The organism is Anaerovorax odorimutans (assembly GCF_024459955.1).
Lineage (GTDB): Bacteria > Bacillota > Clostridia > Peptostreptococcales > Anaerovoracaceae > Hominibacterium > Hominibacterium odorimutans_A.
In genome coordinates this window covers 57,672-115,342 of sequence record NZ_JANFXK010000001.1, presented here as the reverse complement: position 1 = coordinate 115,342, position 57,671 = coordinate 57,672, and the positions used below count along the sequence as shown (strand labels likewise).

Genomic DNA, 57,671 nt, shown 5'->3' with positions numbered 1-57,671 from the left:
GATAGAGATTACCTATGGAGATCGCTTAAAGGACGCAAGATTGAATCGCAGTTCCCAAAACGGCTCCTTTCAATTCAGCGACAGCAATTACATGCCCACAAAAAAAGACTTTGATGAAAAAAGGAATTTTGCCCTTACTTTTGTTCCGTCAGATAAAAGACTGGAACCCGTGACAAAGATGGTGAGGATAACTTCCTTTAAAAAGAAAAAGGTTGGAGTGCGCATTGACGATAAAAACATGGTTTACGGCGACCCTATTCCAAAACTGACCTGTTCGCTGGATGAATCTCAGCTGGCCGCGGGAGATACTGTCAGTGATTTGGGAATCCGTTTAAATACGGAGAATACCCAGGGAAGGCCGGCTGCGGGGACCTATCCCATAACCGGTACCGGACAATCGGACCATTACGATGTGGAGTTTGAGAATTCCCAGGCTCTGCTTCGCGTGGAAAAGCGGCTGCTTACAGCCATATGGAGCAGCACAGAGAATCTGGTTTATACAGGCCGCCCAATTCCGGTGACGGCAAGGTTTACCAACCTTTTGACAGGAGATGTCTGTGAGCCGGTCATAAAGGGAGGGAACGCTGTGGGGCCCAGCTGGAATGAAAAGGATCCGCAAAAGCCCATTGCCTTTCGTGCCGAAATCACAGGCCTTTTAGGAAAAGACGCCGGGAATTACCAACTTCCGCAGGAGGGGACGATAAAGGAATATTATATTGAAAGAGCTCCTGCAAAAGACTATCAATTTCCTTCCCGTGTATCGATTACTTATGGAAGACCGCTGAACGAAGCGGTTCTTGACGGAGCCGGGGGAGAAGGAAAATTCCTGTTTGAAAAGGACGGCCTTTCCGCTATGGGAACAGTGCCGGGCGATGTGGGGACCTACCAATATCAATTGATTTTTGAGCCGAAGGATCAATTCCAAAAACCGGTTGAAAAGACGGTTTCCGTAGAGGTTTTGCCCAAACATGTGAGGGCAAAAGCGGAAAACATCATAAAAGCCTGCGGAGAAAAAACGGTTCTTGATTTTTCCTTGCTGGACAGTTTGGCACTGGACGACAAGAAAGCAGATCTGCGGCTGATTTTGTCCGCGGGAGAAGGAGACAGGGACGACTGCGAGGAAGGGAATTATCCGATCCATATGAAAACATGCGGCAACGCCAATTATGAGGTGGAAGTGGAGGCAGGCACGCTGACCGTTCTGCGGGATCCGCGCATGAAGATGGATCTCATAGGCTTTGAGGGCCACACGGTCTATGGCGACTCCTTTTTCGTACAGGCCCAGGGAGGCAGCATCAGTTCCGCGGCACCGGTCTACAAAGCAGAAGGCGCGGCCTCGGTTGACCCGGACAGTGGAAAAGTGACTGTCAGCGGCGTGGGGAATTATCGGGTCTGGGCCGAGCGGGCCTACGAAGATGATGTTATCCGCACACCGGTTAAGGTGGGCTCTGCGAAAAAAAGAGAACTGATGCTCAAATGGAAAAATTTCAGCGACCTGGTCTATGACGGCCGCGCAAAAAATGTCACTGCCCATATCTATAATCTGGTACGAGGCGATGAGGACGCGGCAAGCATTGAAGGCGGCAGAGAAACCGATGCCGGAACTTACACTGCGGCAGCGGACCTGGCCGGCGCAAAAGCGGAATGCTATCAGCTCCCTCAAAACAGCCGGCAGACATATACCATTGAAAAAGCCCGTCTGGACGGCGTGGGAGTAGAGCTGTCCACAGGATCATGTTATTACGGACAGACGATCAACGCATCGCTGAAAGGATTTCCCGGGCAGGAGCAGGCAAAAGTGAGCTGGCAGCTTACAGACCATTCCGGCCGTGCGGCCCAGTGGCGGCTGCGGCAGTCGGGAGGAAGCGGCGAATATGCCGACCTCACGGCACAGGCCGCGGGAAGCTTTAAAGTAAAAGCTGTCATCTCCGATATGAAGAATTATCAGGACAGTGAAGCGGAAAGTGAAAAGAGCCTTGTGGTGAGTCTCAAAGCGCCTGAGGTCAAGGGAACCGCAAAGTCCTGCGATACGGCGCAAATCATATGGAGTCCATCGCAGGGAGCCGAAAGCTATCAGGTTTATCGATCCGGTTCCGCGGAAGGCTCTTACGGAAAAATCGGCTATGCGGCAGCGGCCTCCTTTACTGATCGGGGCCTGACGCCGGGAAAGACCTATTACTATAAAGTCCGGGCCTGCGGCGATACGCAGGGCAGGACGGCAGCCAGCGTATTTTCCGGTGCCGTAAAGGTAAGCCCGGGGCTGGCGGTACCCACAGTGAAAGTAAAACGCGGCAAAAAACGAGCAGTGGTCACATGGTCGGCTGTCAGCGGAAAAAGCGGATATCAGGTGTACCGATCCCGCACAGCAAAGGGTAAATACAAGAAATGCAAAACAACCGCTTCGCGCAGATATACGGACAAAAAAGTAAAACGCCAAAAGAAGTATTATTACAAAGTACGGGCGTATAAAAAGGTTGGCGGTAAAAAAGTCTACGGCGCCTTTTCAAAAGCAAAGAGTGTAAAAGTAAAGTAAGAAAGGAAGAAAACCATGAGCAGAAAAAAGAGAAGAACCCTGAAGATTCTAAGCCTTGGAATCGCATTGCTGATGATATCTGCCATGCCGTTTTCAACAGAAAAGACTTATGGGGCCTCCGGCAGGGTGATCGAAATAGGCAGCGCGTCGGCGCTGAATAACATCGGCAGCAGCACAGTGCTACAGAACGGAGATACGATCAAGTTCACGGCCAATGTCAGCTCTTCCGCAGGCAGCGGCTCGGCCCTATCCATACCCGCGGGGATTTCTGTAATCATGGATCTGAACGGGAACTCCATAACCCTCAGAGGAGCAAACGGAAACGGGCAGCAGCCCGGTTATGCGGCAATCCATTTGCCGGAGTCCGCCACTCTGGAGATCATTGACAGCCTGGCAGAGACGGGAGGAAGTAAAGGCAGTCTCAGCTGTTACGGCGGCAACGCAGGCAATGGAGCAAGAGGAAACAATGGCGGAAACGCCAGCGAGAGCGCGCCGGGAGACGGAGGCGCAGGAGGCTCGGGCGGCGGCGGAGCAGGAGCCGGCATTGGCGGCAACGGAGCCAGAGGCGGAGACGGCGGAGCCACAGCCCATTGGGGAAGCAATAACAAATATGACGATTTTCAGGGAAGCTACGGTAATGATGGCAAGGCTCCGGAAAAGGTGGGAGCAGGAGCAGGGCATCTGATTGTGACCGGAAAGATAAGTCTGCTGGCCCGCGGCGGTGCCGCAGGGACAGCGGGCGCAGGCGGATCAGGAGGAAATGCGTACCGCAAAACTTCCAAGGCGGATAAATTTACTGCCGGCGGCGGAGGCGGCGGAGGCGGCGGAGCAGGCTTTGCCGCTCCCGACTATGGCGGCGGAGGCGCAGGAGGCTCGGGCGGCGGAAGCGGCGGGCAGGGAGGCGGCGAATACAACGGCGACATCCGTGCAGGCGGCGGAGGCGGTGGCCAGGGCGGCTTTCCTTCGGCAGGCGGCGGAGGCGGTGGAGGTTCCGCTGCTAAGAACACGGCCCACGGCGGTTATAGCGGCGGAAGCAGTATTTCCATCGATGCCTATGGCAGCGGCAATCCCGGAGGGGGAGACCGCCCACCCGGCGTAGATTCCGATGGAAAGGTCTATACACATGGAGAAAGCGGCCAGGGAGGCTGCGCTGCGACACAAAACTTAGATATGCAGAGAAAACAGGCCTCGCAAAAGGCAGATGGTTCCATAACCTGGCATAATAACGGCGGAACCCGCGGCTACGGAGGCGATGGCGGAGCTATTCAGACCGACGCTGGCTATGATGATTGTTATAAAGGAGGAAAAGGCGGTATCTTGTGGCTTTCTACCCGCGCTTCCTATGATCTGCACAGCAGCAACAGTCACGGCAGTACCGTCTATATGGGAGCACGCAAAGAGTCGCTGGGATCTACCACCAAAAAGACGCTTTACGACTTGCGGGACTGCAGCGTTGCGTTCAATCCCGGCTCTTATGTATACAATGGTCAGACATGCCGTCCATCCTATACGGTCACTTACACCTCACCCGGAATTTGGCTGGATTCCCGCAACGGAAGCCAAAATCTGAACAGCGGCATTAAGAGCGCTGTTTACGGAGAAAACATCGAATGCTCCCAGGGAAGCGTCAAGCTTACAGGAAAGAATTCGCGGGCGGATTCTCTGCCGGTACTCAATGAAAAGACAGCCACCTTCCCGATCAATAAGGCTGAAAACGGAGTTTCCATTATCAATACGGACAACCTTGCCCATTTACAGAAAAAGAAAGCTGCGAACTTTCAGTGCAAACTCAATACGGAGAGCGGAGTGTCGCAGAAAACCGTCAAATGGTCGGTAGCGGCGGATTCAGAGGTCCAGGCATCGTTCAGCTCTGACAGCCAGATGCAGACACAGGTAACACCCGCAGGAAACGGAACGCTGAAACTGAAAGCAGAGATCACGGGCATGAAGAATTACAAGGATTGTTCGACAACTTATTCCATCGCGGTTCGTTATCCCGATGCGGAGACCGTTCTTTACAGCGACGGAACGCTGATTATCAATGAGCAGGCGGCAAACCGGGAAAGCAGCCAAAATACGCACGGCTCAGAGGTCGCGGTCTACCCGGCCTGGTCGGAAAAGGAGCCTTATACGAGAAACGCCTCGATCCCCTGGAAAAAGGACGGCAATGACTCCGCTGTCAAACGGGTGGAGTTTGGAGAGAAGATCGCTCCTAAAACTATGAGCGGCTGGTTTGAGGATTGTTATAATCTTTCTTATTTTGACGGCAGCAGGATTGACTGCTCGAAGCTGACCGATCTCTCATTTATGTTTTCCGGAGCGGGAAAAAATTCGGATAGCTTTCGGGCAGAGGGAATTTCGAACTGGGATATGAAAAGCGTGCGCTCCGTAAAAAGAATGTTCTGTTCGGCGGGAGGCAGCAGGGTACAGCACATTGACATCGGCGGACTGACGATTCCGGGCGGCTGTACTATGGATGAATTCGCCTATAGCTGCCGTGCGTTGAATGGAACGATCACCTTAGAGGGAGCCCCGGCTTATACAGCGGATGCCTTTTACCATGGGGTGACTTTGGAAGGAAACCGAGTACTGCTGTCCTTTTCATCCGCGGCAGCCGAAGCCAGCGTTGATGAGCTGGTCGCCCAATATGGAAGACACGGAACCCGTTCACAGGGATATATCTATAAAAACGCCATCGATGTTGTGGCCCCGGAAAATATTTCTTTCGGTCAAACCAGTTCGGAGGATCCCATCCATCTGTCAGCCCGCGCGCAGCTGGAGAATCGGGGTATACCTGCTAAAATCAGTCAGGTAGCCTTTGTTCCCGGGGATGGCTGGACGGCTGTTCCACAGAGTACGGATTTTGCCAGGCTGCCCATTGATTCCAAGAAAGTGGGAGTGAGTTATAAAGACAAAGATCTGACAAATTCATACGTGGAGAGCCTGATAATGGATTTTGACGGAACCGCTTCTTTGGATTTCAAGGCATCGATAGGACCGGTAGGCTCGCAGCTTGAGGGCGCGGCCTTTGGCAATATCGTGCTGACTTTAGAAAAGGCAGATTGAATTAGGAAAGAGAGAGTCAGATGGGGAAAAATCAATATAAAGTAGCGTATTTTACGGATAAGGTAATCGTACAGGGTGAAAAAAAGATGCTTTCGGTTCCGTGGGAGTTGATAAATCCCAAACGGGTGCGGCAGAAGCAGCGGCTGAAAATAGGAGATACACTCTATAAAAAGAATGGGAGCTTTTACAAACAGAAAGATCTTTCCTTTTGTTTGATTCTGCTCATTGTTATAATTGCGCTGTCCACGGCTTTTATAGTGCTGTCATCCAAGGACGACATGGGTTTCAATGATACCGGCGTGGCTGCCCTGAGTGAACAGGAGCTTTATGATAACAGCGACGGAAAGTTCCGTCTGTCCATGAATTCCAGCGTGCGGGTAAAAGACGACATCCTGCAGGACATCAATTTCGCCAACTATAATTCGGATCGATATCTTCGCGTGTGCATCCAATACGATGGGAAAACCATTTATGACAGTAATTTGGTGGCGGAAGGACAGCTGATTGGTTCGGATAAGCTGCTTTCGGAGGCAACACTGCCCAAAGGAGAGGTGGATGCTTTGGCAACCGTATATACTTACGACAAAGAGAAACAGGAAAGGGGAAAGATGAACGTCAAAATAAACATGAATGTTCAATAAGGAGAAGCGTATGGCAAAGAAAGCATGGACATTGTACGCTGTCATAGGAGCGGTTATGATTCTTTTTACCGCTATCTGCCCGGCCATTGCGGCTGCGGAAAGCACAGGGGGGCAGGTACCCGTGTACCTCAGGCAAACGGCGAGCAGCCGGGAAGCCGGCGGCGCCATCGATACTGTGGTGACGGAAAGCGGGGCGCAGGGAACGGATGAAAGAGTGCGGGCGGTTGTAACCGGCGATGAATGGATGAAAATCCCATTACTGCTTTTGTGTGCGGCAGCGTTTATTGTAAGTTGTTTTTTAATAATTGATATCCGGCAAAGAAGAAGCGTTGCCGAAACTATGGAGATGTTAATAAAAGAGGAGGACAAAAATGAGAAAGAAAACAGTTAGAAGAATAGGTTTGTCGGCAATTGCTGTTCTGATCCTGGCCGGAGGCGTATGCTCTAATTCTTTTGCGGAAGGGAAAGAGATTCCGGTAAAAATGACGGTACCGGCTACCGCTATTGATGTGGTGATGACGGAAACGATTACAATGTCAGCCGGCGAAGGAGACGTCAATATGACTATTTCTCCGCTGGAAATCCAAAACAAGAGCAAGGTGGGAATCGTAACGCTTTCGGAAGTAAGCATCGATACCAAGGACTCCGGATGGGAAGTGGTTGCCGACACCTCGGATTTTGCCAAAATGCAGGCGGATTCAAAAAAGTTCTCCGTTGTTGCCGGCGGTACCCACGATTTTAGTACCGGCAGCTACACAAAAGGCGTGGAGGTAGAGCCGGAAGGAACCAACAGCCTTGCCTTTACTGGTAAAACCGGCCTGGTGACTTCTGCTGTTGCCGGGCAGCAGGTAGCTTCCTTCGTATGCACGCTTGCCTACAAATAGAAGACATCCGGCGCAAGCTGCGTATTCAGCCAGACCCGCAGTTTTATCATTTCTGTTATGAAAAGGGCTTATACGTGTCTGCGGATATTTCCGGCAGATACGGCGAGGCCCTTTTGGAATGTGCTTTCGTGCTGTAAAAAGACTTAACAAGGAACGGGGGTAGATGTTATAATAGGAATGTTTGAACTGTTTTGGGAAAAATAAAGGAGAAAATCCAAGTGAAACTACTGGTGCTGTATCTGGCAATTACTTTTTCCGGGTATTTTGTCGGCAGCAGATTGAGAAAATCGGAGAAGAGCTTTAAATGGATCGGGGTCGCCCAGCTGATCGCCATCGTTGTTTTAGTGTTTACGATGGGCGGCCGGATCGGAGCTGATAAAAGCGTCATCGCCTCCCTTTCTTCCATCGGCCTCACGGCCCTCGTTCTTACTGTGCTGATCTTTGCCGGCAGCGTGGGCGCTGTCTTCGCAGTGAGAAAACTTTTGGGCTTCAGCAGGGAGGGAGTTAAAACCGATGACTAAAGCGATTGTGATTTCGGTTGCCGCCGGAATACTTGCTGGGTATTTTGTTCTGCCCGGCTGGTTCATCGACATTTCCGGCAATCTTCTCGTGGTGGGGCTTTGCGTGCTGCTGTTTTTCGTCGGTCTGGATATCGGAAGAGAAGGCACGGTGGGAGCGAACTTCAAAAAAGCGGGATGGCGGGTGCTGGTATTCCCCTTTGCCATTATCTTTGGCACACTTGCGGGCGCTTTTGCGGGTGCGCTGATCCTGCCGTCTCTGGGGATTCGCGACGCGCTGGCCATTGGTTCCGGGTTCGGATGGTATACCATGGCGCCGGTGATGCTTGCCAAATATTCCACCTATGTCAGCGCACTGTCCTTTATGCACAATGTGATGCGCGAACTGTTCGGAATTCTGCTGATTCCGATTGTCGCCAAAAAAATTGGGTATATAGAAACGATAGCTCTGCCGGGATCGGCGGCCATGGATGTGTGCCTGCCCATCGTGGAGAAAGCCACCAGGGGCGATATCGCTGTCTACTCCTTTATTTCGGGAGTCGTCATGAGCATCGCGGTCCCTGTTTTAGTTGGATTTATAGCCGGAGTATAGGCTGAAAATATTGAAGGAGAGAGAAAATAGAAATGAAAAAATTGGATGTTTTCAAAGGAAGCGACAAATACGTTGTTACGCCGGAGTTGATGAATGCGGTCAATGTTTCCATTGCCCTGGAAAAACCGCTGCTGATTAAGGGCGAGCCGGGCACGGGAAAAACCATGCTGGCCGAGGCCATCGCCGATGCCCTGGGAATGAAACTCATTATATGGGGAATCAAATCCACGACTAAGGCGCAGGAAGGCCTATACGTGTATGACACGGTTCAGAGACTTTATGACAGTCAGTTCGGAGAAGGCGATGTTGCCGATATCAAACAGTACATCAAGCTGGGCAAGCTGGGCGAAGCGTTCACCTCAGACGACCAGGTGGTGCTGCTGATCGACGAGATCGACAAGGCGGATCTGGAGTTCCCCAACGACCTTTTATGGGAGCTGGACAAGATGGAATTTTATATCAATGAGACAAAAGAGACCATCCGCACCAAGAAACGCCCCATCGTAATCATTACCTCCAATGCGGAAAAAGAGCTGCCGGACGCTTTCCTGCGCCGCTGCATTTTCCACTATATCGAATTCCCGGATGCTGACAAGATGGAAGAAATCATCCGCGTCCACTACGGCGACATCGACCGCAAGCTGTGTGAAAAGGCCATGGAAGCTTTCTACGAGATCCGCAACATGAAGGAGCTGCAGAAAAAGCCCAGCACCTCCGAGCTTTTGGACTGGCTGCAGGCCCTGATGATCAGCGGTGTCAATGTCAACAAGATCAAGGATGAGGTGCCCTTTGTCGGCGTGCTTCTGAAAAAGAACCAGGACATCGACATCATGCATGAGATCAAGGAAAAAGGCTACTCGCTGAAGAGGTGGTAATGTGTTTTTAGAATTCTTTTATCTGCTCAGGGCTAAGGGCCTTGAGGTTTCCATAAACGAATGGATGGCGCTGGTCGAAGCTCTGGACAAGGGCCTCGCCAAATCGTCTCTGACCGGCTTTTACCACCTGTGCCGGAGCATTCTTATAAAGAGCGAATCCGATTACGATAAGTTCGATGCGGTCTTTGCTGAGTATTTCAAGAACGTTCAGACGCCGGAGGACCTGCCGGAGCAGTTCTGGAAATGGCTCAGCGAAAACGAGCGGGAACGGGATATCGACGATAAGGGCGACGCCGAGGATATCCAGCGGGAGCTGGACGAACTGCTGCAGATGTTTTATGAGCGCATTCAGGAACAGAAAGAAAAGCATGACGGCGGCAACTACTGGATCGGTACCGGAGGCACTTCCACCATGGGACACGGCGGCTACAACAGCCAGGGCATCCGGGTCGGAGGAAAGGGCAGACACAAATCGGCGGTTCAGGTGGCCGGTGAGCGCAATTTCAGAGATTTCAGGCAGGACAATATTCTCGATATCCGCCAGTTCCAGATGGCTTTTCGCAAGCTGAGACAATACTCTTCCAGAGTGGACGGCGCTAAGACAGAGCTGGATATCGACCAGACCATCGACAAGACCTGTGACAATGCCGGGCTGCTCCATCTGGTCTATGACAAACCGAGAAAGAATACGGTCAAGCTGCTGCTTTTGATCGACTCCGACGGCTCCATGCTGCCTTACAGCAGGCTTTGCAACCAGCTGTTTCAGGCGGTGAGCAAGTCCAATCATTTTAAAGACCTGAAGGTCTATTATTTCCACAACTGCATCTACGACAACCTGTACAATACGCCTCTTTGCAAGCGGGGCGATTGGATCGACACCAACTGGGTTCTCTCGAATCTGGACAGCGAATACAAGGTGATCTTTGTCGGCGACGCGGCCATGGCGCCTTCCGAGCTGTACCGAAAGGGAGGAAATTCCGTCATCGGACTGTGGAACAAGGAGCTGGGAATTGACTGGTTCAAGAAATTCGACCGGCGGTATAAAAAGAAAATCTGGCTCAACCCGATTAAGGAGAGCGAGTGGGAATGGACCTACGGCGCTCAGACCATCCAGGCAGTGGGAGAAGTCTTTCCCATGTTCGAGCTGTCGCTGGACGGGCTTGAGAAAGGGATCAAAAAGCTGCTGGTGAAATAGCGGTTTTGTAATGGGGAAAACGCTCTGTGCCTGTCGCATGGAGCGTTTTTAACAGGAGAGAAGAATTTCGTTATGGGAGAAGTAATCGTAAAAGAAAAAACAAAAGAACGTTTTTTTCAGTGCCTGAAAGAGGGATCTCTTTTCATTTCAGCCCCCTGCGGCTACGGAAAAACCTCTGTGGTCAGAGAGCTTTTGGATGAAGAGGAATGCGCCTATTCCTACATCACCTGCGAAGGCGGAAATTTTGAAGAAAAGATAAAGCAGTACATACAGGGAATCGTAGTGATCGATGATTTTCAGCTTCTGAAAGAACAGCAGGCTGTGTTTCTCCGGGATCTGCTGGAAGGCATGGAGTGCCATATTGTAATACTGTCGCGAAGCTCCCTCCCTGCGATTTTCAAGGCAGCGTTCATCCAGGGAAAGCTCAGGGCGCTGGATGAACAGGAATTGCTGCTGGGGATGATGGAAATCGGCAGATTGCTCAAAGGCCTGGGCGTGGATGCCAATCCTGGGCAGACACTGGAAATTCTCAGGGATACCGGCGGCCATCCGCTGGCGGTAAAGAGCATGGCTATGTACCTGCAGGCAAAAAAATTATATAGCCGGCAGCTGGCGGAAGAAGTAAAGTATGATATCTTTGATTATTACGATACGCGATTATACGCTTGCTGCCCGAAGGAGCTGAAACCGTTTCTGCTGAAAATAGCCGGGCTCCGCTGCATTACCGGACAGCTGGCGACCGCGGTAAATAATGGCGCTGAGGCGGAACTCCTGATCCGGGAGGCGTGGAAGGCAGGATACCTGCTGCCGGTCGATAAACCGGATACCTATGAAATCACTCCGGCGTATTTTGAGTATCTGAAACACAAACAGCAGATGCTTTTGGATCAAGAGACGATTAAACAGGTATATACAAATGCCGGATCATGCTACGAAGCTGGCGGAGATGTGCTGAAAGCCCTGGAATGCTATAATATCAGCGGCGATCACGATAAAATGCAGGAACTGCTGATTGATAACTTCCGCAGGCATCCGGGAACCGGCCATTACTATGAAATGGAGAAATACTATTTCGCGCTGCCGGAGGACGTGATTCGCAAGTCACCGCAGCTTATGTGCGGGATGTCCCTTCTCTGCGCCATGTGCATGCAGTTTGACCAGAGCGAGCGCTGGTATGAAGAGCTGAAAACCTGTATCGGGAGATTGGATAAAAAAAGCGCAGCCTATAAAGATGCCATGAGCAAAAAGATTTTCCTGGACATCGGACTGCCCCAATGGGGCGTAAAGCACGTGCTGATCAACCTGCTCCGCGGTGTCCGTTTTATGTCCGCGTACCATATGAAGCTGCCCGAGCTTTCAGTTACCAGCAACCTGCCCAGCCTGATGCGGGGCGGAAAAGATTTCAGCAGCTGGAGCAAAAAAGACCGCAGGCTGTACGATACGGTGCGCGTGCCGGTAGAAAAGGTTTTGGGAAGGTACGGCGCGGGGCTGGGAGATATCGCCCTCAGCGAGAGTCTGTTTGAAAAGGGCGGGACGGACAGCTACGAGCTGCTGACCATGCTGACCAGAGGATTGCTGGCAGCGGAAACGAGAGGGGCGCCGGAGCTTTGCTTTGTAGCCAAGGCTTTAATCGCAAGAATTTACATTGCCAGCGGTGAGATAGATGCCGCCGTGCGGATGATCGACGCTTTTTATCAGGCCATGGAATCCCGCTGCGAAACCCGGCTTTTACCCAATATTGAGGCCCTGCGAATACGGATCAGCCTGATCAGAGGTGAAACTTATGAGGCGGATCAATGGGTGAGGGAAAAAGCGCCCGATGAAAACGAACGGTTTTACACCATGGAGCGCTATCGCTATATGGTGAAAATCCGCTGCTATATTCAGGCGGAACACTATATGGAAGCGCTCTCCCTGCTGGGCCGCCTGAAAGATTACACCAGCCGTTTTCACAGAACCTGCGATGGGATCGAGGTGGGAATTTTAACCGCCATTGTTCTATTTCGAAGCCATGACCCCTCGTGGCAGGAAATTTTAAAAGAAGCTTTGGAGACCGCCCAGGAATACGGCTTTATCAGAAGCTTCGCAGAAGAAGGCGCGGCCATACACCCGCTGCTGGAGGAGCTGGATCTGGGGATGATTGATACCAGGTTCACAGAGAGGCTTTTAAAAGCGGTCAGAAAACAGGCAATCCACTATCCCCGTTACCTCAAGGCTGCTGCCAGAATGCGGGAGCCCCTGACGAAAATGGAAAAAAATGTCCTGGAACTGATTGCTTCGGGAATGAAAAATGAAGAGATCGGCGACTTCCTCAGCATCAGTACCAATACGGTGAAATTTCATATCAAGAATTTATACAGCAAAATGCAGGTAAAAAACAGAACGCAGGCGCTGCGGGCCGCCCGTGAATACAAGCTGATCTGAGACCAGCAGCACTTGCCCTCCGCAGGCAAACTCACAGCTGCCTTCAGGGCTATAAATCCGTCGGGCGGACAGCGCCCCGGATTTTGGCCCGTATGGTGGCTCCGCATACAAATTTACAGCGCACGGTACATAGACTACCCTTTCAGGTGGTTGTTTTTTTTGCTGCAGAAGCTACAATATTAAGGATGAAAACTATGGGATAAGGTCAGGGGCCAATGGATGATAAAAGCCGCCTGAGTATCCGAGGGAAAGAGGAAAGCGCAATGAAAAGGATAATCACAATTTTATTTGCGGCAATGATATGTCTGTGCGCCGGGGCGGCGGCAGCGCCGGCTTATGCTGACACGGACGATGGCACAATTGCCCATGATATGGAAACCGGAAACCGTATGTTCATTACACTGGAATCCAATCCGCAGTATCGCTGGAATGTCAACGGCAGCGCGGCAAAGAACAATGTGCTCCATCTGGATGATTCCTCCGGGTACAACTGCCAGTTCCGCTTTGACAAGGTGGAGAATGACTGGTACGGACTCAAGCATATCAAGGATGACGGAATCGACCGTTTTGTGGATGTCGAAGATCGAAGCAAAGCTTCCGGTTCCGTGCTGCATGTGTGGGAAGAGGATGACGACGAATTGGGCGGCAGTAAAAATTACCACCGCCACTTTGCCTTTTATTATGTGAAGACGGACAGCAATGGAAATCGATGCTATTACATTAAAAACCGCAACAGCGGCCTCTGGGTCGGCGTTGAAAACAACAGCATAAAAATCGGAAGCAAGATTGTCCAGACGACAAAGGAAAATCGACGATTATGGATCGTTACGCCCGCTGTAGTTCCTCTCAGCGGGGATGAAACGAAGGTGCTGCCTGACAATAATCCGGCCTATTGTGAGTTTTCACGGAAAGGTACCACGGAAACCATAAACCGGGTGGAGGATCATACGCAGAATGCCCAGCTCTGGTACTATAATATCGGCACCAGCAGTAAATGGTATCTGAAATGGGTGGATAAATATAAGGCTTATGAGATAGAAGTGGTGAAGAGCGATGAATCACGCTGCGGAACCATATGGGCCCCGGAGAGAAAGGGCGGGGGCGGCGATATCTTTATTCTCACAGTCAAACGGAAGGATCGGGGAAAAAATGACGGCACGGAACAGCTCTGGCGCTTTGTCAAACAATCCGATGGCAGCTATAAGCTGCGGAACGCCAGAAGCGGGCGTTATATGGCGGAAAGCAAACAGAAATATCTGAAAGAATCCGATTCCGGCGGATCCTGCGAACTGGACTTGATCCGGGGAGCCGATGGCGACCGGACTTACGCGTTTGCCGATCCCTGGATGAAGAACATTCCCGATGGCGCGTATCTTTCCTCTATCAATATGCCGGGAACCCATGACACCGGTACGGCGGCCGTGGTGCAGGATAATATACCCAGCATTTCCCTGACTTCCTGTCAGAGCTTTTTCTTTGATGAACAGCTGAGCATCGGCGCCAGGGCGTTTGACATCCGCTGCAGCGCCACCAAAAGCAGGCCTTCGCCCGCTGATGTGAAAATCATCCACGGCAGCGAGCTGTGGCAGTGTTCCAATCGGGACGGAAGCGATCTGACTTTAAAAGATATTTTTGATGAAAGCGTTAAATTCCTGAACCGGTGCCCGTCGGAGGCCATTGTTATGACCGTCAAACCGGACGATGGCATGAAGGAGGAGCTGGCGGCGGCAGTGGGAGATTTTATCAAGAATAACAAAAAGTATGTATGGACCGGGGACGGGATCCCCACCATGGGAGAAGCCAGAGGAAAAATCGTATTCGTCCGCCGCTATCCCATCGATGTCAACCGCTATAACCCGGCTGACGACGGCCTGCAGACTTCCTGGTTCGGACCGGATGTAACGGGCTGGGACAACCATGACTACGGCGCGTATAAATATGCCATAAAAATTTATCCAAGCAGCGATAAGGACAACCCCAACATTCCCATTTACGTCCAGGATGCCTATAACAAATATTCCTCCGGCAAATGGGATTATATTACCGGAACCATGAAACAGACCGTCGGCAATGACAGCAGCCACAAAATACCGGACAATGCCTGGATTTACAATTACACCAGCGCGGCGGTAGGCTTTCCGCTGGGCCTGACCAGGGATATCAATCCCAAGCTCATGCGGGACAGCTCCTCGGACAACGCCGGCTACATCGATAACCGCCGTCTGGGCATGGTGATGCTCAACTTTATCAATGGCCCTACCTCCCGGCTGATCTATCAGACCAACCAGGACAGCAGCAAATTCTACGAGCCCAAGGTTACCTTCCCCGATCGGATCGCCATAACCTATGGAGATCCTCTTTCCAAGGCCGTTTTGTCCGGCCAGAGCAGCGGGGACAATGGATCGTGGGTATTCGAAGACGGGGATTATATGCCGACCCCGGATGATTATAAAGCAAAGAAAACCTTTAAGCTTACCTATAAGCCTGCCGACAGCAGAATACGGCCGGTGACAAAAGACGTGACCATAACAGACTTCAACAAGAAGCCGGTCTACATCATCCTTGAGTCGTATACCATAGTGTACGGCCAGCCAATACCGGAATTGAACTATATCTATAATCAAAGAGAGCTGGCCAGCGGCGATACGGCTGCGGATCTGGGCGTTACGGTGAGGCTGGACCTGCCTTCGCCAATCCCGGAAAAGCTGCCGCCGGGCACCTATAAAATTACGGCTGACATCAGCTCGGATAAGTATCAGGCATCCGTAAGCGAGGGCAGCCTGCAGGTAAACAAAAAAAAGCTGGGCGTAAAATGGGACGATACCAGCAATCTGGTCTGGACCGGAGATCCGGTCAATGTGAGCGCGGAGCTGACCGGGGTTCTGTCAGGGGAAGACTGTCAGCCGGTGATCGAGGGAGGAAATGAAATCGGACCCAGCTGGAACTCGCAGGACCCCCAGAATCCAACGGCATATACGGCGACCGTGACCGGTCTGAAGGGTGCGGATAAAGACAACTATCAGCTTCCGTCCGACGGAACCGCCGTCAACTATTACATCCGCAGGGCGGAGGCCACGGATTATCGTTTCCCGGATGAGGCGATTATGACCTACGGGCAGAAGCTGTCGGAAGCGCAGCTGGTCGGTGCTTCCGGCAACGGAAGATTTGTATTCGTAGAAATGCAAAACGGAAGGCCGGTTGATATGGGAGATAAGATGCCGGATGCGGGAACGAAAGACTATACGATGGCTTTCGTTCCTGAAAATACAGATTTAGAGCGTGCCGTATCGGAGCAGGTTACGGTAACGGTAAGCCCGAGACCGATCACAGTCAGAGCCGATGCTCAAAACAAAACCTATGGCAATGAAACTCCGGAGCTTACCTGGGAGCTGGATACGGGATCCCAGCTGGCGGCAGCCGATGATAAGAAGGCTTTGAAGCTGGATCTGACTGCCGGCGAGGGAGATTCCAAGATGTGCCCTGCCGGAACCTACACCATTAAAAAGGGGACTTGCGAAAATACCAATTATGAAGTGACGGTAATGGAAAATGTCCTGCAGGTAGCCCGGCGGGAGGCGGAGCTGTCCTGGCCGCAAAGCCATACGCTTTCCTATACCGGAAATCCGGCGGACATAACCGCAGAGGTTACCAACCGGGCTGATCCGGCGGATGACTGCGAGGTCAATCTGGCAGGAATAAGAACCAATGCCGGCAGTTATACGGCTGTAGCTGTCAGCCTGTCCAATAAGAATTACGCGCTGCCGAGGGATGCCTCCAAGCTGGCGTGGAAGTACACGATCGAAAAGGCGGATCCCGGAGTAACATTCCCAACAACGGCAGAGATCACCTATGGACAGACCCTTTCACAGGCGAAGCTGACCGTAGAAAAGCAGCCTGTGGCGGGGACCTTTGCCTTTACTGACGCGGAGAAAATGCCGCAAGTAAAGGATTCCGGCAGCAAGTATGAAATGACCTTCACTCCTGCCGATTCTGCCAACTATCAATCGGTAACCCAGGATGTACCAGTGAAGGTTACGCCAAAGCCGCTGACGGTGGTCATTGATAATAAGGAGAAAACCTATGGGCAGCCCACGCCGCAACTAACCTGGCATATGGATGAATCCCAACTGGTGGCGGGCGACCAAATCAGCGATTTTGAGCTGGCCCTGCAGGTGGAAGGAAACGGCGGCAGCCAGGATTGCGATGCGGGAAGCTATAGGATTGAGGCAACAGTCCAAAACACAAATGACAATTACCGGCTTGTCTATGACGGGGGAATACTGACCGTAGCGCCGCTGCTGGCGGAAATCAAGTGGTCGGATACTACTAATATAGAGGTAGGAGGCAAAGCCCCTGAGGCGGAGATTACCAATTTGCTTACCGGCGATGACTGCCGGCTGAATATAGACAGCGATGGAACCGACGAGCCAAGCTGGACAGCGGATTCTCAGGAGCTGAAGGACTTGAAGATCTTTAAAGCGGAAATCACCGGTACTAAGGGAGCGGATAAAGATAATTACCAGCTCCCGGAAGATTTATCCATTCAGTATCTGGTAAGACGTGCGGGCGCTTCCGATTACAGCATACCTCAGAAGGCGGTCATGACCTATGGGCAGAGCCTTTCCCAGGCGCGGCTGATTCTGGCGGCAGGAGCCGGGGACTTTACCTTTGTCTCCAATCAGGCCGGCCTGACGGATATCGGTGATACGGTTCCGCAGGCGGCAGGGGAGCAGGAATACTGGCTGAAATATACGCCAAAGGATATGACCCAGAGACCGGTCGTCGAGAAAGTGTCGGTAACCATAGCCAAAAAGAATATTACCGCTCAGGCTGAGAACGCCGAGAAAACTTACGGTGAAAAAACGAAGCTGGCCTACATGCTGGATGAAAGCCAATTGGTGAACGGAGATACAAAAGACGATTTGAATCTGATTTTAACAGCCGTGGGGGAAGAAAACGTGTCGGGAGATGAAGAGCGAAGCCCGGCAGGGGTTTACACCATCAAGGAAAAGAGCGTCAGTCCCAACTATCGGGTAGCGTTGTCTTCCGCCAGCCTATGGATTCGGCAAAGGCAGACCGGCATCGTCTGGTCGGATGTGAGCAATCTGTCTTACACCGGTAAGCCTGCGGGCGTTACGGCTTCGGCCAGAGACCTGCTGCCGGGAGATGAAGCCAAAATCCGCGTAATCGGCGGCAATCAGGTGGAAGTGGGTACTTATAAAGCCATAGCCGAATCCATTTCTAATGACAATTATCGGCTGCCGACGGATAAAGACTCTGTGGAGCAGCGAATCCTGACGTATACCATACAAAAGGCCGTTCCGCAGGTGACGTTCCCTAAGGCGGCGGTATTGACTTACGGGCAGAGCCTGGCGGCAGCGGAGCTGCGGGGAGCAGCAGGAGAGGGCGATTTTGATTTTGACAATCCGGCGGAAACACCGTCTGTAAAAGAAAGCGGTAAAACCCGCAGAATGGTCTTCAATCCTGCGGATACAACCCGCTATTACGCAGTGAGCCGGGATGTGGAAATCCAAGTACAGCCGCTTACCGTATCGCTCACCTGGCTGGGAGCCAAAGCCAGGGACTACGATGGGAAACCGTCAAAGGTGCGAGCTGTGGCGGGAAATCTGCTCAAGGGAGATTCCTGTAAGGTTACGGTGAAAAACGGGAATCAGGTTAAACCGGGAACCTATACGGCAAAAGCCGTTAAGCTTTCCAACCACAACTACGCTTTGCCCGGCAATGCTTCAAAAAAATATACGATCCGGGGAACAGGAGCCGGCGCGGCCGGGTATGACGGAAATAAAACGGCAGGAACTTCCGATCCGTCAAAGACCGGATTTCTGGTCGCGGCGAATATTCTGCTGATTCTTTCTCTGGCAGCTATAATCGCGGTATTCAGAAGAAAAGGGAGAACTAAATAAAAAAGAACGGTCAAGCAAAGAAAAGGAGGCCGGCGCAAATCGCGTCAGCCTCCTCGGATTTTTTTGATTAAAACTCCTATTTCATGAGAGCTTTGATGGACTCTTCGATAACTTCGCATACCTTATCGATGGATTCATAGGAAATCGCAGCGCAAGGCTCAATACGGGCAACCGTTACGTCGTTCATTGTAGCGGAAGTCATAACCTTTCTCGAGAACATTTCTTTGCAGAAATCGTGCATGATATCCATGTCAGGCAGAACCAGACCGATCATCAGGCCGGTACCGCGGACTTCTTTGAGCATTTCCGGATACTTTTTCTGGATTTCGTTCAGCTTCTTTAAGAAATATTCTCCCTTTTCTTTAACCAGCTGCGGAATATCGTTTTCCAGAATGTAACGGATGGAAGCGATACCTGCGGACATAGCCAGAGGGTTGCCTCCGAAAGTAGGCATGGAAACCAGAGTCGGGTTTTCTACCAGAGCTTCTGTTACCATCCAAGGTCTTGCGATGATACCAGTCAATGGCATGCAGCCGCCGCCGATGGCTTTACCGAACAGCAGGATATCAGGAACGATACCTTCTGCTTCTGTTCTCCAGAGAGCGCCGGTTCTTCCCAGTCCAGTCTGGATTTCGTCGCAGATCATAGCTACGCCGTATTTGTCGCAGATTTCTCTTACCTTCTTTAAGTATCCGGCTGGAGGAATGATAATTCCGCCTTCGCCCTGGATCGGTTCGAGGATAACTGCGGCTACTTTTTCACCTACGGACTGCAGGTTAGCGATGGCGTTTTCCATCTGCTCAGCATCGCCGTATTTTACATGCTGAACCTGCTGAATGTTCGGTACGAACGGTGATCTGTAATCAGCGTTACCGATGAGAGACAGCGCGCCTGTGGATAATCCGTGATAAGCGTTAACTGTAGAGATGAACCATTTTCCGCCTGTAGCCAGCTTGGACAGCTTGATAGCTGCTTCTGTAGCCTCGGTACCGCCGTTTGTCGGCCATACTGCCTGCAGATCTCCCGGTGTAATCAGTCCCATCAGGTGGCTGAAATATCCCTGAAGCGGGTTAACCAGATCCTGTGAGTGCTGTGGGTAACGGTCCAGCTGCGCATGGACGGTCTTCATGATTTCTGTATTTTTATGGCCTGCCAGGAAAATCCCGAATCCTCCCAGACAGTCAATGAACTCTGTTCCCTTAACGTCGGAGAAGAATTCGCCTTCTCTCTGTGACCATTCTGAAAACATAGGGTCAGTTGACATGATTTCTCTGTATGGGAGCCAGCCAGGGTTTACGTTTTCATTATAATTTGCTTCTGATTCCTTGAGAATCGTATCTACATCTTCCTGTGAAAGCTGATCTTTCTGAATATAACCTTCTACGCGTTTTGCAATCTCTAAACCTAATTCTTTGTTTGTTGCTGTCATGTGATGTCCTCCTTTGTTTCACATATCAAAATACAAATTTTAAAAGCCATACCCAAAACGGCCAAACCCGGTTGGGTGAGTGGTATCATTAAATTTGTCATACCATTAAGAAGGCAAGAGCCGTCCGGTATGGCTTTTTATAAATTACCACTTGTGTATCGTGTGTAATTTACTATTATATAACGCAAGTTGCGTGCCAACATTTCGAAGGGGAATAGAAAAAATACTTGTTGAAATTTCAACGTTTTCAGGAGGCACCGTTAAATGGAAAAAGGGATTATTCGCAGAAGAATAAAATTTGCGGGGCAGGGGAGAGAAAGCCTGTGATTTCAACGATTTTATAAAAAGAATAACTATTTGCGTATGAATTAAAAAGAATAACATTATTCGTTGATGGAATAGTCTATTAAGATACGAAAGAAAAAGCCCCCGGCAGAGGATTCCGCCGGAGACCTTTTCGTGAGAATAATAAAGATGAAATTACAAGGAGTGTGTCTTATGCGAACTTGATGATCGTACCGGTCTTTCCCTCAAGCGCTTCTGTTGCTTTGTCAAGAGAAGTGATAATTGCACGTTTCTGAGGGAAAGCCCGCACGAACTTCATGGCAGCCTCCACCTTTGGCAGCATGCTGCCGGCTGCAAAGTGGCCTTCTTCTTTATAGCAGGCCAGCTCCGCGAGAGTTACTTCATCTAAGTTCTTTTGGTTTGGTTTGTTAAAGTTAATTGCTACTTTTTCCACTTCGGTAAGGATCATGAGAATGTCCGCGTCCACCTGCTCCGCGAGAAGCTCGGCCGCAAAATCCTTATCGATAACCGCAGCAGTTCCTTCCAGGGAACCGTCGGCTTTTTCTATTACCGGGATACCGCCGCCGCCGCAGCTGATTACGATGGCGTGGTCCCAAAGTTCTTTCACTGCGTCGATTTCGACGATTTTTCTCGGAAGAGGGGAGGCCACAACTCTTCTGAAGCCGCGGCCGGCGTCTTCCTTCATAACATATCCCTTTTCCGCTTCCAAAGCCTTAGCTTCGTCCTCCGTATAGAAGGGGCCGATGGGTTTGGTTGGGTTTTTAAATGCCGGATCGTTTTCTTCAACGATCATCTGTGTAGCTACTGTCACTACCGGTATATTTCTGTTTGTCTGGTTCAATGCGTATTTCAGGCACTGCTGAATGTGATAGCCGATATAACCCTGGGACATCGCGCCGCATACGTCAAAAGGCATAGCCGGTGTAACATCTTTGGCAGCCTCAGAGGCCATAACAATTCTACCCACCTGAGGACCGTTGCCGTGTACTACAGCCAGTTCGTATCCCTGCTTGCTGATGGCAGCAATATGCTCACAGGTATTTTTTACGACCTCAAGCTGCGCTTCGGCAGTGGCAGGGCCTTTGCCTGACTGCAGAGCATTGCCTCCCAGAGCGATTACGATTTTTTCTTTCGTCATTACAGATCTCCTTTATTTTGTTTCTTGCTGCTTGCATTTCGGCTGCTGCTGTGTGATACAATGAACATTGCCGCCGCCGTAAACGATCTCTCTTGTAGATACGCCGACTATTTTTCGTTCAGGGAACATTTCCTGGAGCTGCTCGAGTGCCAGGCTGTCGTACTCATCATCGTACTGAGGAGCGATGACACCGCCGTTGACGATTAGAAAGTTCATGTAAGAAGCGATGCAGATATCATCGCCTTCCCGCGGGATCGTGCCTTCAACCTGGTCGATATCGAATTCACCGCTCAGCTTGACAGGGACCTTCGGTAAGGTCAGCTTGTGTACCTTCAGCTTGCGCCCCTTGGCATCGGTTGAATTGCTCAGGATATCATATGCCTGACGGCATGTATCGTAAAAAGGATCTTCTTTATTTTCCGTCCAGATACAGGCGACTTCGCCGGGACGGACAAAACAGGCCACGTCATCAACATGCCCGTCTGTTTCTTCCGGGTCAATACCATCTTTAAGCCAAATAACTTTTTCTGCGTTCAGATATTCTTTCAGCATGTCCTCAATTTCTTCTTTGGTCATATGAGGATTGCGTCCCTCGCTCAAAAGGCACATTTCCGTTGTGAGAACCGTGCCTTCGCCGTCCACATGGAAGCTTCCGCCCTCCAGAACAAACCCTTCCGTATGATAGGAATCGATTCTTTCCAGCTCGCAGATTTTGCGCGCCACCAGATTGTCCTGATCCCAGGGGAAGTAGAGTCCGTCGAACAGGCCGCCCCATGCGTTGAATTCCCAGTCCACACCGCGGATACGGCCCTGGTCGTCGATGACGAAGGTAGGGCCGCAGTCGCGAATCCAGGAATCGTTGGTGTTGACTTCCACGACACGGATGTCAGAGGAAAGTCTGGCTCTTGCGTTGGAAAACTGAGCAGGGGACACGAGCATTGTAACAGGCTCAAATTGGCTGATCGCTTCGGCTACGGCTTTGAATGCGTTCTGGGCAGGCTTTGCGCCGTTGCGCCAGTTGTCCGGTCTTTCCGGCCAGATCATGAATACCTGTTCATGAGGCTCGAATTCGCCGGGCATTCTGAATCCGTCTTTTTTTGGAGTTGAATTTATTCGCTTTGCCATTTCGTTAGCCTTCTTTCTTGTATCGTTTGTTTACTCTCCGAATACTTCTGCCATGAATGCGTCTAATTCTTCTTTTACGGCAGCCTTAGCCAGTTCGGAGCCTTCCTGCTGATAACGAGTGAAGTATACGAGCAGTCCTCTCATTGCGGTCAGTCTGTTTTCTGCTTCATCCCAGGCAATGGAGATTTCGGAATCCAGAACCTCGTCTGTTACTTCTTCGTTTCTTGTCGCCGGCAGGCAGTGGAGGAATTTCGCTCCCAGGTTTGCCTTATTCATCAGTTCTTTGCTGACCTGATATTTCGGCATGAAGATCTTCTGTCTTTCTTCAGGGGACAGCTCGTTTTCATACAGTCCATACCAAACGTCTGTATAAATGAAGTCAGCGTCTTTCATCGCTTCATCCACATCGTCGGTAACCATCCAGCTTCCGCCCGATACTTTGCAGTTGGCTTCGTAGATGTCTGTGTGCTCCGGTCTCAGCTGGAAGCCCTTAGGTCCGAAGTGGCAGTAGTTGGCTCCGATCTTGGTTACGATGAAGCCCAGGGAAGCGCACACCTGAGTGGCGTCTCCTACGAATACGATCTTGCAGTCTTCAATTTTCTTTCCTTCCGGCAGATGCTCGATCATGGTGATCATATCGCCGATTTCCTGTGTCGGATGGTTGTAGTCGGACATACCGTTCAGTACAGGTACGGAAGAGGAGTTTGCCAGTCTTACGATGGTATCATGCTCGATTACTCTTGCCATGATGATGTCAACCATTCTGGAGATAACCTTTCCGGTATCTTCGATTGTTTCATGTCCGCCCAGCTGGATCATTCCCGGTCCCAGGTACTGTGCGTGTCCGCCCAGCTGCTCCATAGCTGTCTCAAAGGATACTCTCGTTCTGGTGGAGGACTGCTGGAAGATCATAGCCAGAGTCTTGTCCTTCATCAGCGGCGGATTGTATCCGGCCTTAATACACTTTTTAATTTTCAGTGACAGGTTGATGATGTCCATCAATTCCTCTTTCGTAAAATCGCAGGTATCAATAAAATGTCTTAATTCTTTTGTCATAATAATTCTCCTTTTTCCATTTTCTCAGTGCTTTCATTCGTCCGGCAGCGCGCTGTTGTTTCTCGCGGGCTGCACCACTCACCCAGAGGACGTGTTTACATGATAACTTCGGAATTTTCAGATTACAATTACCTGCTATGGTGAAATCGGCCTTGTGCAACTGAGGTGTAATCCGGGTGAAGGGAAAGTAGCAGCCGTGGTAGTACGCGGCGTATAAGCGCATAACACAAAAGTAGTAGACGGGACGTTACAAAGGTGGAATGAAATTTGCATGATATTATGGCAGGAGGTATTAATAATGATGAAATTATCACACGAACAATGGGAGAAAATAAATCAGCTGATTCTGGAAGCCCATACGGAAGGCGATATCTACAGGCTGAGAAAAATGGTGCTTTTGAAGCTGGGCGAGTTGATTCCCCACGACAAATCCTTTTTTGACCTGGGCTATAAAAAGGATACAAAGGTGGTTTTCTTCGATCCGGTTTCCGATAACATGGATCGGAACTATCTTACTTCTTATTTCAATAAATACGAATCCATCGACATCATGTTCTGGTTTTTTTCCCAGAGCAGGAGGAACATTTACCGGGAAAGCGATTATATAACCGATGTCATGGAAGAAACCTCTGTGTATTACAGGGAGTGGATGCTCCCGCAGAATATACGGTACAGCATGGGGTCGCGGGTTGCCTACGGAGAGATTCTTTACGGGTCCATCAACCTCTGGCGGAGCAAAAAACACGGTGATTTCACCGACGAAGAAGTGTATATCCTGGGGGTAATCAACGAGCATCTGGCGTGTCGCTTTCATAACAAATTCCCCAACGGAATCAAACGGAACAATGAAAACGATTATACGGATACGCTGGTTCATCTGTACGGGCTGACTCCGAGAGAATCGGAAGTCGTGGAGCTGATCTACGAAGGGCTGCCGATTCGAACGATAGGAGAAAAACTGTTCATCTCGGAAAATACAGTCAAAAAACATACGCATAACATTTTTAGAAAAATGAACATTTCAAATAGGTCACAGCTAATGAAAATCGTGCATGGATACATGACTACCAGCGTGGATGACTTAGTAGAGAAACGTTAAACATGTCAAAGCTTTCAGGCGGTAAAAATTGGCATGTTTTTTTAAATGAAAAAAGAATAAATAGGAGGTTGTTGTATGAAAATAAGGGTGGCGTGCTCCCAGATCGATTGTGTACTGGGTGACAAAAAAGCGAACTTTGAAAAGATGGAGGAGCAGATCAAAACGATCAAGGCCAGGGAGCCGGATACGGAATTAATTGTTTTCCCTGAACTGGCCCTCAACGGGTATGAATGCGCGGAGCAGTTTGAGGCTATGGCGGAGGTATGCCCGTCCGGCGAATACATAAGGAGGATGTCACGAACCGCCAGGGACTGCAAGGTTCATATTGCCTTTGGCCTTGTCGAACGGGAGTCCGGCGAAGACGGCACGCGCCTGTATAACACGGCGCTGCTTTTGGACAGCTCCGGGACAGTGATCGGCAGGTACAGAAAGGCGCATTTAGTGGAAGGCTTTGAAAGCAGTTCCTTTTGCCGGGGGAATGAATTCCCTGTGTTCGATACCAAATGGGGAAAGATCGGCATGATGATCTGCTGGGATTCGGCCTTCCCAGAGACTGCCAGAACGCTGGCTTTCAAAGGCGCGGAGCTGATTCTGGTCCTGGCTGCCTGGGAAAAGCCCCATGATTTTGACTGGGATCTGGTCCTGGCTGCCAGAGCCTTCGATAATGTGGCCTATATCGCGGCCTGTAACCGGGCGGGCACGGACAGGTCTCTTTCTTATCTGGGGAAGAGCAAGCTGGTGGCGCCCGGCGGGCGGGTGCTGGAAGAGTGCGGAGACGGGGAAGGTATCGTAACCGGCACGGTGGATTTCGGCAAAGTCAGGGAGATGCGCCAGGGGTATTATGACTTGATCCGAAACGCTGATTTTTACCAAGGAATGTAGGATACCGGGGGGTGATGAACGTGAACAACATTAAAGACAGTTTTGTCGCGGATATGCTGGCAAAGAACATGGATAATATTTTCGAATCGATCTATGATGAAATCCTGATTACCGATAACCAGGGCGTGGTTCTGAAGGTGAGTACGGATTTTGAAAACGAGTATGGGCTGACCCCGGGAAGCGCCATCGGGAGAACGGTGAAGGAGCTGGAGGAGGAAGGGTATTTCAAGCCGTCGATTACGGCGGTTGTGCTGAAAAATGGAGAAAAGGTCACCATGCACCAAAAGAACAACAAAGGCCGGGAAATCATCGTCACGGGCATCCCCGTGAAGGACGAAAAAGGCAGAATAAAGCTGGTGGTCACCTTCTCCAGAGATGTCACGGATTTTATCAACCTGAAGAACGAATACAAATCGCTGGAAGACAAGATGGCCCTGTATAAAGAGGAGCTTGAGAAACTGAGAAATGAAAATCTGGAAGTAGACGGAATCATTGCTGAAAGCATTCAGATGAAGAGGGTGCTGCAGGAGGTAAACCGAATCGCGGCGTATGACGCCTCGGTCCTTCTGACAGGGAAATCCGGAGTCGGTAAGAGTATGCTGGCAAAGATTATTCACAGCAAAAGTGAACGCAGGGACGCGCCCTTTATTGAGATCAACTGCGGGGCGATCCCGGAGAACCTGCTGGAATCAGAATTCTTCGGCTATGAGAAGGGCTCCTTTACCGGAGCGAGTGAAAAAGGCAAAGTAGGGCTGATCGAGGTGGCGCAGAACGGAACGCTGTTCCTCGATGAAATATCCGAAATGCCTTTAAATCTCCAGGTCAAACTTCTTAAAACCATTCAGGACAAAACGATTACCCGGGTAGGAAGCACCAAGGAAATCCGGGTGGATTTCAGACTGATTACCGCTTCCAATAAAAACCTCGAATCTCTGGTGAAAAAAAACCTCTTCCGGGAAGACTTGTTCTATCGACTCAATGTCATTCCAATTGATATACCGGCTCTGAAAGAGCGAAAAGACGATATTATTCCTTTGATCCTTTATTTTACTGATAAATTCAACAGCAAATACAAAATGGCCAAAACCTTTTCCGTAGAAGCAATGCACATCCTTGAACATCAGGAATGGCCGGGAAATATCAGAGAACTGGAAAATATGGTGGAGCGGGTCCTTCTGACCTGCGATAAGAAGGTAATCGACCTCGACGCTCTGGACACGGCTATGAAAGGCGCCCTGGAAGTAAAGCATTTTGAAAATGATGAACACCGGACATTGGAGGAAGCCATTGAAGCGCTGGAGCGGGAGATGATAACCGACTGCTATGACAAGTGCAAGACTACGGTGGGAGTCGCTAAAATGCTTGGAATCAGCCAGCCTACGGCATTTCGAAAGATCAAGAAATATGTGAAAATGGTCGAGGATAAATAGCCGTATTCTTATCAGAATAGCTATTCGTTTGGGTATACGAGCAAAAAACAAGTCGATAAAAAACGAAATTTACACAATTAAGAGGATTTTTACAAGGAAAATATATTCGACTGTGAATAAACGGACGGTCGGGTATTTGTTTGAAACGGTGAAATAACACCGTTTTTAAAAAAATATTTTTTGGCATAATTCTTGCGTTTTATTCCAGTAACATTAAATTTGTTCTACCATTTTAATTTATCGGCTGTATTGTTAGTAAGACAGGAGGTCTTAAAATGGCAAGTCATGAAGAGGTATACAAAGAACTGAAAGGCCGTACAGGCCTGAATCCTGACATAGAAGACGAACTGTGCCGCAGAATTTCCGTTATTGAGAACTCAGATGGAGAGATTGTTCCCCACCTGACAAAGGGCGATTGGATTGCTACCTGGGCTTTAATCATTGTCGCAGGCATTATTCCAATCCTCGTCGAAGCATTCCGCTACGGACTTCAGTAACTATTCAATAGGAGGAAATTTAAAATGGCAAAATTTGATGCAAATCAAGAATCACAATTCGGTGTACTGCCTGTCATGAAAGAAGACAGGGTATACAATTTATTCGATAATTCATGTATTAACGTTGGACTGGCAATTGCTACCTGGTGCTTCATGATCGGAGGCTCCGTAGCATTATTCGTAGATTTTTGGCCGGCGGTGATCGCTACTCTGGTAGGCAATATGATCTCCGTACTGGTTATGGCAATTATGCCGTGCTCGGCTTCCGCCACCACCGGAGCCGACAATTACACCCTTGCGGCAAGCTATATGGGAAGAAATGGGCGCTACATACTTATGGCCTTTATTACAATATTCCAGATCGCATGGCTGATCGTGCTTTCCATTATGTTCGCAAGATCCGTGAGCAATGTGACAGCAGCCTTCATGGGTGTTGAGTCCATGAGCCCTATGTTCACAATGATTATTTCCCTGATTGCGGTAGCAATCGTATTCCTGGTCGTTTGGAAAGGTCCTTTAGTAATCAAACGGTTCAACAACGTTGTAGCTCCGATGATGGTTATTGTTATTATCGGTCTGCTGGTTATTCTCTCCAGAAACATTGGCTGGGACGTAATCACAAGCGCGGACCCCATCGCGCCCAATGACAATCAGTGGGTCAACTTCTTATTGGCTGTTGAACTGAGCTTTGGCGCAGGACTGTCCTGGTGGCCGAACATGGGAGGCATGTCCAGACTGTGCAAAACGACAAAGGCAGCTTACTGGGCAAATCTGGCCGGCCTGATTCTGGCGGCGACCGTTGGTACGGCTCTGGGCGTAGCGGCGGCAATCACCATTGGCTCCGATGACCCGACAGAATGGATGCTGCCTCTGGGCGGACTGGTATTCGGCGTAATCGCGCTGATATTCGTTGCCATTGCCAATGTAACATCTAATGCCACAGTAGCATACAATATCTGCCTTGGCCTGAAAGACATTAAAATTTTCAGAGACAAAAAATGGGCGATCGTCGTAGCGATCTTCCTGGTTCCGGTAGCCATCGGCCTGATCCTGTTCCCCAATCAGATTTATGACCACTTCTATATTCTGCTGGGCGTTACCTGCACCTTCTACGTGCCGGTTGTAACCATCAGCACCATCGATTATTTCGTACTCAGAAAGAAGAAGCTGGATATCAGAGGTCTGTACGACAGGACATCCACATCCGTATACTCCTATTGGGGAGGCTTTAACTGGGTGGCTATCCTCGTATTTGCTCTGGCAATGCCGTTCTATCTGGTATTCTTGAATCCGGCGACTCTGGTTTATCAGACACCGTTTATGTACTGTACGGCGTCGGGCGGCGTATTCGTAGTAGTAGCGATCGTCTACTATATATTGGCGAAGGTATTCCTGGTGAACAAAGGCATCGGCGGATACAGAAAATAGATTGACTTTAGAAAGAAGGTAAAACATGGACATGAGAGAATTTTTTCACGCAACCAAAGTAGTTTCCGGCGCGGGAGTCGTTAAGACAGTCGGCCAGGAGACCGCGGCCCTGGGCGGAAAAAAAGTATTGATTATAACAGACGGGTTTCTGGCAAAGAGCCCAATTATGGAAAAAGTAACAAAAAGTCTTAAGGAATCGGATATCGAATATATTGTTTACGATAAAGTAAGACCGAATCCAAGAACAACAGATTGTGACGCCACTGCGGACATGGCAAAAGCCGAGGGCGTAGATGTAATCATCGGTCTGGGCGGAGGAAGCTCCATGGACCAGGCGAAAGCTACGGCCGCCCTGGTGACCAACGGCGGAAAATGCGTGGACTGGGATTTCGTAGATCTGAAGGAATACATGCTCCCGGTTATCTGCATTCCGACCACATCCGGAACAGGCAGCGAAGTGACTTTCGTGGCGGTTATCACCGATGAAGAAAGAAAATACAAGATGAGCGTATTTGATCCCATTAAGCTGAGACCGAGCGTAGCCATCGCGGACCCGGAACTTTTAACAAGTCTGCCGCCGTCCCTCACAGCATCAACAGGAATCGACGCGCTGACACATGCCATCGAAGCATACACCTGTAAAGTATCCCAGCCGATTACGGACGCGCTGGCGCTGTATGCCATTGATATCATTTCCAAAAACATCGTGCAGGCCGTAGAGGACGGAAGCAACCTGGAAGTAAGACACAATATGCTGATGGGAAGCCTGATTGCCGGCATGGCCTTCATCAATTCCAACGTCGGCGCCGTACATGCGATCTCAGAGACCGTAGGCGGATGGTACGATACGCCCCACGGCGTAGGAAATTCCATCTTCCTGCCGTACATTATGGAATATAACATTCCGGCCAACCCGGAAAAATTCGCCACCGTAGCCAGATATCTGGGTGTTGATCCTGAGGGGAAAACAACGGAAGAGCTGGCGCTGGCAGGCGTAGAGAAGGTAAAGGAGCTCAATGCGAAGGTAAAAATTCCAAAACTGATTGAGCTGGATTACATTAAAGAAGAAAATTTCAGAGCAATCGCAGAACGGTCAGCAGAAAACGCGTTATCCCAGGATAATGCCAGAGACATCGATGCTGACGGGTATATGTCCGTTATTCTCAAGGCGTACAGAGGAAATTAATTCCGCCGCCGGATGAGGAAACAGGCATATCCAAACTATTAATTTTGCTCTTCTGACATTTTTTATATAAAACCCACGGATGGCCGTTGTGCCTCTGTGGGTTTTATATTGGGGAAATATTGATAAATGATAGTGAAAGAGGTTATGCTCTATAGGTGATATTGCCGTCCATGATCGTTAAGATGACCTTTGTGTCTTTGATTTCCTCTTCCGCAGCTTCGAACAGATTGCGGTCCAGTACAATGATATCGGCCAGCTTGCCCGCTTCCAGGGTTCCCAGCTCATGCTCCCGGCCGTATACAATGGCCGAGCCCAGGGTGTTTGCGGTCAGGGCTTCTGCCAGGGTCAGCTTTTCTCCGTTATCCGCGCCTGCGATGGTACCGTCATAGTTCTTTCTGGCTACTGCGGCGTAGATTCCGGGAAACTGATTGTAGTGTACCACAGGAAAATCGGTTCCAAAGGCCAAGGTCGCGCCGGCATCCACAAGTGACCGGAAAGCCCATTCAAACCGGCATCGTTCTTCGCCCAATCTGGCCACCTTTTCGTTGAACTCCATAGGCAGGTGTTCGCCCTGCATGGAGGCCACGACTCCCAATTCCTTAAACCTTGGGATGTCCTGAGGATCAATGGTTTCGATATGCTCGATGGTGTTGACAAGGCCATGCTGCCCGTTTACTTTTATAGATTCCTCAAAAGCGTCAAGGGCCATTCTCACCGCCGCATCGCCCACAGCATGAATTCGCACGGGCAGTCCGGCTGCGTTCCCTGCAATGACACTGGCTTCCAAGTCTTCCTTCGTCGCAAGAGGAACACCTTCACCGCAGGTATCCGGCCTGTCGGCATAGGGCGCCAGCAGTGCTCCGGTATAAGTCGATGTTACGCCGTCAAGAAATCCTTTGAGTCCGCATATCCTGAATTTATCCGAATAAAACTCCTCCTGCCATTCCTTTGTTTTTGCAAAATCCGTATAACCCATGAATTTGTTGTATACGTGAATTCTGCTGGTCAGCTCGCCGTCATCGTCCATTTCCCGGAACACCTTGTAGCGATCATGGTAGATCTCCTTATAATCGTCCGCGCTCATTTCACTTAAAGAAGTGACTCCCTGGGCAGCCAGTCCCTTCATAAAGCTTCTCAGTATTTCCTTGATCTGTTCGGGAGGAAAATCATAAACCTTTTCCCATGCGTAATTCAAGGCGTCCGGTTCATAAATCAGCCCGTTCATCTCTCCGTTGTCGAAGGTTCCGACGGAGCCTGCTCCCAGCTCCATATCCGGCGTATAGCCCGATTCCTCAAGAGCCAGGCTGTTGAGCCAGCCAGTATGGGCATCGGCGCAGTTCATATATGCCGGTCTGTCGGGAACCGCTTCGTCCAGGCTGTGCTTTGTAGGCAGGGGAGCATCGTTCCAATTTGCCGGAAACCAGCCAAAGCCTCTGATCCTTTTTTCCTCAGGATGCTCCGCGGCATATTTTTTAATCATTTCGATCGCTTCTGCTTCCGATGTGGATGCCGTTAAATCCACCATATGGTCGCTGTCCGCCACAGCTCCCCACCATAAATGGTCGTGGGCGTCGATCAATCCCGGCATGATCATTTTATCCCCACAGTCATAGACCTCGGTGTTTTCCGACCGGTATTTGTCGATTTCATCATCCTTTAAAACGGCCAGTATTTTATTGCCCTTGACAGCGACGGCTCCACTGAAGGGCTCTGACCCGCAGCCTGTAAAAATCGCGCTGCTCTTTAATAGTTTGTCTGCGTATTCCATATTGGTATCCTTTCCTTTGCCTGCATTACTTATTCAGGTCGAGGCTTGTTCCTCTCTTCTTGTTGATGGTCAGAGCAATTCCACCGATGATCAGCCAGATAAATCCGATAATCAGAGCCCATTTTCCTAGGTTTACCCACAGATAGAGACAGATGACACAGCCGCACGCAGGAAGAATGATAAACTTAAATACTGCAGCAGGGCCGCGGTTTCCTTCTCTTACCCAATAATGCGCGAATACGGAAACGTTTACCATAGTAAATCCCAGAAGCGCTCCGAAGTTAATCATCGTCGATCCCACATCCAGACTGATCCAGATCGATGCCAGAGATACCACTCCAATAAGGATCAGGTTGTAATCAGGAACTTTGAACTTTTTATTAATGTGGCCAAAGAACTTGTGCGGCAACTGATGGTCACGTCCCATTCCGTAGAGGATTCTCGCGCAGGAGGCCTGTGATGAAATGGCTGAGGCAAGGCAGGCGATAATCATAACCCAGCACAGCAGCGTTGCCATGAACTGACCGCCCAGATATCCCAGCAGCTGATAGGATCCGTTATTGGGGTCCAGTTCCTTCCAGCCTTCAGGCCATGCGGTCTGGAAGAGGAACGTGGAAATAATGAAAAGGCCGCCGGCGCACAGGGTGATGATGAGGAGGGCTCTGCCCACTGTCTTTGCCGGGTCCTTGGCTTCTTCCGCCAGAGTAGTTACAGAGTCAAATCCCAGGAAACAGAGGCAGAGAATGGCGGCGCCGGAAACAACTCCGTTAAGACCGACGTTCGACCATTCGGAAGTGTTGATAAATCCGTTGATATCAAAGACCGTGTAATCGTGCTGCCCAATTACCTTGACTGCAAAAATAATTGCCGTAAGTACAAAGGCAAACTGTATAATGATAAAAATGTTGTCAAAGGTGGACATTACTTTTACTCCCACCAGGTTAATCGTTGTGACGATAAGAACCAGAATCACCATATCCAGCCATACGGGAATGGACGGCAGGATAAGGGGAATAAAGCCGGAGGCTATAATATAGTTAATCATGGGGAGCAGGATATAATCCAGCAGGATTACCCACCCTGATAAAAAGCCGACATTTGGATTGATCGACCGGGAGGTATAGTTGTAAACAGACCCCGCGATGGGATAGGCCTTAACCATCTGCCGATAGCTTAAAGCAGTGAACAGCATGGCCGTGGTCGCGATAAAATAGGCGAAGGACATCATGCCGTGGGTGCTGCCGTTGACGAGTCCGAAGTAAGAAAAAATGGTGCATGGCGCCAGATAGGCAAAGCCGAAAAGGCATACTGCCGGCAGGCCCAGAACACGGTCGAGCTCCTGCTCATACCCGAATTCTTCCAACGAGTTTTTTGTGTCTTTCTTGACCGCATTACTCATAGTAATAGCTCCTTTCTTTTTCATAACGTAAATAATAAAGATAAATTTTATTAGGACTGTTGGATCCATAGACAGTCGGCTACAGTATAGAGCAATAAGCGTGCCAATTATAAAATGGCTATTTTTCAACGTTTTCAGCAACTAAAAAAATGGAGTATAAGTTCAAACTTACACTCCATCTCAGGGGATTTTTAGATGATTTACATAATAATGGCACTTTGCGCTCTGTGTAAGCGCCCGCGGACAATGTCATTTTCCGCTTACGTTTTTCCTGTAATAGGTTCTGTTTTTTAGTAAATAATTTGTTTTCTTACAGTGGAATTTTAAGCCGCTTCATTTTCTGATAAAGCAGGGGCCTGGAAATTTTCAGGTACTCCGCTGCCTGGGTCTTATTGTAATCAAAGCGCATCAGCACTTCGTTAATCAGCTTTCGCTCAGCTTCTTTTTTGACCTCTTCAATTGGATTGCCATACTGATTCAGCTCTTCAAGACTGAGATTACTGTTATCCGTGCGAAAATTGAAATGCTCCATACGCAGCACCTCGCCCTGAGCATAGTTCATAGCCGCCTCTACCCGGTTGTAAAGCTCCCGGATATTGCCCGGCCAGTCATATTCCGCGAGCTTATGATATACATTCGCCTCTACCCGGCTGATATTTTTCCCCAACTCTTTATTTAAGTCCGCGATCTTTGCTTCTACTAATTCCGGAATATCCTCCAGCCGCTCTCGCAGGGGCGGAACATTGATCGGAAAGACATTCAGCCGGTAATAGAGATCCTCTCGAAATTCACCCTTGCCCACCAGCTTGCGCAGGTCCTGATTTGACGCCACCACCATCCTCACATTTACCACAATGTCTTTTTCACTTCCGATGGGAGCAATTTCTTTTTCCTGGAGCACCCTGAGAATCTTTGGCTGCAGTGACATGGGCATCTGATTAATCTCATCAATGAACAGGGTCCCCTGATCGGCCAGCTGGAATTTTCCTTTTTTCCCGCCTCGCTTCGCACCTGTAAAGGCTCCTTCTTCATATCCGAACAGCTCGGATTCAATGAGCGTTTCTGCCATACCGGCGGCGTTTACTTTGACAAAGTTGTTAAAAGCCCGTGCGCTTAAATTATGGATGGAATGGGCCACCAGTTCCTTGCCGGTTCCTGTTTCCCCGCAAATGAGGACCGTGGAATTCGACGCGGCCGCCAGCTCAATCTGCCGTTTCAGCGCTTTGACCTTCTGCGATGATCCAAGAATGTTGTGTATGGAATATTTCGTGCTTTTAAAATTTCGTACCTGTTCGCGGAAGTAATCCATTTCATCCTTCAGGGTTTCGCCGTACTTTGACAGCAGGTCATCCAGCGCGTCGATATCCTGAATCATATCGTATTCCAGGACTCCTGCGATTTCTCCGTCCTTTCGCAGCTGCGTTTGTGTACTGACGCTCATACGCCCATCCTGAAAATAAAAATTGGTATTGAATTTGTTTTGACCTGTCAAAAGGTTTTGCATATTGGAAGAGGGAAACACCTCGGTAACGTATTTGCCCAGGGATTTTTCCCGGTCCACGTTGATATAGTCAGCGCACTGCTCATTCATGTAAACTACGTTTCCCTGCTTATCAATTACCATAAGTCCTGCGATCGCTTCCAGAAATAAATCATAATCCTTGCTAATATCCATTAGTGCCTCCTGCTGCGCCGGATCGTAAAAAAGTGCTTAAAGAGTCCGGTATCTGCGCGATACCGGACTCATGTGAATCGTTTGGATGAACCTGTCTATTCAGATTGCTTCCCAGTCATATGCTTAATGTCCATTTCATAAACATAAAAATTTCCAAGCTGGGAATTGAGGAACGTTATTCCGGCCTCTTCCATTCCCGGGCAAAACCTTTTTATGATAAGCCTCATAGGCGCTTTGATTTCTTCAGGAGTTTTCAGCTGTCTGACATCGCCATAGGCGATAACACTTTTGTAAAAGGTCGTGAACTTTGCCGGCTGTACATCATCAAAAGCAATTACTGAAATTGAAACATGAGGGTCGCGGGTCAGCAGGTCAAATTTCTGACCTGACGTCGCGCCGTGAAAATAAATTTTCCCCTCACTGTAAATATGGCTTATAGGAACGGAATATGGATATTTATCTGCCCCATTGATTGCCAATGTCGCATGAGTGGCGTTCTTGATGATTTCAATGGATTCCTTCTCAGATAATTGCTGTTCTTTAAGTCTCATTTCTCTAAACATAAGTTTTCTCCTTTCAATTTCAGCATCGTTGGCAGCTATTTCTGCAGGAAATGGAGCTGCCAACGATGCTGAATACCTAATTTATTGTAGAGGTTGTAAAGGTGCCGTCTCAGCGTATTCTTTGAAATGCACAGGATTTCCGCGATATCCTCCTCTAAAATTCCGTCATACAAAAGTGTTAAAACTTCGTATTCGCGATTGGTTAAGTTATAGCTCTCCCGGTACAGAGAAACATCGGGATTGCCGGAATCCTTTTGAACCTTTGCCTGGTAGAGCCTCTTGGAGAGATGATCCTTTAAATTATCCAGGAAAAAAATCTCCTTGTCCGTAAAATTAAGCGAGTTCTTTGAACGAAACAAGGTCAGAAGCCCCACGCAGATATTGTCGTGGGCCAGAACAAGCTGAGCGGCAAAATGGATTCCATAGGGCTCGAACATTTCTTTATAATAGCGTGTGTTTTTCAGCGCGGATTCGGACAGAAAGTCAGTAGAACGGTATGTAATGGATTTTTTCGTGTCACAGAGCCAGTGGGTGACATCGATGTCCGAGCAGGTTTCCATATATTTTTTGATTACCTCATGCAGCCCCAGATCATTTTCCAGGTTGTTGACGTTTACACAATCGGTGAGCGAGTAACTGCCGTTGGGCTGCGGGGTTGACAGAAAAAAATTCGCGGTATTAAAGGGAACTTCATATCGGATGAGATAGAGAATTTCGTTACGCATTTTGTCTATGTCCGGAGTGTTATAAATCGTATAAATGATGTGACTAAGCAGGCTCATTTCATTTTTTTCAATATAATCTGACATACGCGCCCTCCTGACGAAGTCCATATAAAAGAGGATAATATATATTTTTGATTATCGCAATAATCAAAAATGTCCAACCTCTACTCAAAATGAGTAGAACTACAACAGGTGAGTAAATAAATAAAAATTCAGATTATTGAAAAAACGGGTCGATGGCAGATAAAATAAGCATGGAAGACAGGGGAGGAGGAAAAACATGAATTACGATCTTATATTAAAGAACGGGAACATTATAACGCTGAATGAATCGGAGCAGAGAGCAGACTGGGTGGCTGTAAAGGATGGGATTATTTCGGAGGTGGGACTCGGAAAGCCGCCGGAAACCGCCGCCGCAAAAGAAACCGTCGATTTAAAGGGCGCGACTGTCCTGCCGGGACTGTTTGATGCCCATGCCCACGTTATGCCTACAGGTTTCTTTTTAAACAGTGTGAATCTGCTGGAAAGTAAAAGCATTGACGAAGTGCTGAAACTGTTAGGCGACGCGTGCAGGGAGCAGAATGATGACTCCTGGGTGTTCGGAGCAGGCTTTATGTCGCAAAACATGAAAGAGGAGCGGTTTCCCAATAAAACGGAACTGGACCGGATTTGCAACGGGCATCCGATTATGATCGCAGCGCAGACGCTTCATGGAATTTCTTTGAACTCCAAAGCTATGGACCGAGTAGACATTCCGGACGTGGCGGATGTTGAAAAAGATGAAGATGGGGAATTAAAGGGCGTGCTTTTGTCCGATGATGCCGCGTTTCCGGTTATGGGACAAATCTTTGCGCAGCTGCCGGAGGATCGTCTTTTCGACTTTGTTAAGGACTGCAGCAACTATGCCGCCGCCAAGGGCGTAACGACTATGGTCGGTCTGATGGGTCAATTTGTTGACGGAGATAAGGACATCGATCTGGTGATCGACAGAGGCGATGAACTTCCAATCAACATTGAAGTGTTCTATCAGACCTGGGATTTGGAGAAAATCAAACCCTACCATTTGAACCGTATTGGAGGCTGCCTCACTCTGGACGGAGCAGGCTTTGAATACACCATGGCTCTGGAGGAACCTTATCCGGAGCATCCTGAGCGTCGCGGTTTCTTATTACATACGGATGAAGAGATCTACCAGCTGGTATCAAAGGCCCACGCCAATAATATACAATGTGCCTTTCACGCCCTGGGGACCAGAGCCATTGACCAGCTGATCTACATTTTCAAGCAGGTGATCGGGGAGCAGGGACCCAAGGATCTGCGCCATCGCATTGAGCATTTCTCACTGCCTACGGACAAGCATATGGATATGCTGGCAGAATTAGGGCTGATCGCATCCATGCAGCCGTCCTTCACCGGCATGTGGGGACAGCCAGAGGGCGGATATTATGAACTGCTGTTTGGCAGAGAGCGTGCGGACCGTATGGAGGTTTTCCCGGAAATCATCAAGCGCGGCGGCATCATCTGCGGAGGGTCCGATTCGCCGGTATCTCTCGTTGATCCGCTCTATGGCATTGCCTGCTGCATCAAGAACCCGGACCCAAGGAGGAATGTATCGGTAACCGAAGCCATTAAAATTTTTACGGCCAATGCAGCCTATTCCGTTCATCTGGAAGATCGCAAGGGAACCATTGAGGCAGGAAAAGATGCCGACTTTACTGTTGTCGATAAAGATCCGTATCAGTATGCGGATTCCCATGAGATTTATGAAATGAAACCACTAATGACTATAAATGGAGGCAAAATCGTATATGAATCAAAATAATCGCAGAGTATGAGAAGAAGGGAGCGCAGCAATGAAAGAAAGTAAAATCTTTGATAGTAATGGAAAAGTGTATTTTGGCTGGTGGGCGACAATCGCGGGATTTATTCTGATTGTATTTGGATATTCATGTATTGTGTCCATTACCGGGGTATTCTTTTTACCGGTGACGACCGATCTGGGATTTTCCATAGGACAGTTTTCAATCTATGTTACCATTCAGTGTCTGGCCAGCGTATTGGCGCTGTTCATTTTCCAGAATAAGATGAACAAGAAATACATCAGAAAGATCATGATTTTTGGAGCCATATGCGGCGCCGTATCTTTTGCGGGCTTTGCGGCGGCTCAGGAATTATGGCAGTTCTACCTTTTATCAATTCCCATGGGATTTTGTTTTTCACTGCTGACAAGTACCCCGTGTACCGTAATTATCAGCAACTGGTTCGGAATGAAGCTGCGGGGCCTTGCTCTGGGCATACTGTTTTCCCCGCTGGGCGCAATGATTATGTCCTGGCTGATGAACATTATCGTGCAGAACTTTGGCTGGAGAATCGGATATCTGATTATCGGGCTCTGCCTGGTAGTGATTTGTATTCCGTGCGTCCTGGTCTTCATGAAATGGTCGCCTGAGGAAAAAGGGCTTGTGCGTAAAGGCGACGCGGAGGATGTGCCGGTAAACCAGGAGGATGTAACAGGGGCTACTTTCAAGCGGGCTATAAAAAGACCGTCAACGTGGATCGTGCTGCTGTCGGCAGCTTCCATTACCATTGCTTCGGGCACACTGCTGAGTCATACGATGCCATTCCTGGAGCTGGGGGGATTATCCAATACTCTGGCCTCTTCGGTATTTTCTCTGATGTTCGGCGCCTTGACGATCGGACAGATTGTAGTCGGCGCGTACTGCGACAGGTTCAAACTCAGCGGAGGAGCCGTTACCGTATCGATTATCTTTGCCATTGCCTTTATCGCAACCATCGCAATACCGCACTATCCATGGCTGGTAATTGTTTTAATCCTGGGTTATGGCTTTGGCTGTCCGGCAGTCAACGTTATTTCTCCGTTGGTAATGAACCATATGTTCGGAGAAAAGGAGATCGGAAAATTTATATCTTACCTGAATATCTTTATCGCCGTGGGCGTGGCCTTTGGATCTTCCATCGTGGGACTTATATACGACCTGACCGGTTCCTATACGCCGGCCTTTATCCTAATGGCATGCTTCCTGCTGATTTCAGCAGTATTGAGAGGAATCTTCTGTTCTGATAAATTCTTTTATAAAAACAGGATCAGCGAAGAGGAGCTGCATGAGAAGATCAGCTAGTCATTTGTACTCTGTGTGAAAGGAGAAAAGGCGTATGAAGTATGACTTAATCATTAAAAATGCCAATATTATTTCTATGGACCAGGATCTGAACCGGTATGACTGGCTTGCTGTCAGCGATCAGACCATTGCCAGGCTGGGGCAGGGACAGCCGCAGGATGAGGCCGTGCGGACCATTGACGCAGCGGGAGCAACGGTCCTTCCGGGGCTTACCGACTGCCATGTACACGTATTGAACGCGGGAATTAACCTCAACGGAGTCGATCTGCAGAACTGCGCGGATATTTCGGAGGTGTTGAGCGAGTTAAAAGAACGGTGCCGGGCGGAGGACGGTAACGGCTGGATATATGGTGTAAACTATGTGCCGCAGAACATAAAGGAAAATCGCTACCCTACAAGATGGGAGCTGGATGAAATCTGCGAGGGTCATAAAGTGGTTATCTTTGCCGCTACGCTCCACGGGTGTGCCGTTAACTCCCAGGGCGTGGAAGTGGCGCAGGTGCCGGAGGATTATCCGGGTGTGGAAAAAACAGAGGGCATAGCCAGCGGGGTATATTCCTCTGACGAATCTTCCTTTCTGGCTACCGCCAACATCCTGGGATCTCTGAGCGATGACGAGCTGTGGAAATTTATAAAGGACTGCGCAGAATACGCAGCGTCCCAGGGAGCTACGACCATACACGGATTGTTTGGTCAATTTGTAAAAGACGACAGGGATTTGGACTTGATCCTGGACCGGGGCAGCCAGCTGGCCATTGATATCGTTCCCTTTTATCAGACCTGGGACGTGCGGAAAGCTCTGGACAGGGATCTGCCGAGAGTCGGGGGATGTCTGACGCTGGACGGAGCACTGTTCGAATATACAATGGCGAATTTTGAACCGTTTGTGACAGCGCCGGAGCTGCGGGGAGTATTGTATCATAATGACGATGAGGTTTATAAAGTGGTTTCGGAAGCCCATCGCGCAGGAATACAGTGCAGTATGCACGCTGTCGGCGAACGGGCCATCGACCAGCTGATCTATACCTATTATCGGGTAATCCGGGAGCAGGGGCAAAAAGATCTGCGCCATCGCATTGAGCATTTTTGCCTGCCGACAAAAGGGCAGATTCAAATGGCGGCAGATCTGGATCTCATCATTTCCATGCAGCCGGGCTTCACTTACTTGTGGGATAAAAAAGAAGGCGGCGAATTCGAAATGATCTTAGGGCGGGAAAGAGCAGACCGCTGGGACCCGTTCAACCGGATTATTGAAAAGGGGATCACCGTGATCGGCGGCTCCGATTGTCCGGTAACTCCCATCGATCCACTGACGGATATCGCCACCTGTGTAAACGGCGACAATCCCATACGGAATATTTCCGTCACAGAGGCGCTGAAAATGTACACGTCAAACGCGGCGTACAGCGTCCGCCAGGAAGACAAGAAGGGTACGGTCGAAATCGGAAAACAGGCTGACCTGGTGATTATCGACCGGGATCCTTATGAATATGCCAGTGCAAAGGAGATCTATGACATGGAAGCTCTATGCACAATAAAAAACGGCAAAGTTATATACAGCAAACAAGACTTCTGACATATAGGCAGGGCGGCATCTTGCGGGTACCACGACTAAATCCCGGAGATGCCGCCTGATTGCCGCTTCCTTAGAAAAAAGAAGGAGAAAAATCTATGAACCTGACGATAAAGGAACAGGAAAGGCTCTTGATATTCAATGTGGCAGAGGTGGCCAGGAGACGGTGGAAACGGGGCGTAAAGCTCAACTATGTGGAAGCTTCCGCCATTATCTGCGATGAGCTGTTGGAGCGGGCGCGGGCGGGAACTTGTTCCCTGGCTGACCTGGCTGAAGCAGGATCGATGATTATTACAGAAGAGGATGTCATGGAGGGAACGGCAGCGCTGATGCCTCTGATCCAGCTGGAGGTCCTGCTTCCCGACGGAAACAAGCTGCTGTCCATACAAGATCCGGTCCGACTGGAGCGGCGGGGGGAGGCGATCCCAATGGAGCAGCTGGTTTCTATGCACGATTAGGAGGAAAACATGAAATATCAAGTCGGGCAGATAATTTTCAGGAGCGAACCTGTTACAATTAACGAACACAAGCCGGCAATCCGGCTGGCAGTCAATAATACCGGCGACCGCTGTATCCAGGTATGCTCCCATTACCATTTCTTTGAGGCTAACCCGGCCTTGAAATTCCCGCGGGAAAAAGCGTTGGGGATGCGTCTGGATATCCCGGCGGGCACAGCTGTGCGCTTTGAGCCGGGGGAAGACAAAAAAGTGAGTCTGGTCCCATATACCGGCAGCCGTACAGTGATTGGTTTTCGCGGCATGACGATGGGTCAGGCTGACGATCCCGGCGTGCGGGCAGCAGCCTTAAAAGCGGCGGAGCAATTGGAGCGGGGAGGAGAGAAATAATGGCTATGAAACTATCCAGACAGGAATACTGTGATATGTATGGCCCTACTGCCGGCGATAGGATCCATTTGGCTGATACAGGACTGATTATAGAAATCGAAAAAGATTACGCAGCGGAATGTTATGGAGACGAGACTCTTTCCGGAGGCGGAAAAACTTTTCGCGACGGAATGGGTCAGATTGCGGGGAAAACAGCAGCTGACGGTGTTCTGGATGTATGTATCTCCAATGCGGTGGTCATAGATGCCAAATTGGGCATTATAAAAGGCGATATCGGCATCAGGGATGGAACGATCGTGGGAATCGGCAAAGCCGGAAATCCGCACACCATGGATATTACCCCCGGACTGGTGATCGGAGCCAGTACGGAAGTGGTTTCGGCGGAAGGCCTTATTGCAACGGCCGGAGGACTGGATGTCCATGTTCATTTCGAATCACCGGCTCAGGTATGGGAAGCCCTCAGCAACGGAATCACGACCATGCTGGGAGGAGGCACCGGAGCAAAGACCCTGAGCATCGAGTGCCCGGGGCCGTTTCATCTCCATGCAATGATTGAGGCTCATGAAATGCTGCCGATCAATGCCGGATTTTTAGGAAGGGGAAATTCCAGTCTGCCGGATACGATTGGGGAACAGGCGTTAAATGGCGCCATCGGGATGAAGCTGCATGAGGATTACGGGGCGACTCCGGCGGTAATAAAATGCTGTCTGGACGCAGCGGACGAATTTGATTTTCAAGTGCAGATCCATTCGGATACGCTCAACGAAAGCGGATTTGTAGAAAGCACCCTCGAGGCTATCGGCGGCCGGACCATGCATGCCTATCATACGGAAGGCGCCGGCGGCGGACATGCTCCCGATATCATGAAGGTCTGCGGGGAGCCGAATATCCTCCCTTCCTCTACCAATCCGACCAACCCTTTCACAGTTAATACGGTTGCCGAGCATCTGGATATGATCATGTCGGCGCACCATCTCAACCCCAGGGTGCCGGAGGATGTGGCCTTTGCGGACTCCAGAATCCGGGGAGAAACCATTGCTGCCGAGGACGTTCTCCACGATATGGGCGCTATCTCCATGCTGGGGTCCGACTCTCAGGGCATGGGGAGAGTGGGTGAATCGGTGCTTCGCTCCTGGCAGCTGGCTTCCAAAATGAAGCGTCAGAGAGGGCCGCTGCCGGAGGATCATGAAGGCAGTGACAACCAACGGGTGCTGCGTTATATTGCCAAATATACAATCAATCCGGCGATTACCTTTGGTATCAGTGAATATGTGGGCTCCCTGGAAACCGGTAAGATGGCGGATATTGTCATGTGGAAGCCTGCTTTCTTTGGCGCAAAGCCGACGATGGTATTCAAGAGCGGGCTGCTTGTGTACTCCCCTTCCGGCGATGTGAATGCCTCCATCGAGGTGGCGGAGCCGATGATTTACAGGCCCCAGTACGCGACGCTGTCAGCTGCGGCCATAGCGAGGCACAGTAAAATTTTTGTCACAAAAGCAGCTGTGGAAAACGGGCTGGGGGAAAAGCTGCCGGGATCAGCAGCCAAATTTGCCCCTGTCAGCAGCACCAGAAATCTCCGCAAATCCGATATGGTGCGCAATGGCCTCTGCCCGGATATCCGTATTGATCCCGAGACGTATAAAGTGTTTGTCAACGGGGAACACATTACCTGCCATCCATTGGAAGAGCTTCCGTTGGCGCAGAGGTACTTTTTCAGGTAGAGGAGCAGATCAATGACAATCGGGCAGAAACAATTATTCTCTTTAATGCAATTTGCCGGCGGGACCTTTCCCACCGGCGGATTCAGCCAGTCCTGGGGACTGGAAACCTATGTTGCCTGCGGAGCTGTCGCAGATGCACAAACTTTTAATTCCTTTCTGAAAACCTATCTGGCCAGCACTGTCAGCCGGTGCGAAGGCCCGATTCTGTGCGCGGCGTACCGGATAGCGCCGGAATGGAAAATAGAAGCCATTCTGGAACTGGAAGAATTCAGCCGCGCGGTAAAGGTGACCAAGGAAAGCCGTGAGGCCAGTCTGAGGATGGGAAAAGCCTTTTTGCGGATAACGGCGGAGCTTTTGGCAGATGAAGATATCTGCCGGCTCCGTAAGCTGTCGGCGAATAAAGGAATTTCTTATCCCGTGGCCTACGGTCTGGTATGCGGCAGACTTGGGCTGGGACTGGAAAGCAGCCTGGGCGCTTTTGTGTTCAGCGCGGCAAACGCATTGGTGCAGAGCGGCGTAAAATTGATTCCCCTGGGCAATACCCAGGCGCAGCAGCTCCTGCTGGGTTTGCAGCCGCTTATGGAAACCTGTGTGGATGAAAGTATAAACAGACCGCTGGCGGAGGTATCCAACTTTTGCCCGGCAATGGATATTGCCGGCATTGTACACGAAACACTGCCGGTGAGACTGTATATGTCCTGAAAGGAGGAAAGAACAAATGCGAAAACCAATACGAATCGGGGTGGGCGGGCCGGTCGGCTCAGGAAAAACAGCCCTGATCGGGCAGCTGTGCAAAAGGCTGCGCAGTGATTATGAGCTGGCAGTAGTGACCAATGACATTTTTACCAAAGAGGACGCCCTGATCCTGACCCGGGCTGAGGCGCTGCCTCCGGAGCGGATTTTAGGGGTGGAAACCGGCGGCTGTCCGCACACGGCGGTAAGGGAAGATATTTCAATGAATTTAGACGCAATTGATGTTTTGACCGGCCGTTTTGCCGATCTGGATATCATCTTTGTGGAAAGCGGCGGCGATAACCTTGCCGCTACCTTCAGTCCGGAACTGGCAGACGGCCTGATCTTCGTTATAGATGTAGGGGAGGGAGAAGAAATTCCGCGGAAAGGAGGCCCGGGTATCACAAAGTCTGACCTTCTGGTTATTAATAAAATTGATCTCGCACCTTATGTCCACAGCGATCTTAGCGTGATGGACCGCGATACCAAAGCCCAGCGGGGAAAGCGTCCATATGTATTTACCGATCTTTTTGACGGCACGGGTGTGGATGAAGTAATTGACTGGATTAAAAAGGATATGCTGCTTGAAGATTGAGGAGAGGATATGAAGATGCCGACGGGAAAAATGATGCTGGTATTCCGAAAACGGGAAGACGGGCGGACCTATCTTGCCAGACAGTATTTCAAACTGCCGCTGCAGATCATGCCTCCCCATTATCAGGACGAGGACGGAACCGCCTTTGTTTATCTTCTCAATCCGAGCGGCGGAGTCCTGCAGCATGACCGGCTTTTCTCGGAAATCATACTGGAGAAGAACAGTCGGGCGCTTATCACGACGCCTGCCAGTACCAAGCTGTATAAGATGGAGGACGGCCATGCGGAAATCGTCAATCGCTTTCAGGTGGGAGAAGGCAGTGCCCTGGAATATCTGCCGGAGCATAATGTTCCCTTTGCGCAATCAAAGACCTTGCTGGAAAATATTTTTTACTTAGATAAAGACGGCATTTTAATTGCCTCCGATATGGTTACGGCAGGGCGGGTTTCCCGGGGAGAAATCTTCGATTATGATCTGTACGCCTCAAAGACGAAGATCTATGTCGATGGCCGGCTAATGGTCTATGACAACAGCCGAATCGAGCCCAAAACCATGGATCTGCGGGAGGCGGGAATGCTGGAGGGCTATCTGGTCAATGGGACGGTTTATGTTTACGCGCCTGCCCTGGCGAAGAATCTGGCGGAAGAACTGAATACCTGCATCCATGGCGGCAATGTCCGTTTCGCTGCCGGCAATATTACGGAAAGGCTGCTGGTCGCCCGTTTCCTGGGGCGCAGTATGATCGACCTGGAAAACACCATGATGAATGTTTGGGGAAAAATCCGGGAGTCGGTTTTGGGCAAACCGGCGGTGCGGATTCGAAAATTTTAACAATGTTTGAGAAAAGGAGAAAACTTATGAGTAAATTATCATTTTGTCCATGTACGGACACAAGCTGCCAGTTCAACCCGGCAAACCACAGCCAAGGATGCGATTTATGCGTAGAAGACAGTTTGAAATGCGGAGAAATCCCAAAATGTTTCTTTTTAAAAGCCACCGACAGTATAGAAGGCTTTGAGGACTGGAGCTTTGAGCATTTTGCGCGGCTGGTGCTGGCAAAGGATTGATTTTAAACTGTATCTGAATAACTGTACCTTAAACCAATATAAATACACGTAAATTCCCAATCTGCTATTATAAATATAAATAAAATTGCGTATTTTAAAGAGAATAGTTTTCGTGTAAGCTATAAGAGCGATCGCAAAAATGAAAAACAGAATCGAAACAGCCCCGGCGAAACAGCTGACGCAGAGGGTGCTGTTCGGGAAAAGAGGAATCATAATTGCGAAGTGTAGAAACTGTTCAAACAACGAGTACGACTAAAACGCTGGTAATCAATGCGCTGTTTATCGCGCTGACGCTGGTGGCAACAGCATTCATCAATATCCGTCTACCTCTGATCGGCAACGGCGGACTGATTCATCTGGGAAATGTGCCGCTGTTTCTGGCTGCCTTCCTTTTCGGAAGGAAGACCGGAGCCATAGCGGGGGCATTTGGGATGGGACTTTTCGACCTGATTTCCGGGTGGACAGCCTGGGCGCCCTTTACCTTTGTCATTGTGGGCCTGATGGGATATACGGCGGGCACCATCTCGGAAAAGGGACGGGCCAGACCGGTTATATTCAATGCCCTGGCGGTACTGGCCGCATTGGTGATTAAAGTGGTGGGCTATTATTTTACGGAGGTAATCCTGTTTCAGAACTGGATCGTGCCCTTTGGCTCCATACCGGGCAATATCGTGCAGGTAGTTGCAGCCGGAATCATAGTAGTTCCCATTGCTGACCGATTGAGAAAACTCGTTGCTAAGATTTAAGAGGAGAACGTGTGAATGTATAAAATAATGACAGCCGGACCGACGCAGGTGCGGGAAAACGTTAGAATGGCCAGGAGTCTGGAAACAACCAATCCGGATCTGGACCTGGAGTTCTATGAGTTTTATAAAAGGGTGTGTGATGACTTAAATGAGCTGCTCTATTCCAGCGGCAGAGCTTATATACTGGGCGGCGAGGGAATTCTGGGGCTGGAAGCGGCTTGCGCTTCGCTGACTGAGCCGGGGGACCGGGTCCTTGTGGTCGATAACGGAATTTTCGGCAAGGGCTTTGCGGACTTTGTGACTCTGTACGGTGGAAAAGCAGTGATGTATACCTGTGACTATAAACGCCCTGTAGATGTGCAGGCGCTGAGAGATTACCTGGAAAAGGACGCTGATTTTAAGTATGCCACAGTTGTTCATTGTGACACGCCCAGCGGCGTACTCAATGATGTGAAAGCGATCTGCAATCTGCTGGCTGAATTCGGAATCCTTTCGGCAGTGGATTCCGTTGCCGGCATGTTTGGCGAATACCTGAATGTGGATGAGAGCAAGATCGACATCCTCTGCGGAGGCTCACAGAAAGCGCTGTCAGCGCCTCCGGGACTGACGCTGCTGTGGGTCAGTGACAAGGCCATGGAGTCTATGGAGAGCCGCAAAACTCCTATCGCATCCTTCTATGCCAATATCCTGACGTTCAAAAATTACTATCGGGACAAATGGTTCCCATATACCATGCCGATCAGTGATATCAAAGGGCTGGCAGCTGCCGTGGATAACGTGAAAGCGGATAAAGACATTTTCCTGCGCCATGAGAAAATTGCTTCTGCGACGAGAACAGCCATTACAGAGGCGGGGCTGAAGCTGTATTTAGATGAAGGCTTTTCCAATACCGTGACCGTGGTTGAGGTGCCGGAGAATCTGAAAGATGAGCAGATCCTGTCCATTATGCAGAACAAGTATCAGGTGATGATTTCAGGCTGCTTCGATGTGCTGGCGGGAAAGGTAATTCGTATTGGGCACATGGGGGAAAATGCCAATGTTTCCGATATGGCCGAAACCCTTGGAGCCATGGATCAAACCTTTAAGGAGCTGGGATATCCGCTGAAGTGCAGTATGAAAGACCGCTTTCTGCAGCTGGTCTGAATAAAAAATATGCTCAATAAAAGAAAGGATCTTGCAATCCGGGCGGTATTTGGATTGTAAGGTCCTTTCTTTTTTAGAAGCGGGCGAATTACAGCCCGTAATAAGCAGAGAGCAGCATGGTGATGATGGGCAGCGTAGCCATTGAGAAAAGGGTTGTCAGGGCAACTCCTTCTGCGGCCAGCTGCGAGTTTTTCCGCTCCTTGGCAGCCAGGGCCACCACGATGACTGCCGTGGGAAATGCTGCGGCGTATGTAAGGATGAGTTTAGTCATCTGATGAAGCGGCAGCCAGTTGACGGCGAGAAAGGTGAGGGCCGGCCAGAGGATCAGGTTAATCAGCGATATGCCAATCAGCTTGGGATTTCGGATAATGCTGAGGATCTTGCTGCTGCCCAGCTGAACGCCCACTACGATCATGGACAGGGGAACTGTGATATCCCCGATGCCGGTAATCAGCTCATTGAGAAAGGACGGCAGCTTTAGCCCGGCAAAGAGCATGATGATGCCCAGAATTGCCGCCAGCGAGCACATATTGAGCATGGGCTTCAGCGTCTTTTTCAGCCCTTTGAATTCCCGCTTGCTGCCCATGTTGATCTGCAGGAGCCCCAGGGAATAGAGGTAGATATTGAGAATAATATTGCTGACCGCCATGAAATACAGCGCTTCATTGCCAAAGGCGGCTTTGGTGACAGGGAAGCCCATAAAGCCGGTATTAACCGTGGTGAGGATGCTCATATAGACGCCCTGGTCCGCCGGGTCAATACGCAGGAGCTTAACGATTCCATAAGAAACCGCCATGCCGATGAGGAAAAAAATAACGGTTCCGATCAGAACCTCTATGGTAGCGCTGAAGGTATCTGCTGTCAGCTCCTTTCCGGTTATGGAGGTGAGGAGCATGCAGGGGGCCGTGATATTCATCAGCAGCGAAATCAGATATCCGTTGGATTCATCGGGCAGGGCCTTAGCCTTGTTGGCTATAAAGCCGACACCGGCCATAGAAAAAATAATTGCGATTTTTGTAAGAATTACAAGCATTATAGTTGTTCCTTCCAATATAATACGAAGTAAATACGGGGAAAAGGTTTCCTCTAATGATAATACGCCGCACTGAGAATTGTCAAATGCCAAAACCTATTTCCTGCATAATAAAAAACCGCAATTATTCGTACGCCCAGGTGGAGAAGGCGCACTCGGCAAATTTCTCTCAAATACATGCCTCCGCGGATACCATGTCCACTTTACAAAACAGCTTTCTATAAGAAATGAAAACGAAAACGGCTGCAAGAAGCAGAGCCAGCACATCCGCGACCGGCTGTGCCCAAATCAATCCGTTCACGCCTAATATGTGATTAAATACATACAGCAGAGGAATGTAAATGAGCCCCTGTCTGCTGATATTTACAATCAGTGCCGCAAATCCCATTCCCATTGCCTGAATACTGTTCTGCAATACATAAAAAATACCAAATAGCGAGCTGGTTGTAAGAAGAATTTTGCCAAATCCAAACGCATATTGATAGGCGTTTACATCTGTCAAAAAAACACCTACAATCTGTTCCAGGAACAAATAACAGATACCGGTCATAATCAAGCCTACAATAAAAGCGAAGATCAGTGAAAACCGGAACGTTTCTTTAAAACGCTTTTGATTTTTTTCACCAATGCTAAAGCCCAGCAGCGGCTGTACTCCCTGACCGACTCCAATGCACAGCATTCCGGTTATCATAGTGATTTTTGTGGCTACTCCGCTGCCTGCCAGCGCCATATCTCCATAGCCTGCCATTAAATTATTGATGAACATAACGGAAACGCCCATTACCATAGAGCCGAGTCCTGCGGGAATTCCTATGGCAAGCACGCCGGAGCATACTTTACCCTTAAGGGTATAATCCCTGACTTTAATGCTGAGAGAGGAATTTCCGCGCACAAAATAAAGAAGGTAATAACCCGCGGCAACCATATTGCTGATTAAGGTTGCAATGGCTGCTCCTGCAATATTCCAGTGGAACCCCAGAATCATAATCGGATCGAGGATAATATTTAAAATATTTCCAATCATGGAGCCCATCATTGCCTTTTTCGGCTGCCCCTCGGCTGTAAGAATCTTTGAAAATGTACCGGAAATCATAGCAAGCGGTCCTGCAAAAGCCACAATCGTTAGATAACTGTTGGCCAGGGAAAGCGTATCCCGACTTGCCCCCAGTACCGTTAAAATCGGTTTTGCAAAAACAAAAAATAGGATGGCAAAGATAATTCCAACAGCTGTAGCCGTCCACATACAAAAGGAACAGACTTTTTTCGCATAATCGCCTTTCTGCTGCCCCATTGCCCTAGCGATAACCGAGGTTCCACCCATTCCGAATATATTAGAACATGCTGAGTACATCATAAACAGGGGCGTTGCCAATGAAATCGCCGCAACCTGATAGGCATCATGTGTCAAACCGATAAATAAAGTATCCGCCAGGTTGTAGACAAGCACCATTAACATGGTAAACATAGCTGGAACAGCGTTGTGGGTAACTGCCTTCCGAACCGGCATAGCGTTGTAATCCGCAAGTGACATTTTTTTCTTCATCTTTAAATCCTCCTTTTCAAGTCCAAGATATTAATATCATGGTATTATTATTTTCATGAAAAACGCCCGCTTTCGCGGACCTTTTTATAATGCAGGAAACATCAGCTGTGTGGCATTTCCTGTATTTCTAATCCATAGCAGCTTTCACCTTTTTTAGCAGAGCGCTGAAAACCACATGTTCTTCTTCTGTTAAAGCTGATAAAAACCTGTTTTCCAAACGAGTTAAAATTTTCTGAGACGCTTTGCATTGGCGTTCTCCCAACGGCGTTATACGGACAATTTTGATCCGTTTATCTTCAGAATCTCCGAAACTTTCAACATAATTTCTCTGCTCTAACCGCTTTATAATACCCACTGTAACAGATTGTGAAAGTTGGAGTTTTTTCTCTAAGTTCTTTAAGGATGCCTGTTTTTTCGGGAAACTTTGCAAGGTTACCAATGCTCTGGCCTGAGTAACCGTAATATCCAGTTCTCTCATTGCATTATTCATATGTTTTTCCATATTCGTTTCTAATTCTTTTAAAAGTACAAGACATGATTCTTCAGGATTCATGATGTTACCTCCTCGTAGGATTAAATATATCATATTCTAAATCGAATATCAATACCTTGATATCAATTCTATAATATTATAATGTTGCAGAGGGTATAAGCGGAATTGACAGAAAGGAATTTTCGATAATAAATGAAGGAGATTGGCCATCTAATGGCATCCAAATGCACGATACGGGCAATAAAAAATTTGATCGAACTCCGCCATTATAAAAGCGCGGATATTGCTCCGCGCTGAAAAACTACTATCTGATTGCTGTCCGTTAAAAATAACGGAATACGCCTTTGACTTTTCCCAGAATCTTAACATCCTGTACGATGATCGGACTCATAGAAGCGTTTTCGGGCTGAAGCCGTATGTGGTCGTTTTCCCTGTAAAAGGTCTTTACGGTAGCCTCGCTTTCGAATCCGTCCACCATGGCGACCACGATGTCGCCATTATTGGCAGTCTGCTGCTGCTGTACTAATATGTAGTCTCCATCCATGATTCCGGCTTCGATCATGCTCTCGCCCTTGACTGTCAGCATAAAATTGGTTCCGGTACCGAGAAAGCGGGAAGGTACGGGAAAGGTCTCCTCTACATTCTGTTCAGCCAGAATCGGCGTACCGGCGGCAATGCGGCCGATTACCGGAATATCGGTTACATCCGTCCGCTGCGCATTGTCGATGGGCGGCATGGTATCAGGTAGCGGCGCTGCCGCCGGGTCCTGTTCGACTACCATCAGCGCCCGCGGCTTGGACGGGTCCTTGACAATATACCCTTTTTTCACGAGACTGTCGATATCCTTATGCGCGGTAGAGGTGGACTTTATGTTGAGTGCGCTGCAGATTTCACGCACAGTAGGGGGATATCCCTTTTGCTTAATTTCCTCTTTCATGTAATTTAAAATCTTCTGTTCGCGTTCTTTTAACATATCATCCCTCCCGGAGTTTCTTTCATTTATATTATACGATTTACCGCCATACAGCGCAGCTTTTTTAATAACGTAGGAAATATCGCCTTTGGCGATGTTGACGAAGTTTCAAAGAACGCACATTGCAAAGCGTCGCCCCTTGCGGGCGACATGTGTGCATAGGAATCTTTGATTCCGTCATGCACACGTTTTTTATAATATAGGAAATATCGAATGCGTGGCATTTCCTATATTTCAAAAAAATCTACAATATGAAAATGAGCGCTATGCGCGAATAACTCACCGAAGGTGATTTTTTTACAATATGCGTATTTTGTTCAACAACGGACTCGTTTTGCCTCTATATGTTGATGCATTTCCAAGGGTTGCGTCCTCTGCTCCTGTGAAAAGCAACATATTAATCGGGTTTCTGTGTTCAAGATGCCCTGTATCCTTGAAAAAAGCCCAACAAGAACCAGGTTTTTTGCTGCATGTGGATAAAAATAGCGATTCCGGTAACTTTGATCCACTTTTTTCGAGAAGTTACGCATTTTTCAACGATCCTGCGGCCTTCGAAACGGTCGCCAGCACAAATTTTCATGTTTTGCGGTTTCGAGCACCCGCAAACCCACAACTTTGCGTACTTTGTATCAATTTTTTCAAAAGTTACCGCAGCTCATATCTCACAATTAAGGATACCATAAAAAGAACAAAATGTAAACAGATGTTCCTGATTTGTTCATCTGCTTGCGGAGGAAAAGGGAGGACTGGCTGGAATTTAAAGAGCAGGTGTTTATTTGCAATAAAAGAGAGTGCCTCAAAGAAAACTCTGAGGCACTCCCAAGGAGTACTTTACACGATCAAACAGAATTTATTTAATCATGTTGTCAACTGAATCTAAAACTTTATCCAGGATTCCCATTGCGGTTCTCAGCTCTTCTTCAGTGATGATGAGCGGAGGAGCAACGATAATCATGTTCTCGTGTGAGTAAGTCCAGAAACCTTCTTTAACCAGCATGCCGACGATCTTAGCCATCAGGCCGTCCGGATCATCGTTGAAGCCAACGATCGGTTCCTTAGTAGCCTTGTCTTTAACCAGCTCAAATGCTGAGAAGAGACCGATGTAACGAACTTCGCCCACGCATGCGTGCTTTTTGTTCAGATCTTCAAGCAGTTCGCCTAAAACCTTGCCCTGTTTTTTAACGTTTTCGGCAACGTTCAGGTTTTTATACTCATTGATTGTAGCTACAGCAGCAGCACAGCCCATTGGATGAGCGCTGTAAGTCAGACCGCACATCATCTTGTGATCGTCAAAGTATTTTGCGATCGGCTCGGATACGATAACTCCGCCGAGAGGAACGTAACCGCAGGTTGCGCCCTTAGCAAAGGTTACCAGGTCCGGCTTGATTCCAAAGTTCTGGAATGCGAAGCAGGTGCCGGTTCTGTACCAGCCAGCCATTACTTCGTCGCATACCATCAGGATTCCGTATTTTGTGCAGAGATCTCTTACACCTGTTACATACTTAGCTGGAGGAATCAGGATTCCGTTGGAACCAACTACGGATTCCATGAAAATTGCTGCGATGCTTTCCGGTCCTTCATACTTAACCTGATTGGTCAGAAGTTCCAGATAGAAATCAGCTACATCATCTTCTGTTTCAAATTTGCAGGCCTTAGGTGCTCTGTAAGCATAAGGTCCATCATATTTAATGAATCCGGCAGGTCCCGGCTCATTTGCAAAGTGTCTAGGTTCACCAGTCAGCATACCTGCGCCTGCGGAAGAACCGTGATAACATCTGTACTGGGAGAAGATCTTCCATCTGCCAGTGTACTGTTTTGCCATTTTGATAGCGTTTTCGTTGGATTCAGCACCAGCGTTGGTGAAGAATACTTTTGCGCCTTCCAGTCCGGAGGCTTCAACGATAGCTTCTGCGGCGTCGGAGCGAACATCCAGAGCAAATCCCGGTCCGATGAACGGAATCTTTTCAGCCTGATCTTTGATTGCGTTTACGATAGCCTTGTTGCCGTGGCCCAGATTGGAGTTTACCAGCTGAGCGGACATATCATAATATTTCTTTCCGTCTTCGTCCCAGAAATAGATACCCTCTGCCTTTGTAATAACTTTCGGGTTAAGATTACCCTGTGCGCTCCATGAATGCAGGTTGTATTTTAAACTTTTTTCTTTAATTGCTGACATTTTTAATCTCCTTTTTTGGATTTTATATGAAGAAGGAAAGGTTGTGAGGCTTTCCTTCTCCCAACACTCAAATTTAAATTATTTGGCTTTTGATGGTTTAGTCATCCACTTTTGCTCTCAGGTCTGCCGGGAACAGTTCGTTTGGATCCGGTCTCCAGTTCGGAATTTCTCTGGAAACATAAGTGAAGTTCAGCAGATCTTTCCATGTAGCGTTATGAGATACGCTGTTGCCGCCCCATGTAGCGCAGCCCAGAGTCATGGAAACAGGGAATCCGCAGGTCCAGCCGCCGGAGTTTACAAGACACTGAGGCTGGCTTACAACTACCTTTGTAACAGGAGCTACAGCAGCAAGTTTTGCAACCAATTCATCGTTGGTTGTGTGGATACCGCAGGAGTGTCCTTTACCCATGTAATCTAATGTTTTCATCAGCTTGTCAACAGCATCGTCGAAGTCTTTTGCCTTCTGGATACCGGAAACAGGTGACAGTTTTTCGCCTGTGAACGGGTGTTCCAGACCGAATCCGTTCAGTTCTTCTGCCATCAGAACTTTTGTGCCGGCAGGAACGTCGATTTCAGCCAGAGCAGCGATCTGTTCTGCGTTCTGAGCAACGATGGCTCTGTTGAGAACGTGATCGTTCGGAGTGTTCGGCCACATAGTCTTCTGCAGCTTCGCTTTTTCTTCGGAACCTTCCTTGAATAATACTGCGCCGTGTTTTGCCATTTCGTCTACGAATTCATCATAGCAGCTTTCGAAAACGATGATGTTGTTTTCGGTTGAGCAGGAAGTAGCGTTGTCGTAAGCCTTGGACTTAACGATCATTTCAGCAACCTTTGCCATGTCAGTTGTTCCGTCGATGATGGATACGGTGTTACCAACGCCAACGCCGATAGCCGGAGTACCGGAGGAATAAGCGGATTCTACCAGAGCTTCGCCGCCGGTAGCCAGGATGAAGTCGCACTGAGCCATCAGCTCTTTGGAAACTTCGATCTTAACCCATTCAGGTTCAACAGTCTGAACAAGATCTTCCGGATATCCTAATTTTTTGATGGTAGCTCTGATATCATTAACGATCGCCATGTTGGTTTTCTTTGCTTTTGGATGTGGAGCAAGAATGATGGCGTTTCTGGTTTTCAGTGCCATATTGGATTTTACGACAGGAGTAGCTTCGCCGTTTGTTACAGGCATGATACCGGCAACAACGCCCATTGGCTTAGCCCATGTCTGCATGCCGGTCTCTTTATTGTCGTCCAGCAGTCCAACGGATTTCTGGTCTTTCATCTGGATGTAGGAACCCCAGATTTTTCCGTACATTTTCTGCTCTTTGTCTTCGGCAATACCCATGCCGGATTCTTCAACTAACATTTCACCATACTTTAATGCTTTTCCATCCTTTGTCAGGTTGTAAGCAACAGCCGCAGTCAGAAGATCAACGTCCTCCTGAGTGAAATTGTTAGCGATTGCCTGTGCTTTTCTGCCTTTTTCAACCAGAGCAGCTACATAATCATGTGCATTCATTGACATTTTTTAAGTCCTCCTTGTAAATTAATAGAATAAACTAGGTTCAGTGTCAGCAACAAAACCGCTGACGGCTATATATAAGAGCAACCTGCGTGCCAAAATAAATAATAAATGTGTGAATTTTCCGTGAAGTGCTGAAATCGCAAATTGTTTTAAATCCAGAACATTGAAATACCAACGTTTTAATGGGACAGGGGCAGAAAAAATATAATGTATACATAAAAGGTGCCGGCAAGATAATGCCAGGAAAAGAGCAAAAAAGACAAAACTTTCGATACAATATTGTATCGAAAGTAAGAGCTGTCAGAAAAAAATGGAAACAAAGATTGAAAAATCAATGGATTGAGAGCATGATACAAAAAAGTATCGGTGATACTATTTTGTATCACCGCTGCTGAGGCCATATTTATGAAGCTTTCGGACCACAGTGGGCTGGCTGACCTGCAGGACTTTCGCCATCGCACGGGTGGATTTGTACTCGGCCAGCGTTCTGGCGAGAATCTCCTTTTCCGCCCGCTGCAAAGCAGTGCTCAGGGGAAGGGTCTGGGTATTGTCCAGTGGCTGTGCCTGCGCCGAGTTTTTGATAAAAGTCGGAAGCTTATCTTCGGTAATGATTTCGTCCTTCGTGGTCAGAATCAAACGTTCCACAATGTTTTGCAGCTCTCGGATATTGCCCGGCCAGGGGTAGCGAAGCAGCACGGAGAGCGCCGCCGGTTCCAGCTTTTTATTCTCATTGAGTTTTTTGTTGTATTGGCTCAGGTTGGCCTGAAGCAGGGGAAGAATATCTTCCGGACGCTCACGCAGCGGCGGGACATTGATGGGCACCACGTTGAGCCGGTAATACAGATCCTCCCGGAATTTATTGTTTCTTACAAGCTGGAGCAGTTCTTTATTGGTGGCGGAGACGATTCTTACATCAATGGGAATGCGTTTTACCCCTCCGACTCTTGTCAGCTCGCGTTCCTGAATGACCTGCAGCAGCTTGACCTGCAGGTTGAGCGGAAGGTCTGCGATTTCGTCTAAAAAGATGGTTCCGTTCTGGGCAGCCTCAAAGAGCCCCTTTTTGCCCTCTTCGCGGGAGCCTGTGAAAGCCCCTCGTTCATAGCCGAAAAGCTCCGATTCGATGAGGCTTTCCGGGATCGCTCCACAGTTGACAGTGACAAAAGGATAATCCTTGCGGGTGCCGTTTTCATGAAGCAGCTTGGCGATGAGACCTTTTCCGACACCGGATTCTCCGGTAATCAGGACCGTTGAATCGACAGACGCCAGTCGTTTTGCCAGCTGCAGCACGTTGCGCATGGAACGGCTGGAAGCAACGATATGGCTGCTGGAAAAATTCTCTAAGGATTCAATCTGCTTCAAGGTTTTTTGAACGGATTCCAACTGGTTCTGCAGGCTGGTAAGCTCGGTGATATCCCGGGAAGTGGTGACGATCTTACTCATTTTACCGGTATGGTCAAAGATAGGCGTGCCAGTGGAAAGAAGCTGTTTGCCGTCCTTGTTTTCATGGATGATGGTGACTTCCTCGCCTTTTTCCATGACCAGCTTGGCCACGGAAGGCGTAAATACACCGCCTTCCTCCAGCTCCGAAACATGCATGCCGGAAATATCGTCGGGATTGACCTTGTACAGCTCACCGCAGGCCTCATTGCACCATAGGGAATAGCCGTCGCTGCTGTCGATAAAAATCGCATCATTAATACTGTTCAAAATAGGAATCAGCTCACTGGCTGAAAGCGTATCCAAAAATTTTTCCATTTCGCCGCCTTTCGCACCGACCACAAAGAAACGTATCAATCAATAAATGTATTATATAATGTAGGGAAATTTTTCGCAAGGTTCAATGATACGATTTTGTATCACAAAATACGCATTTTGCGGTTACATGGGCGCAATAAAATATGTAACTATTGGTTGACAGACATGGGAAGTGCGTATAGAATATCAATATACCACTTGAATAGTGGCAATTAGATGGAGGCTTGGGATTTTTACGAAGGGGAAGGGATATGCA

Annotated in this window: 46 protein-coding genes (2 of these 46 cut by a window edge); 30 read left to right on the top strand and 16 right to left on the bottom strand. The window is 49.0% G+C overall.

The window, feature by feature from the left end; translation table 11 throughout:
- From NE619_RS00525 to NE619_RS00470, 11 genes are all read left to right on the top strand, one after another.
- A protein-coding gene (locus NE619_RS00525; protein ID WP_256130415.1) for an MBG domain-containing protein crosses the window boundary here: on the top strand, nt 1-2,533 show its 3' portion. Its footprint begins 1,997 nt before the window's first position; the window shows 2,533 of its 4,530 coding nt (coding positions 1,998-4,530); its start codon lies off the left edge, out of view; its stop codon occupies nt 2,531-2,533.
- Nucleotides 2,534-2,548: 15 nt separating this feature from the next.
- Nucleotides 2,549-5,599 (top strand): BspA family leucine-rich repeat surface protein, encoded by a 3,051-nt coding sequence (locus tag NE619_RS18830; RefSeq protein ID WP_305146538.1) that lies wholly within the window; start codon nt 2,549-2,551, stop codon nt 5,597-5,599.
- Between the two features lie 20 nt (nt 5,600-5,619).
- Nucleotides 5,620-6,240: a hypothetical protein gene (locus NE619_RS00510; RefSeq protein ID WP_256130414.1), complete on the top strand. Its 621-nt coding sequence runs from the start codon at nt 5,620-5,622 to the stop codon at nt 6,238-6,240.
- Between the two features lie 10 nt (nt 6,241-6,250).
- The gene (locus tag NE619_RS00505; RefSeq protein ID WP_256130413.1) at nt 6,251-6,631 is read left to right on the top strand and encodes a hypothetical protein; all 381 of its coding nucleotides are present in this window, start codon (nt 6,251-6,253) and stop codon (nt 6,629-6,631) included.
- Complete coding sequence (locus NE619_RS00500) at nt 6,612-7,124, top strand: hypothetical protein (RefSeq protein ID WP_256130412.1); 513 nt, start codon at nt 6,612-6,614, stop codon at nt 7,122-7,124. The genes NE619_RS00505 and NE619_RS00500 overlap by 20 nt, the downstream gene beginning before the upstream one ends.
- A gap of 218 nt (nt 7,125-7,342) precedes the next feature.
- A complete protein-coding gene (locus tag NE619_RS00495; RefSeq protein WP_256130411.1) occupies nt 7,343-7,645 on the top strand; it encodes a hypothetical protein in 303 nt (100 codons plus the stop codon).
- Nucleotides 7,638-8,234, top strand: a complete 597-nt coding sequence (locus tag NE619_RS00490) for a lysine exporter LysO family protein (protein ID WP_256130410.1) — start codon at nt 7,638-7,640, stop codon at nt 8,232-8,234. Before NE619_RS00495 ends, NE619_RS00490 begins: the two co-directional genes overlap by 8 nt.
- Before the next feature lie 32 nt (nt 8,235-8,266).
- The gene (locus NE619_RS00485; protein ID WP_305146537.1) at nt 8,267-9,109 is read left to right on the top strand and encodes an AAA family ATPase; all 843 of its coding nucleotides are present in this window, start codon (nt 8,267-8,269) and stop codon (nt 9,107-9,109) included.
- Nucleotide 9,110: 1 nt separating this feature from the next.
- Complete coding sequence (locus NE619_RS00480; protein ID WP_256130409.1) at nt 9,111-10,304, top strand: vWA domain-containing protein; 1,194 nt, start codon at nt 9,111-9,113, stop codon at nt 10,302-10,304.
- A gap of 72 nt (nt 10,305-10,376) precedes the next feature.
- The gene (locus NE619_RS00475) at nt 10,377-12,728 is read left to right on the top strand and encodes a LuxR C-terminal-related transcriptional regulator (protein ID WP_256130408.1); all 2,352 of its coding nucleotides are present in this window, start codon (nt 10,377-10,379) and stop codon (nt 12,726-12,728) included.
- Nucleotides 12,729-12,991: 263 nt separating this feature from the next.
- Nucleotides 12,992-18,652 carry an MBG domain-containing protein gene (locus tag NE619_RS00470; protein ID WP_256130407.1) on the top strand — a complete coding sequence of 1,887 codons (5,661 nt, stop codon included), beginning with the start codon at nt 12,992-12,994 and terminating at the stop codon, nt 18,650-18,652.
- 76 nt (nt 18,653-18,728) lie between these two features.
- Here NE619_RS00470 and NE619_RS00465 read toward each other — a convergent pair whose 3' ends face one another.
- The 4 genes from NE619_RS00465 to ptcA all read right to left on the bottom strand — a co-directional run bounded on the left by NE619_RS00465 (nt 18,729) and on the right by ptcA (nt 23,706).
- On the bottom strand, nt 18,729-20,081 hold the full coding sequence (locus NE619_RS00465) for an aminotransferase class III-fold pyridoxal phosphate-dependent enzyme (RefSeq protein WP_256130406.1): 1,353 nt from the start codon (nt 20,079-20,081) through the stop codon (nt 18,729-18,731).
- Nucleotides 20,082-20,577: 496 nt separating this feature from the next.
- On the bottom strand, nt 20,578-21,525 hold the full coding sequence (gene arcC, locus NE619_RS00460) for a carbamate kinase (RefSeq protein WP_256130405.1): 948 nt from the start codon (nt 21,523-21,525) through the stop codon (nt 20,578-20,580).
- Between the two features lie 12 nt (nt 21,526-21,537).
- The gene (gene aguA, locus NE619_RS00455) at nt 21,538-22,650 is read right to left on the bottom strand and encodes an agmatine deiminase (protein ID WP_256130404.1); all 1,113 of its coding nucleotides are present in this window, start codon (nt 22,648-22,650) and stop codon (nt 21,538-21,540) included.
- Between the two features lie 30 nt (nt 22,651-22,680).
- Complete coding sequence (gene ptcA, locus NE619_RS00450; RefSeq protein ID WP_256130403.1) at nt 22,681-23,706, bottom strand: putrescine carbamoyltransferase; 1,026 nt, start codon at nt 23,704-23,706, stop codon at nt 22,681-22,683.
- A gap of 298 nt (nt 23,707-24,004) precedes the next feature.
- Here ptcA and NE619_RS00445 point away from each other — a divergent pair, with 298 nt between their 5' ends.
- The 6 genes from NE619_RS00445 to NE619_RS00420 all read left to right on the top strand — a co-directional run bounded on the left by NE619_RS00445 (nt 24,005) and on the right by NE619_RS00420 (nt 30,228).
- Nucleotides 24,005-24,805, top strand: coding sequence for a response regulator transcription factor (locus tag NE619_RS00445; RefSeq protein ID WP_256130402.1), 801 nt, complete (start codon nt 24,005-24,007; stop codon nt 24,803-24,805).
- A gap of 75 nt (nt 24,806-24,880) precedes the next feature.
- Complete coding sequence (locus NE619_RS00440) at nt 24,881-25,687, top strand: carbon-nitrogen hydrolase family protein (protein ID WP_256130401.1); 807 nt, start codon at nt 24,881-24,883, stop codon at nt 25,685-25,687.
- 20 nt (nt 25,688-25,707) lie between these two features.
- Nucleotides 25,708-27,117, top strand: a complete 1,410-nt coding sequence (locus tag NE619_RS00435) for a sigma-54 interaction domain-containing protein (protein ID WP_256130400.1) — start codon at nt 25,708-25,710, stop codon at nt 27,115-27,117.
- 275 nt (nt 27,118-27,392) lie between these two features.
- Complete coding sequence (locus NE619_RS00430) at nt 27,393-27,614, top strand: hypothetical protein (RefSeq protein WP_256130399.1); 222 nt, start codon at nt 27,393-27,395, stop codon at nt 27,612-27,614.
- Between the two features lie 24 nt (nt 27,615-27,638).
- The gene (locus NE619_RS00425) at nt 27,639-29,042 is read left to right on the top strand and encodes a purine-cytosine permease family protein (protein WP_256130398.1); all 1,404 of its coding nucleotides are present in this window, start codon (nt 27,639-27,641) and stop codon (nt 29,040-29,042) included.
- A 25-nt stretch (nt 29,043-29,067) separates the two neighbouring features.
- Nucleotides 29,068-30,228, top strand: coding sequence for an iron-containing alcohol dehydrogenase (locus tag NE619_RS00420; protein WP_256130397.1), 1,161 nt, complete (start codon nt 29,068-29,070; stop codon nt 30,226-30,228).
- Nucleotides 30,229-30,370: 142 nt separating this feature from the next.
- Here the strand turns inward: NE619_RS00420 and NE619_RS00415 are convergent, their stop codons facing one another.
- The 5 genes from NE619_RS00415 to NE619_RS00395 all read right to left on the bottom strand — a co-directional run bounded on the left by NE619_RS00415 (nt 30,371) and on the right by NE619_RS00395 (nt 36,442).
- Entirely contained in the window at nt 30,371-31,996 is a 1,626-nt protein-coding gene (locus tag NE619_RS00415; protein WP_256130396.1) for an amidohydrolase, read from the bottom strand.
- 25 nt (nt 31,997-32,021) lie between these two features.
- Entirely contained in the window at nt 32,022-33,395 is a 1,374-nt protein-coding gene (locus NE619_RS00410) for an APC family permease (protein WP_256130395.1), read from the bottom strand.
- Nucleotides 33,396-33,705: 310 nt separating this feature from the next.
- Complete coding sequence (locus NE619_RS00405) at nt 33,706-35,070, bottom strand: sigma-54 interaction domain-containing protein (RefSeq protein ID WP_256130394.1); 1,365 nt, start codon at nt 35,068-35,070, stop codon at nt 33,706-33,708.
- 95 nt (nt 35,071-35,165) lie between these two features.
- Nucleotides 35,166-35,633 carry a pyridoxamine 5'-phosphate oxidase family protein gene (locus NE619_RS00400; RefSeq protein WP_256130393.1) on the bottom strand — a complete coding sequence of 156 codons (468 nt, stop codon included), beginning with the start codon at nt 35,631-35,633 and terminating at the stop codon, nt 35,166-35,168.
- Between the two features lie 35 nt (nt 35,634-35,668).
- Nucleotides 35,669-36,442, bottom strand: coding sequence for a helix-turn-helix transcriptional regulator (locus tag NE619_RS00395; RefSeq protein WP_256130392.1), 774 nt, complete (start codon nt 36,440-36,442; stop codon nt 35,669-35,671).
- A gap of 196 nt (nt 36,443-36,638) precedes the next feature.
- On the opposite strand from NE619_RS00395, the gene NE619_RS00390 reads away from it, so the two are divergent.
- From NE619_RS00390 to NE619_RS00335, 12 genes are all read left to right on the top strand, one after another.
- Nucleotides 36,639-38,180 (top strand): amidohydrolase, encoded by a 1,542-nt coding sequence (locus tag NE619_RS00390; RefSeq protein WP_256130391.1) that lies wholly within the window; start codon nt 36,639-36,641, stop codon nt 38,178-38,180.
- Between the two features lie 31 nt (nt 38,181-38,211).
- A complete protein-coding gene (locus NE619_RS00385) occupies nt 38,212-39,498 on the top strand; it encodes an MFS transporter (RefSeq protein WP_256130390.1) in 1,287 nt (428 codons plus the stop codon).
- A gap of 34 nt (nt 39,499-39,532) precedes the next feature.
- On the top strand, nt 39,533-41,074 hold the full coding sequence (locus NE619_RS00380) for an amidohydrolase (RefSeq protein ID WP_256130389.1): 1,542 nt from the start codon (nt 39,533-39,535) through the stop codon (nt 41,072-41,074).
- Between the two features lie 95 nt (nt 41,075-41,169).
- Nucleotides 41,170-41,529, top strand: a complete 360-nt coding sequence (gene ureA, locus NE619_RS00375) for an urease subunit gamma (RefSeq protein ID WP_256130388.1) — start codon at nt 41,170-41,172, stop codon at nt 41,527-41,529.
- Nucleotides 41,530-41,538: 9 nt separating this feature from the next.
- Nucleotides 41,539-41,916 (top strand): urease subunit beta, encoded by a 378-nt coding sequence (locus NE619_RS00370; RefSeq protein WP_330640605.1) that lies wholly within the window; start codon nt 41,539-41,541, stop codon nt 41,914-41,916.
- A complete protein-coding gene (ureC, locus tag NE619_RS00365) occupies nt 41,916-43,637 on the top strand; it encodes an urease subunit alpha (RefSeq protein WP_256130387.1) in 1,722 nt (573 codons plus the stop codon). The genes NE619_RS00370 and ureC overlap by 1 nt, the downstream gene beginning before the upstream one ends.
- Before the next feature lie 12 nt (nt 43,638-43,649).
- On the top strand, nt 43,650-44,339 hold the full coding sequence (locus tag NE619_RS00360) for an urease accessory protein UreF (RefSeq protein WP_256130386.1): 690 nt from the start codon (nt 43,650-43,652) through the stop codon (nt 44,337-44,339).
- A 16-nt stretch (nt 44,340-44,355) separates the two neighbouring features.
- The gene (ureG, locus tag NE619_RS00355) at nt 44,356-44,964 is read left to right on the top strand and encodes an urease accessory protein UreG (RefSeq protein ID WP_256130385.1); all 609 of its coding nucleotides are present in this window, start codon (nt 44,356-44,358) and stop codon (nt 44,962-44,964) included.
- Between the two features lie 9 nt (nt 44,965-44,973).
- Nucleotides 44,974-45,795 (top strand): urease accessory protein UreD, encoded by an 822-nt coding sequence (locus NE619_RS00350; protein WP_256130384.1) that lies wholly within the window; start codon nt 44,974-44,976, stop codon nt 45,793-45,795.
- Between the two features lie 26 nt (nt 45,796-45,821).
- Nucleotides 45,822-46,031 (top strand): DUF6485 family protein, encoded by a 210-nt coding sequence (locus tag NE619_RS00345; RefSeq protein WP_256130383.1) that lies wholly within the window; start codon nt 45,822-45,824, stop codon nt 46,029-46,031.
- Nucleotides 46,032-46,246: 215 nt separating this feature from the next.
- On the top strand, nt 46,247-46,777 hold the full coding sequence (locus tag NE619_RS00340) for an ECF transporter S component (RefSeq protein ID WP_256130382.1): 531 nt from the start codon (nt 46,247-46,249) through the stop codon (nt 46,775-46,777).
- A 15-nt stretch (nt 46,778-46,792) separates the two neighbouring features.
- Nucleotides 46,793-47,920, top strand: a complete 1,128-nt coding sequence (locus tag NE619_RS00335) for a pyridoxal-phosphate-dependent aminotransferase family protein (protein ID WP_256130380.1) — start codon at nt 46,793-46,795, stop codon at nt 47,918-47,920.
- A gap of 88 nt (nt 47,921-48,008) precedes the next feature.
- Here the strand turns inward: NE619_RS00335 and NE619_RS00330 are convergent, their stop codons facing one another.
- The 7 genes from NE619_RS00330 to NE619_RS00300 all read right to left on the bottom strand — a co-directional run bounded on the left by NE619_RS00330 (nt 48,009) and on the right by NE619_RS00300 (nt 57,415).
- Entirely contained in the window at nt 48,009-48,953 is a 945-nt protein-coding gene (locus tag NE619_RS00330; RefSeq protein WP_256130379.1) for an AEC family transporter, read from the bottom strand.
- A gap of 169 nt (nt 48,954-49,122) precedes the next feature.
- The gene (locus NE619_RS00325) at nt 49,123-50,496 is read right to left on the bottom strand and encodes an MATE family efflux transporter (RefSeq protein ID WP_256130378.1); all 1,374 of its coding nucleotides are present in this window, start codon (nt 50,494-50,496) and stop codon (nt 49,123-49,125) included.
- Nucleotides 50,497-50,623: 127 nt separating this feature from the next.
- Nucleotides 50,624-51,049 (bottom strand): MarR family winged helix-turn-helix transcriptional regulator, encoded by a 426-nt coding sequence (locus NE619_RS00320; protein WP_256130377.1) that lies wholly within the window; start codon nt 51,047-51,049, stop codon nt 50,624-50,626.
- Nucleotides 51,050-51,311: 262 nt separating this feature from the next.
- Nucleotides 51,312-51,962, bottom strand: coding sequence for a transcriptional repressor LexA (gene lexA / locus NE619_RS00315; RefSeq protein WP_256130376.1), 651 nt, complete (start codon nt 51,960-51,962; stop codon nt 51,312-51,314).
- A gap of 850 nt (nt 51,963-52,812) precedes the next feature.
- On the bottom strand, nt 52,813-54,159 hold the full coding sequence (locus NE619_RS00310; protein WP_256130729.1) for an aminotransferase class III-fold pyridoxal phosphate-dependent enzyme: 1,347 nt from the start codon (nt 54,157-54,159) through the stop codon (nt 52,813-52,815).
- Nucleotides 54,160-54,235: 76 nt separating this feature from the next.
- Nucleotides 54,236-55,660 (bottom strand): aldehyde dehydrogenase family protein, encoded by a 1,425-nt coding sequence (locus NE619_RS00305; protein WP_256130375.1) that lies wholly within the window; start codon nt 55,658-55,660, stop codon nt 54,236-54,238.
- Between the two features lie 372 nt (nt 55,661-56,032).
- A complete protein-coding gene (locus NE619_RS00300) occupies nt 56,033-57,415 on the bottom strand; it encodes a sigma-54 interaction domain-containing protein (RefSeq protein WP_256130374.1) in 1,383 nt (460 codons plus the stop codon).
- A gap of 251 nt (nt 57,416-57,666) precedes the next feature.
- Here NE619_RS00300 and NE619_RS00295 point away from each other — a divergent pair, with 251 nt between their 5' ends.
- Nucleotides 57,667-57,671: the beginning of an RrF2 family transcriptional regulator gene (locus NE619_RS00295; protein WP_256130373.1), read on the top strand. Its footprint extends 397 nt past the window's final position; the window shows 5 of its 402 coding nt (coding positions 1-5); its start codon is at nt 57,667-57,669; its stop codon lies beyond the right edge, outside the window.

Bases quoted from the DNA above. Each gene is read 5' to 3' on its own strand.
- NE619_RS18830 (WP_305146538.1), top strand. From the start codon at position 2,549: ATGAGCAGAAAAAAGAGAAGAACCCTGAAGATTCTAAGCCTTGGAATC.
- NE619_RS00510 (WP_256130414.1), top strand. From the start codon at position 5,620: ATGGGGAAAAATCAATATAAAGTAGCGTATTTTACGGATAAGGTAATC.
- NE619_RS00505 (WP_256130413.1), top strand. From the start codon at position 6,251: ATGGCAAAGAAAGCATGGACATTGTACGCTGTCATAGGAGCGGTTATG.
- NE619_RS00500 (WP_256130412.1), top strand. From the start codon at position 6,612: ATGAGAAAGAAAACAGTTAGAAGAATAGGTTTGTCGGCAATTGCTGTT.
- NE619_RS00490 (WP_256130410.1), top strand. From the start codon at position 7,638: ATGACTAAAGCGATTGTGATTTCGGTTGCCGCCGGAATACTTGCTGGG.
- NE619_RS00485 (WP_305146537.1), top strand. From the start codon at position 8,267: ATGAAAAAATTGGATGTTTTCAAAGGAAGCGACAAATACGTTGTTACG.
- NE619_RS00475 (WP_256130408.1), top strand. From the start codon at position 10,377: ATGGGAGAAGTAATCGTAAAAGAAAAAACAAAAGAACGTTTTTTTCAG.
- NE619_RS00470 (WP_256130407.1), top strand. From the start codon at position 12,992: ATGAAAAGGATAATCACAATTTTATTTGCGGCAATGATATGTCTGTGC.
- NE619_RS00465 (WP_256130406.1), bottom strand. From the start codon at position 20,081: ATGACAGCAACAAACAAAGAATTAGGTTTAGAGATTGCAAAACGCGTA.
- arcC (WP_256130405.1), bottom strand. From the start codon at position 21,525: ATGACGAAAGAAAAAATCGTAATCGCTCTGGGAGGCAATGCTCTGCAG.
- aguA (WP_256130404.1), bottom strand. From the start codon at position 22,650: ATGGCAAAGCGAATAAATTCAACTCCAAAAAAAGACGGATTCAGAATG.
- ptcA (WP_256130403.1), bottom strand. From the start codon at position 23,706: ATGACAAAAGAATTAAGACATTTTATTGATACCTGCGATTTTACGAAA.
- NE619_RS00445 (WP_256130402.1), top strand. From the start codon at position 24,005: ATGATGAAATTATCACACGAACAATGGGAGAAAATAAATCAGCTGATT.
- NE619_RS00440 (WP_256130401.1), top strand. From the start codon at position 24,881: ATGAAAATAAGGGTGGCGTGCTCCCAGATCGATTGTGTACTGGGTGAC.
- NE619_RS00430 (WP_256130399.1), top strand. From the start codon at position 27,393: ATGGCAAGTCATGAAGAGGTATACAAAGAACTGAAAGGCCGTACAGGC.
- NE619_RS00425 (WP_256130398.1), top strand. From the start codon at position 27,639: ATGGCAAAATTTGATGCAAATCAAGAATCACAATTCGGTGTACTGCCT.
- NE619_RS00420 (WP_256130397.1), top strand. From the start codon at position 29,068: ATGGACATGAGAGAATTTTTTCACGCAACCAAAGTAGTTTCCGGCGCG.
- NE619_RS00415 (WP_256130396.1), bottom strand. From the start codon at position 31,996: ATGGAATACGCAGACAAACTATTAAAGAGCAGCGCGATTTTTACAGGC.
- NE619_RS00410 (WP_256130395.1), bottom strand. From the start codon at position 33,395: ATGAGTAATGCGGTCAAGAAAGACACAAAAAACTCGTTGGAAGAATTC.
- NE619_RS00405 (WP_256130394.1), bottom strand. From the start codon at position 35,070: ATGGATATTAGCAAGGATTATGATTTATTTCTGGAAGCGATCGCAGGA.
- NE619_RS00400 (WP_256130393.1), bottom strand. From the start codon at position 35,633: ATGTTTAGAGAAATGAGACTTAAAGAACAGCAATTATCTGAGAAGGAA.
- NE619_RS00395 (WP_256130392.1), bottom strand. From the start codon at position 36,442: ATGTCAGATTATATTGAAAAAAATGAAATGAGCCTGCTTAGTCACATC.
- NE619_RS00390 (WP_256130391.1), top strand. From the start codon at position 36,639: ATGAATTACGATCTTATATTAAAGAACGGGAACATTATAACGCTGAAT.
- NE619_RS00385 (WP_256130390.1), top strand. From the start codon at position 38,212: ATGAAAGAAAGTAAAATCTTTGATAGTAATGGAAAAGTGTATTTTGGC.
- NE619_RS00380 (WP_256130389.1), top strand. From the start codon at position 39,533: ATGAAGTATGACTTAATCATTAAAAATGCCAATATTATTTCTATGGAC.
- ureA (WP_256130388.1), top strand. From the start codon at position 41,170: ATGAACCTGACGATAAAGGAACAGGAAAGGCTCTTGATATTCAATGTG.
- NE619_RS00370 (WP_330640605.1), top strand. From the start codon at position 41,539: ATGAAATATCAAGTCGGGCAGATAATTTTCAGGAGCGAACCTGTTACA.
- ureC (WP_256130387.1), top strand. From the start codon at position 41,916: ATGGCTATGAAACTATCCAGACAGGAATACTGTGATATGTATGGCCCT.
- NE619_RS00360 (WP_256130386.1), top strand. From the start codon at position 43,650: ATGACAATCGGGCAGAAACAATTATTCTCTTTAATGCAATTTGCCGGC.
- ureG (WP_256130385.1), top strand. From the start codon at position 44,356: ATGCGAAAACCAATACGAATCGGGGTGGGCGGGCCGGTCGGCTCAGGA.
- NE619_RS00350 (WP_256130384.1), top strand. From the start codon at position 44,974: ATGAAGATGCCGACGGGAAAAATGATGCTGGTATTCCGAAAACGGGAA.
- NE619_RS00345 (WP_256130383.1), top strand. From the start codon at position 45,822: ATGAGTAAATTATCATTTTGTCCATGTACGGACACAAGCTGCCAGTTC.
- NE619_RS00335 (WP_256130380.1), top strand. From the start codon at position 46,793: ATGTATAAAATAATGACAGCCGGACCGACGCAGGTGCGGGAAAACGTT.
- NE619_RS00330 (WP_256130379.1), bottom strand. From the start codon at position 48,953: ATGCTTGTAATTCTTACAAAAATCGCAATTATTTTTTCTATGGCCGGT.
- NE619_RS00325 (WP_256130378.1), bottom strand. From the start codon at position 50,496: ATGAAGAAAAAAATGTCACTTGCGGATTACAACGCTATGCCGGTTCGG.
- NE619_RS00320 (WP_256130377.1), bottom strand. From the start codon at position 51,049: ATGAATCCTGAAGAATCATGTCTTGTACTTTTAAAAGAATTAGAAACG.
- lexA (WP_256130376.1), bottom strand. From the start codon at position 51,962: ATGTTAAAAGAACGCGAACAGAAGATTTTAAATTACATGAAAGAGGAA.
- NE619_RS00305 (WP_256130375.1), bottom strand. From the start codon at position 55,660: ATGTCAATGAATGCACATGATTATGTAGCTGCTCTGGTTGAAAAAGGC.
- NE619_RS00300 (WP_256130374.1), bottom strand. From the start codon at position 57,415: ATGGAAAAATTTTTGGATACGCTTTCAGCCAGTGAGCTGATTCCTATT.